At 39.8% G+C, this 57671-nt stretch carries 52 protein-coding genes (1 of these 52 running past the window's edge); 26 read left to right on the top strand and 26 right to left on the bottom strand.

All coding sequences use genetic code 11. From position 1 onward, the window contains the following. Positions 1–82: 82 nt before the first annotated feature. From B5G52_RS11520 to B5G52_RS11530, 3 genes are all read right to left on the bottom strand, one after another. Entirely contained in the window at positions 83–2215 is a 2133-nt protein-coding gene (locus tag B5G52_RS11520) for a YjbH domain-containing protein (RefSeq protein WP_087532798.1), read from the bottom strand. A 152-nt stretch (positions 2216–2367) separates the two neighbouring features. After that, positions 2368–4263, bottom strand: coding sequence for a hypothetical protein (locus B5G52_RS11525; protein ID WP_087532799.1), 1896 nt, complete (start codon positions 4261–4263; stop codon positions 2368–2370). Between the two features lie 391 nt (positions 4264–4654). Next, positions 4655–5311 carry a Crp/Fnr family transcriptional regulator gene (locus B5G52_RS11530; RefSeq protein ID WP_087532800.1) on the bottom strand — a complete coding sequence of 219 codons (657 nt, stop codon included), beginning with the start codon at positions 5309–5311 and terminating at the stop codon, positions 4655–4657. Between the two features lie 238 nt (positions 5312–5549). Between B5G52_RS11530 and B5G52_RS11535 the strand changes: the two genes are divergently transcribed. Next, complete coding sequence (locus B5G52_RS11535; protein WP_254911195.1) at positions 5550–5819, top strand: YgjV family protein; 270 nt, start codon at positions 5550–5552, stop codon at positions 5817–5819. A gap of 3 nt (positions 5820–5822) precedes the next feature. Here the strand turns inward: B5G52_RS11535 and B5G52_RS11540 are convergent, their stop codons facing one another. Beyond that, positions 5823–7472 (bottom strand): amidohydrolase, encoded by a 1650-nt coding sequence (locus B5G52_RS11540; protein ID WP_087532802.1) that lies wholly within the window; start codon positions 7470–7472, stop codon positions 5823–5825. A 147-nt stretch (positions 7473–7619) separates the two neighbouring features. On the opposite strand from B5G52_RS11540, the gene B5G52_RS11545 reads away from it, so the two are divergent. Further along, the gene (locus B5G52_RS11545; RefSeq protein ID WP_087532803.1) at positions 7620–9251 is read left to right on the top strand and encodes a methyl-accepting chemotaxis protein; all 1632 of its coding nucleotides are present in this window, start codon (positions 7620–7622) and stop codon (positions 9249–9251) included. 60 nt (positions 9252–9311) lie between these two features. Here B5G52_RS11545 and B5G52_RS11550 read toward each other — a convergent pair whose 3' ends face one another. From B5G52_RS11550 to B5G52_RS11565, 4 genes are all read right to left on the bottom strand, one after another. Further along, positions 9312–9548, bottom strand: a complete 237-nt coding sequence (locus B5G52_RS11550; RefSeq protein WP_087532804.1) for an EF-hand domain-containing protein — start codon at positions 9546–9548, stop codon at positions 9312–9314. A 4-nt stretch (positions 9549–9552) separates the two neighbouring features. Continuing rightward, positions 9553–9789 (bottom strand): calcium dependent protein, encoded by a 237-nt coding sequence (locus tag B5G52_RS11555; RefSeq protein WP_087532938.1) that lies wholly within the window; start codon positions 9787–9789, stop codon positions 9553–9555. A 121-nt stretch (positions 9790–9910) separates the two neighbouring features. After that, positions 9911–10138, bottom strand: a complete 228-nt coding sequence (locus B5G52_RS11560; RefSeq protein WP_087532805.1) for a hypothetical protein — start codon at positions 10136–10138, stop codon at positions 9911–9913. 10 nt (positions 10139–10148) lie between these two features. Next, positions 10149–10376 carry an EF-hand domain-containing protein gene (locus B5G52_RS11565; RefSeq protein ID WP_254911192.1) on the bottom strand — a complete coding sequence of 76 codons (228 nt, stop codon included), beginning with the start codon at positions 10374–10376 and terminating at the stop codon, positions 10149–10151. Between the two features lie 361 nt (positions 10377–10737). Here B5G52_RS11565 and B5G52_RS11570 point away from each other — a divergent pair, with 361 nt between their 5' ends. From B5G52_RS11570 to B5G52_RS11585, 4 genes are read left to right on the top strand one after another with little or no spacing between them, the layout of a single operon-like run. After that, positions 10738–12198 (top strand): sensor histidine kinase KdpD, encoded by a 1461-nt coding sequence (locus B5G52_RS11570; protein ID WP_087532806.1) that lies wholly within the window; start codon positions 10738–10740, stop codon positions 12196–12198. A gap of 1 nt (position 12199) precedes the next feature. Then, positions 12200–12748, top strand: a complete 549-nt coding sequence (locus B5G52_RS11575) for a hypothetical protein (protein ID WP_087532807.1) — start codon at positions 12200–12202, stop codon at positions 12746–12748. 4 nt (positions 12749–12752) lie between these two features. Beyond that, complete coding sequence (locus B5G52_RS11580) at positions 12753–14102, top strand: sigma 54-interacting transcriptional regulator (protein ID WP_087532808.1); 1350 nt, start codon at positions 12753–12755, stop codon at positions 14100–14102. Between the two features lie 8 nt (positions 14103–14110). Further along, the gene (locus B5G52_RS11585) at positions 14111–14611 is read left to right on the top strand and encodes a DUF1543 domain-containing protein (protein WP_087532809.1); all 501 of its coding nucleotides are present in this window, start codon (positions 14111–14113) and stop codon (positions 14609–14611) included. Positions 14612–14631: 20 nt separating this feature from the next. Here B5G52_RS11585 and B5G52_RS11590 read toward each other — a convergent pair whose 3' ends face one another. The 4 genes from B5G52_RS11590 to pdsR form a co-directional block, all read right to left on the bottom strand. Continuing rightward, positions 14632–14865 carry a hypothetical protein gene (locus B5G52_RS11590; protein ID WP_087532810.1) on the bottom strand — a complete coding sequence of 78 codons (234 nt, stop codon included), beginning with the start codon at positions 14863–14865 and terminating at the stop codon, positions 14632–14634. 50 nt (positions 14866–14915) lie between these two features. Then, positions 14916–15074: a hypothetical protein gene (locus B5G52_RS22070; RefSeq protein ID WP_176372541.1), complete on the bottom strand. Its 159-nt coding sequence runs from the start codon at positions 15072–15074 to the stop codon at positions 14916–14918. A 106-nt stretch (positions 15075–15180) separates the two neighbouring features. Continuing rightward, positions 15181–17328, bottom strand: coding sequence for a proteobacterial dedicated sortase system histidine kinase (pdsS, locus tag B5G52_RS11595; protein WP_087532811.1), 2148 nt, complete (start codon positions 17326–17328; stop codon positions 15181–15183). Next, the gene (gene pdsR, locus B5G52_RS11600; RefSeq protein WP_087532812.1) at positions 17328–18017 is read right to left on the bottom strand and encodes a proteobacterial dedicated sortase system response regulator; all 690 of its coding nucleotides are present in this window, start codon (positions 18015–18017) and stop codon (positions 17328–17330) included. The genes pdsS and pdsR overlap by 1 nt, the downstream gene beginning before the upstream one ends. Positions 18018–18271: 254 nt before the next feature. Here pdsR and pdsO point away from each other — a divergent pair, with 254 nt between their 5' ends. The 3 genes from pdsO to B5G52_RS11615 are packed head-to-tail and all read left to right on the top strand — an operon-like array spanning position 18272 to position 21615. Then, positions 18272–18997 carry a sortase-associated OmpA-like protein PdsO gene (gene pdsO / locus B5G52_RS11605; RefSeq protein ID WP_087532813.1) on the top strand — a complete coding sequence of 242 codons (726 nt, stop codon included), beginning with the start codon at positions 18272–18274 and terminating at the stop codon, positions 18995–18997. A gap of 39 nt (positions 18998–19036) precedes the next feature. Continuing rightward, a complete protein-coding gene (locus tag B5G52_RS11610) occupies positions 19037–21040 on the top strand; it encodes a marine proteobacterial sortase target protein (protein ID WP_087532814.1) in 2004 nt (667 codons plus the stop codon). Next, positions 21037–21615: a class GN sortase gene (locus tag B5G52_RS11615; protein WP_087532815.1), complete on the top strand. Its 579-nt coding sequence runs from the start codon at positions 21037–21039 to the stop codon at positions 21613–21615. The genes B5G52_RS11610 and B5G52_RS11615 overlap by 4 nt, the downstream gene beginning before the upstream one ends. Here the strand turns inward: B5G52_RS11615 and B5G52_RS11620 are convergent. Further along, the gene (locus B5G52_RS11620) at positions 21522–22469 is read right to left on the bottom strand and encodes a DMT family transporter (RefSeq protein WP_087532816.1); all 948 of its coding nucleotides are present in this window, start codon (positions 22467–22469) and stop codon (positions 21522–21524) included. The two genes, B5G52_RS11615 and B5G52_RS11620, sit on opposite strands and share 94 nt — an antisense overlap. 126 nt (positions 22470–22595) lie before the next feature. Here B5G52_RS11620 and proB point away from each other — a divergent pair, with 126 nt between their 5' ends. From proB to gltX, 4 genes are all read left to right on the top strand, one after another. Next, positions 22596–23699: a glutamate 5-kinase gene (proB, locus tag B5G52_RS11625; protein WP_087532817.1), complete on the top strand. Its 1104-nt coding sequence runs from the start codon at positions 22596–22598 to the stop codon at positions 23697–23699. A 79-nt stretch (positions 23700–23778) separates the two neighbouring features. Next, positions 23779–24753, top strand: coding sequence for a GGDEF domain-containing protein (locus B5G52_RS11630; RefSeq protein ID WP_087532818.1), 975 nt, complete (start codon positions 23779–23781; stop codon positions 24751–24753). Between the two features lie 66 nt (positions 24754–24819). Continuing rightward, on the top strand, positions 24820–25179 hold the full coding sequence (locus B5G52_RS11635) for a glutaredoxin (protein ID WP_087532819.1): 360 nt from the start codon (positions 24820–24822) through the stop codon (positions 25177–25179). An 81-nt stretch (positions 25180–25260) separates the two neighbouring features. Beyond that, positions 25261–26745: a glutamate--tRNA ligase gene (gltX, locus tag B5G52_RS11640; RefSeq protein WP_087532820.1), complete on the top strand. Its 1485-nt coding sequence runs from the start codon at positions 25261–25263 to the stop codon at positions 26743–26745. 56 nt (positions 26746–26801) lie between these two features. On the opposite strand, the gene B5G52_RS11645 is transcribed toward gltX, so the two are convergent. After that, positions 26802–27206 (bottom strand): hypothetical protein, encoded by a 405-nt coding sequence (locus tag B5G52_RS11645; protein ID WP_140394318.1) that lies wholly within the window; start codon positions 27204–27206, stop codon positions 26802–26804. Positions 27207–27730: 524 nt separating this feature from the next. Here B5G52_RS11645 and prfC point away from each other — a divergent pair. The 4 genes from prfC to B5G52_RS11665 all read left to right on the top strand — a co-directional run bounded on the left by prfC (position 27731) and on the right by B5G52_RS11665 (position 32920). After that, positions 27731–29314 (top strand): peptide chain release factor 3, encoded by a 1584-nt coding sequence (prfC, locus tag B5G52_RS11650; RefSeq protein ID WP_087532822.1) that lies wholly within the window; start codon positions 27731–27733, stop codon positions 29312–29314. Between the two features lie 53 nt (positions 29315–29367). Next, positions 29368–31110, top strand: coding sequence for an arginine--tRNA ligase (argS, locus tag B5G52_RS11655; protein WP_087532823.1), 1743 nt, complete (start codon positions 29368–29370; stop codon positions 31108–31110). A 391-nt stretch (positions 31111–31501) separates the two neighbouring features. After that, positions 31502–32140, top strand: coding sequence for a pyridoxamine 5'-phosphate oxidase (gene pdxH / locus B5G52_RS11660; protein ID WP_087532824.1), 639 nt, complete (start codon positions 31502–31504; stop codon positions 32138–32140). A 6-nt stretch (positions 32141–32146) separates the two neighbouring features. Next, positions 32147–32920: a TatD family hydrolase gene (locus tag B5G52_RS11665; protein WP_087532825.1), complete on the top strand. Its 774-nt coding sequence runs from the start codon at positions 32147–32149 to the stop codon at positions 32918–32920. Here B5G52_RS11665 and B5G52_RS11670 read toward each other — a convergent pair. Beyond that, positions 32887–33507: an AhpA/YtjB family protein gene (locus tag B5G52_RS11670; RefSeq protein WP_087532826.1), complete on the bottom strand. Its 621-nt coding sequence runs from the start codon at positions 33505–33507 to the stop codon at positions 32887–32889. The genes B5G52_RS11665 and B5G52_RS11670 overlap by 34 nt on opposite strands. Positions 33508–33639: 132 nt before the next feature. On the opposite strand from B5G52_RS11670, the gene serB reads away from it, so the two are divergent. Continuing rightward, positions 33640–34647 (top strand): phosphoserine phosphatase SerB, encoded by a 1008-nt coding sequence (gene serB / locus B5G52_RS11675; protein ID WP_087532827.1) that lies wholly within the window; start codon positions 33640–33642, stop codon positions 34645–34647. A gap of 39 nt (positions 34648–34686) precedes the next feature. Here the strand turns inward: serB and B5G52_RS11680 are convergent, their stop codons facing one another. Beyond that, positions 34687–37173 (bottom strand): PilZ domain-containing protein, encoded by a 2487-nt coding sequence (locus B5G52_RS11680; RefSeq protein WP_087532828.1) that lies wholly within the window; start codon positions 37171–37173, stop codon positions 34687–34689. A gap of 354 nt (positions 37174–37527) precedes the next feature. Here B5G52_RS11680 and radA point away from each other — a divergent pair, with 354 nt between their 5' ends. Both radA and B5G52_RS11690 read left to right on the top strand, forming a co-directional pair. Continuing rightward, positions 37528–38913, top strand: a complete 1386-nt coding sequence (gene radA, locus B5G52_RS11685; protein ID WP_087532829.1) for a DNA repair protein RadA — start codon at positions 37528–37530, stop codon at positions 38911–38913. A 94-nt stretch (positions 38914–39007) separates the two neighbouring features. After that, positions 39008–39940, top strand: coding sequence for a hypothetical protein (locus B5G52_RS11690; RefSeq protein ID WP_087532830.1), 933 nt, complete (start codon positions 39008–39010; stop codon positions 39938–39940). 647 nt (positions 39941–40587) lie between these two features. On the opposite strand, the gene serA is transcribed toward B5G52_RS11690, so the two are convergent. The 5 genes from serA to B5G52_RS11715 form a co-directional block, all read right to left on the bottom strand. Next, complete coding sequence (serA, locus tag B5G52_RS11695; protein ID WP_087532831.1) at positions 40588–41817, bottom strand: phosphoglycerate dehydrogenase; 1230 nt, start codon at positions 41815–41817, stop codon at positions 40588–40590. An 11-nt stretch (positions 41818–41828) separates the two neighbouring features. Further along, the gene (gene rpiA / locus B5G52_RS11700; RefSeq protein ID WP_087532832.1) at positions 41829–42482 is read right to left on the bottom strand and encodes a ribose-5-phosphate isomerase RpiA; all 654 of its coding nucleotides are present in this window, start codon (positions 42480–42482) and stop codon (positions 41829–41831) included. Between the two features lie 52 nt (positions 42483–42534). Continuing rightward, entirely contained in the window at positions 42535–43131 is a 597-nt protein-coding gene (locus B5G52_RS11705) for a 5-formyltetrahydrofolate cyclo-ligase (RefSeq protein WP_087532833.1), read from the bottom strand. A gap of 21 nt (positions 43132–43152) precedes the next feature. After that, entirely contained in the window at positions 43153–43710 is a 558-nt protein-coding gene (locus tag B5G52_RS11710; RefSeq protein ID WP_087532834.1) for a hypothetical protein, read from the bottom strand. 95 nt (positions 43711–43805) lie between these two features. Then, entirely contained in the window at positions 43806–45326 is a 1521-nt protein-coding gene (locus B5G52_RS11715) for a S10 family peptidase (RefSeq protein ID WP_087532835.1), read from the bottom strand. A gap of 266 nt (positions 45327–45592) precedes the next feature. Between B5G52_RS11715 and B5G52_RS11720 the strand changes: the two genes are divergently transcribed. From B5G52_RS11720 to B5G52_RS11745, 6 genes are all read left to right on the top strand, one after another. Continuing rightward, complete coding sequence (locus B5G52_RS11720; protein WP_087532836.1) at positions 45593–46825, top strand: response regulator; 1233 nt, start codon at positions 45593–45595, stop codon at positions 46823–46825. Between the two features lie 175 nt (positions 46826–47000). After that, on the top strand, positions 47001–47339 hold the full coding sequence (locus B5G52_RS11725) for a P-II family nitrogen regulator (RefSeq protein ID WP_087532837.1): 339 nt from the start codon (positions 47001–47003) through the stop codon (positions 47337–47339). An 11-nt stretch (positions 47340–47350) separates the two neighbouring features. Continuing rightward, positions 47351–48580: an ammonium transporter gene (locus B5G52_RS11730; RefSeq protein WP_087532838.1), complete on the top strand. Its 1230-nt coding sequence runs from the start codon at positions 47351–47353 to the stop codon at positions 48578–48580. A 799-nt stretch (positions 48581–49379) separates the two neighbouring features. Then, on the top strand, positions 49380–50069 hold the full coding sequence (gene phoB / locus B5G52_RS11735) for a phosphate regulon transcriptional regulator PhoB (protein ID WP_087532839.1): 690 nt from the start codon (positions 49380–49382) through the stop codon (positions 50067–50069). A 67-nt stretch (positions 50070–50136) separates the two neighbouring features. Then, positions 50137–51432 (top strand): phosphate regulon sensor histidine kinase PhoR, encoded by a 1296-nt coding sequence (gene phoR / locus B5G52_RS11740; protein WP_087532840.1) that lies wholly within the window; start codon positions 50137–50139, stop codon positions 51430–51432. A gap of 123 nt (positions 51433–51555) precedes the next feature. Beyond that, positions 51556–52524: a PstS family phosphate ABC transporter substrate-binding protein gene (locus B5G52_RS11745; protein WP_087532841.1), complete on the top strand. Its 969-nt coding sequence runs from the start codon at positions 51556–51558 to the stop codon at positions 52522–52524. Positions 52525–52601: 77 nt separating this feature from the next. Here the strand turns inward: B5G52_RS11745 and mdoH are convergent, their stop codons facing one another. The 5 genes from mdoH to panB form a co-directional block, all read right to left on the bottom strand. After that, positions 52602–54578 carry a glucans biosynthesis glucosyltransferase MdoH gene (gene mdoH, locus B5G52_RS11750; protein WP_087532842.1) on the bottom strand — a complete coding sequence of 659 codons (1977 nt, stop codon included), beginning with the start codon at positions 54576–54578 and terminating at the stop codon, positions 52602–52604. Then, positions 54550–56268 carry a glucan biosynthesis protein gene (locus tag B5G52_RS11755; RefSeq protein ID WP_087532843.1) on the bottom strand — a complete coding sequence of 573 codons (1719 nt, stop codon included), beginning with the start codon at positions 56266–56268 and terminating at the stop codon, positions 54550–54552. The genes mdoH and B5G52_RS11755 overlap by 29 nt, the downstream gene beginning before the upstream one ends. Positions 56269–56561: 293 nt before the next feature. Beyond that, positions 56562–56801, bottom strand: a complete 240-nt coding sequence (locus tag B5G52_RS11760) for a hypothetical protein (protein ID WP_087532844.1) — start codon at positions 56799–56801, stop codon at positions 56562–56564. Then, entirely contained in the window at positions 56798–57670 is an 873-nt protein-coding gene (panC, locus tag B5G52_RS11765; RefSeq protein ID WP_087532845.1) for a pantoate--beta-alanine ligase, read from the bottom strand. The genes B5G52_RS11760 and panC overlap by 4 nt, the downstream gene beginning before the upstream one ends. Next, positions 57670–57671, bottom strand: partial view of a 3-methyl-2-oxobutanoate hydroxymethyltransferase gene (gene panB / locus B5G52_RS11770; RefSeq protein ID WP_087532846.1) — a 2-nt sliver only. 793 nt of this gene lie beyond the right edge of the window; only 2 of the gene's 795 nt are visible here; its start codon lies beyond the right edge, outside the window; only part of the stop codon is in view: it crosses the right edge, with 2 bases visible at positions 57670–57671. Before panB ends, panC begins: the two co-directional genes overlap by 1 nt.

Genomic DNA, 57671 nt, shown 5'->3' on the forward strand with positions numbered 1-57671 from the left:
AAACGCCAGTCAGCTTAACTGACTGGCATTAGGCCTGTTAAGGCCTTTTTTATTACTTATGAGTTAGCAAACTTACTCGCTATTACTTATAAGTTTCAAACGCTTCTTTTAAGCGTGCAAGATGAGCATAAACATAGCTACTAGACATACGATCTTGGTTTAAGAAAGTCTTATCAAGATCAATAGAAGAAGCTGGTGTTGTTGCACTTGCAGTGTTAATCAGGTTTACATCTTGGCTAATAATTGTATTTACACTGTGACTCCAACTTTGAGCCCCTTTGACCTGCCAATTACCAGCAGTCATGTCTTTACGAGGTGATAACGGAATACTAAAGCCAATTCCCACCTTTTGTACGTCAGTATCACTATAAATGAGTGCTAAGTTAGCGTCACCAAACCAAAATTTAGTTTCAAGTTTATAACCGCTGTCTTCGTTCCAAAATTGTCCACCAGTTACGTGAAATGAAACGTCTTTTTCAGCCCATAGGTAGCGATAGGATAGTAAAGAGTAATCACGTTTGTCGGTGTTATAATCTTTATATTCAAAATAACCGATTTCAGCTTTTAATTTATGTGCACCAGCGGGGCTTTGCCATGCAGTTTCATTGGTAATCCCCATAAAATCAAAATAGTCTTGGAATAGACCAACTTGAGTTTGGTTATAAATATTAAAAGGTAGCGAGAATGTCTGATAAGCAACAGCTCGCTTTATCCCGGTTTCTTGGCGTGAATTTGAGAATGCAGAGCCTTTTTCAAAGTGATCTGTATTTGCTACATTCACTTGACCAGTAATATTAACACCTGCACCTTGCCATAATGGAATATTTAAATCGGCTTGTAATGCTAATGAGTAGTCATACACACCAAGTTCGGTAGCGTACCTAGAAGATAACGAAGGTGAAAATGCAACTCTAGGAACAAAGTAAGGGCTAGTGGTTGGCGAGTTTCCTGCCCACTTTACTGATGTTATATTTTGACCGCTAAATTGAGTTTTTACTAATAAGTCAGGTGTAATATTTTCATTAATAAAACGTCGGTAATTATCTAATTGACCATTAACTTGTAGTAGCGGGATATCAAGTTTTGATAAACGAACTATAAAGTCATTACTTCCTTCAGGAAAGTATTCGGTAATTCGCCCAAGTACAAGACCTAAAGCATCAATCTCATTACGGTTAAAAACAGAGTTTTCAAACTCAACAATGATTATATCTGTATTTGAGATGCCAACCTTTAGGTTTTCAAAACCATCGTTGGTTAAAGCAGCTTTCAAACCGTGTATTTGTTGATTGTTATTTAAGTTTGTTTTTCTTTTGCTTGCTTGGCGTTGTGGTTTTTTCAAAGTGTTTTGTTTTGCCAAGTGACTAGTTTGTAGTTTTTCGGTTGAGTTTGGGGTATTAAGAGATTTGGTTGGCAAAGCATTAGGCTGAGGCGCAGGTTTTGGTTGTATATAATTAACTTGGGCTTCATCACTTAGCGGCATGCTAATATTCACACCCCAATATACATCATCGTCTGCAAGCTCAGTATTTGAATAAAAGCGATTATTTATAGAAACAGTAGCTAAATCATAAAGCCACTCTTTAGGTATAGTCACTTTAGCACCCAGATTGAATGCCTCAGCATCATGTTCAGCTAAGATACTTAACCACGACAAAGGTTGGTATTCAATACCTGCAAATACTCCGTCTAATTGACGTTTCCCTGTGGTTGAGCGCGCTTCTGATGTGCCTATACCTGCACTGAAACGAAAATCCCACCATTCTTTCGATGCAACGGCATAATACGCTTCATAATTATTTGCAGCGCCGCCTACATCTTTGGCGCCAACAGCGATACTAAGCCAGTCTTTGGGAATAAATGGTATTTGGTATTTGGCATTAAATGATAAATCGCGAATCTGACCTCGGTTTTCATAACTAAACAGTATGTCATGCATTGATGATGAGGCTATTCGACCACTCACTTCTAAACCATCAAAAATCCCTGCAGAAAAAGTAAAGTTATGTCCATCTACATACTGACCTCTAAGATTTAGCTCATTACTGTAGCCTATATCGATATCACCTTTATTCATAACTGCAGCTGTTGGGATATGAAAAATACCGGTAAAGCCATTATAGGCTATACCATGATTAATTTTTTGTTCAGCTAAAACTGATGTACTTGTACTAAGCACACAAAGAGTCGCAAGGGTAATTTTATTATAAGTCACGTGATTAACCAATTTAGATTAGAGTAAGGTTTTAAATCCTTAAAACCCAGAATTATTTTTGCTATAAACATTATAGCAAAAACAACTCAATAACTAGATAAACAAAAGCCGCACAGATGCGCGGCTTTAATAAAGTTCAGTTTGATTTGAAATTAAGAACCAGAACCAGAACCTGAACCAGATACTGGAACAGTCTCTACTTCACACTCAACAGGGATATCAAATGTAACAGCGGTATTATCTGCAGTCACAGAAGTTGATAACCAAGTACCAGTGTTGTAATCATAATAATTTGCTGTGTATGTTCCACCTTGCTCTAAATCAAGATTGAAAGTACCAGATGAATACACAGAACGTTTAAATGAACCGTCTTTAAATACTCTTACAAGTGAAGGTGTTGCAACAGGTGCTGTGTCAACTTCAAACTCATCAGTATTACTACATACTAACTGAGTCGTAACTTGTTTAGTAACAATTACTGGTGGAGCTATTGTAAGTTTTAACGCTTCTCCATCTAAATCACATAAGTTGTCAACAGATAGAGCTGATGCATTTCCGTCAAAGTCTGTAGATAAACCATCTAAAACGTTTACACCATTGCGTAAAACTTTAACCGTAACAGGGAAGCCCGGTGGGTTATAGATTGTAGCCGAAGAGTAATCACCATTGTAGCTGGTTAGAGTACGTCTAAATCCATTAGTTTCAAGTAGGATAGTCGTCTCAGCAGTATTTGCAGTATCAGTATTATCTAAAATATCAAACTGGAAGCTTCCACACTGTCTGTTATTGAAGTAATCAAGGTTCCAATAAGATAAGTGATTTACGTCTACAGAAACGTCAAATGTACTTGCATTACCACTATCAGTTACTTCACCGTAGCTTTCAAAAGACCATTTACCAGCATCTTCGTCGTAGCTCCATACTGGGAAGATATCACCAGCAGCAAGTTTACGAGGCACTGGGTTTGCTACAGTACACACACCGCTTTTAAAGCCATTCGCTTCAGCGAAGGTTGTAATGTCAGTATCCGCAGGTAAAGTTACTGGGCATGGGTTAGATGTCTTCTTATCTACCTGCATTGCAACAGTGATTGTATTACCTTCACCAAAAGTACTAACTTTATTGCCTTCGTCATCAACTAATTCAATCGCAACAAAACCACCTGAAGTAAATGAACCTTCAACTTGCTCTGAAGACTCATCGTTTGGATCTGCGGCAACTGAAAGGGCTAGGCCACCAGGAAATGCATCTAAAGAAGATGTTGTAGCAGCAGCGTCTTCAGCTTCTTCATCATTACGAGTCGCTTCATTGGCAAAGTATGCAACAGTCATTGTAGGAGCTGAAGTTAACGGATTTTCGTCTTTATCTAAGAATTGCGTACCATTTTTAATCTTTACTGTAGTGCCGCCAACTGCAATGCCTGCTTTTTCTACAGATTGAGGTAAAGCAATTTCAGCGTCTGGATCAGTTCCATCACCAACAGTTAAACCTGTACTAGCATCATATGCAATTTCAGTATCGCCAGCGATGTCAGCTAAAGTTTTAGTATCAGCTGCAATAGCAATATCTGAATCCGCTAAAGTACGAGGAGTTAAACGAATTTCTTGAGTTGCAACACTGTCAGTAGTTGTTAAAGCTAATGTGCCAGAGTTATTAAGGTAACCTTCGGCTGAAACAACATAATCGTAGCTAACGCCATCAGCTGGAATAGACTCTACTGTATAACCAAATGCGCTATCAGTAGTTGTTTTGTCTTCGTCATCAAGGGCTTCGCCAGAAGCTGTAAGAAGGCCATCTTCAGAAGATGTGAAGGTGATAGTTGCAGATGCTTCAATTGCTGCACCTGTTACATCAATGATGTTTACTGTCACTGCACCAGCTTGAACTGGAGCTGCAACAGGAGGAACAGCAACGTCAACAGTTTCTTCTGGTGGCGTTGGCGGTTCAACATAATCATTGTTATCGTTGTCACTGAAACAAGCTGTTAAGCTCGCTGTTAGGCCAAGAGCTAGCGCTAGCTTGGTTAGCTTGAATTTATTATTTCCCATAATCGTTACCTTTCTTTCCTTTCTCTTTAAAGTAAACAGACTTAATTGCAGTTCTAAATGTATCACTCAAAGTTCCGGAAAATGGTACTCTTGCTATGATACATAATTAGTTAATGAAGGATAAGCGCACATTATATATACGTCAAGTGAACATTATATATACTTTCATTAAATAAATAAAAAAATTGTAACCGGCGCTACTTTAAATTTGAGCTCTACAATAGAAATGCTATTGATTGCTTAGCGCCGTATAAGTATATGCTAATGTAAATCGCATACCATGTAAAACTTAACATCGTCATTTTGATATATAAATGTTGCAAAACTATGTAGAGCTAATAAAGAAAAGCTAAAAAGCGTTCCTTTTTTGATAAAAGAAGAGTTAGCTTTCTCAAATTTGTGAAAAACTCTCTACGTAATCACTTAGTTTGTCTAGGTCTACTACCTTTAAACCGCCGTTTGCTCTTTCAACTAATCCTTTTTCAACCAGCTCTGAAACAACTCGTCGATATGCTCGCTCAGTTGTGGCAAATCGCTCTGCCTCTGCATTTACTGTTGGGTATGCTCTAAGTAGAGTTGGGTTATTGTTTTCTGCGCGTAATAAACAGTCTTTTGCAATGTTGTAGCCTAGCGGAAGCAGTAGTTTATCAAGGTTTATTTTTTGATTTTCTTGAAATTTTGCGGCAATAGTTTGTGCTGTATATAAGCTTAACTCTGGTTTGTCGAGCAACAATGCACGCCAGTGTTTAAGCTCAATTAAGTTGTAACTAACATCACTAAAGCACGTAACCGTATAGATACATGGATTATTATTAAGTGCTTCAATTTCACCAATCAAAGTATTGTTACAATCTAGTTGGCCTAATAATAGGCGCCGACCATTACCCACATCATAGCTAAACGATATAGTCCCGCTTCTGACCAAAACTAATTTGCTCAGAGGTTGATCTTGATGGATCAGTACTTCTTTTTTTGATTGCTGATAGCGACTACCTGCAAATGTTAAAAGTTGATCAACCAAATAACTAGAAAAATGATATTGAAACATCAAGTATGCTCTTCGGACAATTGTCCTATTTATTACACCTTAATGACGGTAGCATTAAGACTCTAAGAATTTACGCTAACTTACTAACCTGTTTTGAGTCATTATGACCAAAATAGGTTTGATACCTTTATATCCCGTGTAATGATTATTAAAGTAAGCCTTTTGAGGTTACTTTGGGTTTTGAGTAAGTTAGCTTTTTTATACCGCGATTACACTGTTTCATAGAGTGTAAAATAGCATTACCTATAATGCTAACCTAAAGTATTGGAGAGAACAAATGAGTTGGGAATATTTAGGTTATATTGCCTCGGCTTTGCTTGTTGCCTCTCTTACTATGAGTGATGTTGTAAAGCTACGCTGGTTTAATTTAGCAGGCTGTGTTGCATTTACTTTTTACGGTATTGTGATTTCAGCTTGGCCGGTGGCAATTACAAATGGTGTACTTACTTTTGTTAATATTTACCATTTAGTTAAGTTGAGTCAGCAAAAGCCAAAACCAGCAGAGTAGCTTTTATTCTGCTGAATCGGTTTTTTTGTATTTCAGCTCGCCGGCAATCCATGTTTGCTCTACTTCAATTTTAAATATATCTTCAATCGGTACTTTAAAGTAATCTTTATTGATTAAAATAAAGTCAGCCCACTTTCCTTGCTCTAAACTTCCTAATTTAAATTCTTGATGCGCAGCGTATGCAGCACCTAATGTAAAAGCATTAAGTGCTTCTTCATGTGTTAGTGCTTCGTCTGCACGCCAGCCATTTTTAGGTAATTGATTATGATCCATTCTAGTTATGGCGGAATATAGCCCATCAAACGGGTTGGCTAATTCAACAGGGTAGTCAGAGCCAGCGGCGACTACAGAGCCTTGCTCTAAGAAGGTTCGCCACGCATAGGCGCCAGCCAGTTGTGAGTCAGTTAGTCGTTGCTCTGCCATATGCATATCTGAGGTGGCATGCACAGGTTGCATTGAAGGGATAATCTTTAGCGTTTTAAAGCGTGGGATATCAGTTGGGTCCACTATTTGCGCGTGCTCAATTCGGTTTCGTAACAGAATTCCGCCGGTTTTTTTAAATACATTTTCGTAGGCATTTAACACAATTTGATTCGCCTTGTCGCCAATCGCATGGGTATTTGCGCTGAAGCCATTTTCAAAGCTAAGGGTAAAAAGCTGCTCTAACTTTTGCTGATCTTCTAGCATCAAACCTTGATGGTTTTTTCTATCGGCATAATCAGCAAGTAGGGCTGCCCCTCGGCTACCAAGGGCACCATCAGCGTATATTTTTACACTGCGAATTAACATGTAATCATGCAAGTCTTTGTAGCGTCCAGCTTTAAGCATGGTTTCAAGCTCTGGGGACGCTGCACTTAACATAGCCACAATACGCAGTGGTAACGTACCTTGCTCAGCTCGTTGCTTATAGATCTGCCATGTTTGCTTATCGATACCTGCATCATGAGTAGAGGTAATACCTAAACTTAAAAGGTGCTCCCCAGCCATGTCCAGGGCTTGGTTGGTCGATTGCACGGAGCTTTTGGGAATGACCGCATTGATTAAGCTCTCTGCTTTATCGATAAAAATACCATTTGGCGAGCCTGTGGCTGTTTTGATAATTTCGCCGCCTTCAGGTGTCAGTGTCTTAGCTGTTATGCCTGCAAGCTCCATGGCTTTGCTATTAACCCATATTGCGTGCCCATCAACGCGAGACAGTATAACGGGTTTGTCTTTAACGATTAGATCTAAATCAGCAGCCGTCGGGAATTGCTTGTTAGGCCATAATTCTTGATTCCAACCGCGGCCGATAATCCAGCCCTGCTTATTTTTGGCAAAGCTTGCTAATTTAGTCTGAATACTTTTAATAGAGTCACTACCGCGCAAATCGAGTTGTGATAAATTTTTCCCAAGACCAATAACATGACCATGTGCATCTATCAGACCTGGCAGTAATGTTTTTTGCTTTGCATCAAACGCGGGGGCGCGAGGAAAGCTATTTTTTAGTTCATCGTTACCTGTTTTTACAACTTTGCCATCTTTTATTACAAGCGTACTAAATTGTTTTAATTTACCTTTGTAGGTCGGAGTATAGCCATTTGCGTTATAAATTACCGTCGTATCAGCGAAAGCAAACAAAGGAGTGAAAAGTACTATTGCAAGTAAGTGCTTCATTGTTAATTATCTTTTTAACGAGTGATTTATAAACACTATCAGAGAATGAACAACCAGCAAAATATTTAATAAATAATTATATAATATTCATGCTTATCGGCTATGCTTATGAATTAACGCTAAAATAATGAATAAGTCGGAACAAGCATGAAACTCAACGAACTGGCAATGCGCAGCAAATTTATTTTGTTATCTGCCATAATTTGCATTATTTTTATAGTTGCAATGATATTTATTAAGGTTGCAAATAACCAAATTGCGAGTGGGTTTGATAGATTTTACCAACATAATTTTATGGTCAGTAAACTTAGTGCTGAGCTTAAAGAAGCTCAAGACGGCATTATAGCAGATATTCGTGGTTTACAAGTCGTATATTTATTAGGGCTAAATGAGCAAGCACCTGAACTACTGGGTAATATAGGCAATAATATCGTGAAGACAGGCCCTTTAATTGAGCAAATCAATCAGGTGTATACCGGTGATGCAAGCTTATTGATAAAGCTAAAAAACCACTCAACGCGTTATGAAGCTGCCGCTCTGAACTTTAAACAGGCAATGGAGTCATCATCAGATAATAAAGCTGAATACTCAATTTATCGTGAATTTGTTGATTCGCACTTAGCTTTAACAGAATTTTTCGAACGCTTTGAACAAGCCAACACCGCACAAGTTCATCAGTCAAAGCAGGCGGCGCAAGATTCTATTCGTTTTGCCAATAATATATTTTACCTATCAATTGTAATTGCTATCGGCTTAGCTACTTTGTTTAGTCATATTTTGTCGCAAAAAGTTGTGCAAGGTTTAACCGTCGTAAGTCAAAGCGCACACGCTTTGCAACGCGGTGAGTTAGATCAGTACTCAGCGGTTGCCGGTGAAGATGAGGTGGCTGATTTGAGTCGCACACTTGATGCAACAATTGCTCATTTAAATACTACTTTGATTAGCATTTATTATAGCGTTGGAGAAGTTAATAATCACAGCAGTGAGTTACTTACTGCAAATACGCAAATTCAAGGCGCTACATCTGAAGTTTCTGATCATACAACTCAAGCGGTTACAGCGATAGAGGAGTTATCAGTGACAAGTAAAAGTATCGCGGTTAATACGGCTGAGTCTGCAACGGCTTCTGATGGCATGATGAAACTTGCTAGCAGTGGCTTAGAGGCATCAGAACAAACGAAAGAAGCGGTAAGCCATTTACTTGGCACCTTAAATGACACGTCAGAAGTGGTTGATAAACTACAAAGTGAATCCAGTAAAATTGAAACTATTTTGGATGTAATACGTAATATTTCAGAGCAAACTAATTTGCTTGCTTTAAATGCAGCCATCGAAGCGGCTAGAGCTGGTGAACAAGGGCGCGGATTTGCAGTCGTGGCCGATGAAGTACGAACTTTAGCACAGCGCTCTCACAGCTCAGTTAATGAAATCGAAACTATGCTCGGACAGTTACGTTCAGCCAGTCAAAATGCAGTTACTATGATGGCTGATAGTACACGTGTTGCGGCACAAGCCGAAGATAAAATGGATGAAAGTAATAGTTTGCTTAAAGAAATCATGGAGATGATTAACCAAGTAAATGATCAAACACAACAAATTGCTACTGCTGCAGAGGAGCAATCTGCGGTGGCTGCTGATATTAGTCAAAATATGCATACTATTCATACTTTGACAGAGCAAACCGCAGAGATATCTCAGCAAACAGCAGAAACAAGTACTAAAACTGCACAGCAAAGTCAGTCTGTATTAGAGCAGGTGGAATACTTTAAATTAAGTTAAAGACAGATTAACCCACAGAGCTTTTTACTTTGTGGGTTATCTTGGTTTTGAATGAAAGGGTCATTGATTAAGATAAACAGTAAACTCAGCTAGTGAAAGTCGGTTGTCTTTATCTGAGTCGTAGTTTTTAAAGCGTGACCACAGGGCTGGGTCTTTGGCTGACTCTGAACGAGTTAATAAGCCATCTTCATTTCTGTCCAATGCTTTAAATTGTTCCGCTATGCGGTTACTTGTTGCAAAACTGCCACAACTAGTCGCGAGTAATGCCATTAAAAGAGTGTATTTAAAATTATTCATGCGGTTAATATAAGTTGTTAGTTAAGAATTGTTTAAACTCAAGTAAGGAAATTCGGTTATCGCGATCTTTATCCCAATTAGAGTAGCTGTTAAGTAGTTGCGGCTGAGGTTCTAGCTCTGCATGTGTTAAAAAGCCATCCTTATTTTTATCCAAGTGATCAAACCTTTGCTTCACGTCAAGTGCCAAAGCGTTGAAGCTGAACCCTACTAGCAAGCTACAAAAAAGCATCATGTTTTTCATAATTAATTCCTTTAATTGAGCTGTAAAGCAATAAGAGTAAAGCATTTGCCATAATTTAAGTCCCAACAATAAATCCATTTACACACTCCCTCCGGGATTATGGCAAATACTTTAATGCGGTTTAAATTTTGAACTGAGTAAACTCTTTTTCAGAAAGTACTTCATCTTGGTTTTCATCAAGATCACTAAATTGTTTAAATAAATCATCATTTTGTTTAGCTTCAAGTAATGAAATTACACCATCGGAGTCAGTATCTAGTTGGGCAAATCTCACGTTTAATTGAGACGCTAAAACCGAAGCACTAATAGCCAAAAGGAGCAACGAAAAAGCCGCAATTAATTGTTTCATAACACTATCCTTATTGAAGAAATTGTTTAAATTCGGCAAATGAAATCTGACCATTTTGGTCTTTATCTATTTGCTCAAAGCTTTCGTGTAACACAGCATCTTCAGAGGCTTCTCCCTCGCTTAATGTGCCATTGCCATCCTTATCTAGCTCTGCAAATGTGGCCTGTGCGTCTAATGCAAACACATTGCAGCTAAGTAAGGCACTTAAACATATTCCTAGTGATGTCATTACTTTCATTTGATTTCCTTATTAATAATGTCTCTGATTAAGATATAACAAGATCAGTGCCAAAATTAATAACTTTTTAAAATCATAAGGTTAATTGATTTAAGTGTGAGTAGGTAAGAAAAATCTACTTAGTTGTGTGTCTTTTTTGCAACAGGAGTAAAGGTAAGTAGAACTTTTATTTAAAAAACAATATATTAGCTTGTCTCAATCTAGCGGCATTGCTTATACTGCAGTGCTGTATCGGTTTTATTCAATATGTCTATAGCCAAGTCAAATACAACTGACAGGTTGTCATGGCTTGGGTATATTGATTCAGCTAGTGTATAAGTAGGCTAGTTAATAATGATGAGATTAGAATTTAGGAGTAAATATGCCAGCCTCGTTTGCACAAAAATATAAAGCAATTTTAGCGTGGCGGCCAAACTTGATAGGGCAATTTTTATTTAGTACGTTACTTTCGCTCCTTCCTTTATCGTTAGTTGTTATCGTATTTTTGAATGCACTTAATAAGCAACTTGCTGTAACCCAGCAAATAGTGAGTGATAACTACCAAATATCTAAATCCTTTAATAATCTGAAACAAGATCTTAATAGCCTAGAACGTGCTACCCGCCAAAACTGGGTGCTTAAAAGTGCTTCATTAGATGAGTTAATAATTGATAAGTGGCAATCGTCGTTACAAAGTGTCGATGAATTAATATTTTTAAGTGCAAGGGAAAACTATAAGCAGCAATGGCAAAAATTGTATGATGAACTCACCACAGCTCACCAAAAGTTGGTAACTGAAAACTTACAAGATGCTCAATTATTCATACCAGTGAGCGAACTTGTCGCACAGCAAACATTATGGCTACGCGACCAAAACGAAAAAAAAATAACCGATAATCAACGGCAACTAAAGGTACTACAAAACTCATTTATTAACTGGTTAGTGGCACTTATACCGTTAACCTTGTTAGTGAGTGGCGGCTTTTTATGGCGTATAAGTGGTCGCTTAAAAGGTCTGACATCTGTTATTGATAAACTAGGGCAAGGGCATTGGCAGCAAAAAATTGCGGTGCAAGGCTCAGCAGAGCTTGTTGAGTTAGGAAATAAATTACAATGGGTACAAGCGCAACTGCATATGCTTGAACAGCAAAAAGACACTTTTTTACGTCATGTAACCCATGAACTTAAAACACCACTTGCCTCTATGGTCGAAGGCACTGATTTACTAAGCGACGAGATTGTTGGGCCTATCAACAAGGAACAGCAAGCCGTACTTGAATTAATAACACAAAGTATGCTGCGTTTACGCACTATGATCGATAGCTTATTAAGCTATAACGCAATTCGTACCAGCAAAGACAGTATTAATGAAATTGAGTTTTCTCATCTAATTAATAAAATTAATAGCCATTTTGAGCACCGCTTATTAGCACGCGAACAAACATTGAGCTGGCAATCAAGTTTACCTGCTCAACCCATTGCGGTGGCTGCTGAGCTAGTAGAAATGATATTGATCCAATTAATTTCCAATGGTTTAAAGTTCTCCGATAGTGGTGGCTGTGTCAATATTGGATTATCTCAATCAGAAGGTAAATTAGTGATGGTGGTGAGCGACCAAGGTTGTGGTATTCAAGAGCAAGACAAAGTACAAATTTTTAGTGCTTTTTACCAAGGTAAAAATGCCAAAGATACCACAGTCCAAGGAAGTGGCTTAGGCCTAACCATTGTTAAAGAATCAGTAGAGCAATTAATGGGCACTTTAAAAGTAGAGCATAACGAGCCAAGTGGGTGTCGTTTCATTATTCAAATACCTATAATAAGTAAAATCAAAGGAGTTAGCTAACATGGGCGTGCACTTTAAGACCATCTTATTGGTTTGCATCACCAGTCTTGGCCTGACAGGCTGTAAGTTAACAGATGAAACTGTACAGCAAGAAGTAACTGAAACTAAACCTAAACCTGAGGCTATGGCCCATACGCAATCAAGCGATGCATTACCAAACCCAAAGCCGAGACCAAAAACGGACCCTTTCTATCCGCCCGCTGATGTTCTAATAGGTTGGCATGCAAAAGCGTGTGGAGGTTTTAATGTTGCAACAGATAACAAGGAGTTTGTAGGTGCAAAAGATATTCAGCAATTTTTTAATTTTAGCTGTAAAAATAATACCCTGGCCCCTGAAGAAGTGTTAACTAAGCTATTAAAGCTTGATCAAGCTTATTATTGGCCCGATGATATTAAACAATATTGGTGGTTGCAGAAGCAGCAAATTAAACAGCAAATTAATGCGAAAAAACAACAACAGGCGTTGAGCGATAAAATGCAAGAAACCTTATCGTCATTAGCTGCAATTGAACAGCAACTGCTGTTACGCGAAGAAACCAAGGAGCAGTAACATTATGTCGACTCAATCACCTCAAAATGCCCGCGTTCTATTAGTTGATGATGATGCCAGCTTACTTAAATTACTGTCTATTCGTATTGAATCTAAAGGTTATCAAGTCACAACCTGTGAAAGTGGTATGGCGGCGCTGCAATTACTTAAAAGCCATGTGTTTGATGCCGTTATTACCGACTTACGCATGGACGAAATGGATGGTATGGCACTTCATCGTCAGCTGCAAAGCCGCTATCCTGCTTTACCTGTTATTATGATGACAGCCCATGGCTCAATCCCCGATGCGGTAGAGGCCACGAAGCAAGGTATTTTTGCATTTATTACCAAGCCCGTTGATAAAGACGAGTTATTTGACAGTCTTGCAAAAGCTATTGAAATTCATGGGTTAAATGGTGAAGACCAAGCTTCAAGCAGCGCCATTGTAACTCGTAGCGGCGCGATGCTGCATTTACTTGAGCAAGTAAAGTTACTAGGTCCAACGCAGGTTAATGTACTTATTTCCGGTGCTAGCGGGACAGGTAAAGAGCTACTTGCTAATGCTATTCATCAACATAGCCATGTTAGTGAAGGGCCATTTGTAGCCATTAACTGCGGCGCAGTGCCAGGGGAGTTACTTGAATCAGAGCTGTTTGGTCATAAAAAAGGTGCGTTCACAGGGGCTGTAAAAGATCATCAAGGGCTTTTTCAACAAGCGCAAGGAGGCACGTTATTTTTAGATGAAATAGGTGATATGCCATTAAACTTACAAGTTAAGTTATTACGTGTATTACAAGAAAAAACTATCCGCCCAGTGGGCTTTCAAGAAGAAATACCGATTGATGTGCGAATTGTTTCTGCAACACATAAAAATTTACCTGATGCGATTACAAACCAGCAGTTTAGGGAAGATTTATACTACCGTTTAAATGTTGTGAACCTTAAACTACCAGCGCTAAAAGAGCGCCGTGAAGATATTAGCTTACTAGCGCAACACTTTAGTGCCATGATTGCAAAACGTATGGGGCAAACACAAAAGCGGTTTGCTACTGACGCCATGCATGCATTAGTCCGCTACGATTGGCCGGGTAATATTCGCCAATTGCAAAATGTGGTTGAGCAAGTAGTGGCTCTTTCACCTAGTGAAGTGATTTCAGTACATCTGGTTGAAAGTGCGCTGAACAGTAATGAAACCAATGTCGAGCCGCTTTCTCTAAACGACGCTAAAAAAGAGTTTGAACGTGATTACGTTATAAATACGTTAAAAATGGCGGGCGGTAATGTGGCAGAAGGAGCCAAGCTTGCAAAACGAAATCGCTCTGATTTTTATAAGCTAATAAAGAAACACAACATTGATGTTGATAATATTTTGTAGGGGTAAGAATGCAGTTATTTATGGTGTATTTGGGTGGCAGAATTCAGGGTTGCCATATAGAAATGCACGATGTGCGATTTGTGGTAGGTGAATCAATAGAGCAGTGCTATACAAAACTTAAAAGCCAATGGGTTGGTGATAAAAACAGTGTGCATATGGACAGCTTTATGGCAATAAAGCACATTGATGGCTATCAAGTTGAGGTTGTAGAACAGCCTGTTGCGCAGCAAGAAAAACTGTTTTTTGTGAATTTAGGTGCGTATCGCGCTGATAGCCTAGCTGAACAACATGATTTTGCTTTGTATGTAGCAGATAACGCTGAGCAAGCTAAACAACGGGCTAAAGAGCATTTGTTAGCGGGTTTAAGTCATTTGCATAAAGATGACTTGCATGATGTGGATGACTGCTTTGCTATTGATTTACTTGATAGCCAATTACATATTAAGCTGACGCCAAGTGGACAATCTCAAAAAATCAAACCTGATTGGTTTGGTTATCATATTTTATAAGCCGGGGTTTAAGTAAGCGGCTAATCGTTGTCGCTTTGCTCTTGGCGTTCTTTATCTTCACTCTTACTAGCAATCTTAAAAGCAATAATAACAAAGCCAAACATGGCGAAAGGCAGTGCTGCGAGCAAGTACTCAGTGAGGTTGCTGTCAGCGAAACTCGCTTGTAATAAAAAGTGCCCTGCAACGCAAAGTACAATCACAATAAGCAGAATAGGGAGTAAAATAAGTTCTTTTTTGGCTGAGTGGCTTTTCATTGTCTGGCATAGCTTTTTCAAGGTGCGCCATTGTAATGAGCAAACCGCGTTTAGGTCAAATAAGTTGGTTGGAAAATGTCACTACCTTGTGCTGAATCAAGCTTTTTAGTATCGGTTTCATTATCAGTGTAACTACCATCTTCTTGCTGCTCATGGCGGTAGAGTTCGAATATAAAATCAATTTCTTCGCGTTTTAATACAGTTTGCATTCTAACCTCCTAATTCAGCCCTCATGTTTAATGTTAGCCAGCTTATGCTGCTGAGGCTGAATTATAAGTGAATACTTATTGAGCAAATTGTGTAGAAGTGTAACTATCAGCTCTTTTGAGTTATGTCTTTAGATAATGGCAATCGAACAATAAATTCAACCCCATCATTTTGTTGATTATTGAGTGCCGTTACACTGCCTTTATGATATTCACATACTAAACGGGCAATGTATAAACCCAAACCTAAATGCGGTTGCTGCTGAAGCTGCTGGCTACGTACTGATACCATTGAGTCAAAAATATGCTCAGCGAGCCCTTCTGGCAGTAACGGGCCCTTATTTTTAACGGCCAGCACAGCATTATTATCATCTTTTTGTAAAGTGATGCTGATAGCATGATCATCAAGGTTAAACTCCAGCGCATTATTGATAAGTTTATCGAGTAGTTGTGCGATAAACTCAGGCGCGCCAAGCATAGGCATTGGGTTATTATAAATATCGAGTTTAAAAGCATGGTGCGGATAAGTAAGTTGATAGCCTTGCATGCAACCGGTAATTACTTTTTGCAAATCAAATAGCTCAGGTTCATTACTTTGAATACTTTGCTCAAGACGTGTGGCTTCGCTCATGGTGGTAATTATTTTACCCAAGCGCTCGACCCCTTCACTGGCCCGATCTAGGTACTTTTGACTGAGCTCAGATTGCGGCTGCATTTGTAGGTTTTCCAAAGAGCTACGCACTACAGCAACTGGGGTTCTTAATTCATGAGATAGTCGGGACGACATAGTTTCTAAGTAGTTGGTGTAGCCTCCAAGGCGACTGACAATATTGGCAAAACTGCGCGACAGGTCGCCAATTTCATCATTTGAATCTGAATAGTTAATTGTGCCAGTAACTCGCCCTTGTGCATCAATTGCTTGCTCGGCGGTATCACGTAGGCGCCTGATACGGCTTGAAATACGTGAAGCAAAAAAGAATAAAGTTACAGTGCCGATTAGCATCACCGCTAAAATGACATTAAACAGCTTCTCTAGAGACTTATTGCGCAGAGTACGCACGCCATTTGTGGTCTCTTCAGCAATTACGGCGCCAATTACTTTATCTTTTATCCAAATAGGGTAGGCAGCAGATAATATAACGGCTTTGTTATCAGGAGTGAGTCGCCATGATGATGCGGGTGAACCACTGAGTGCTTTAGCTATATGGGTGCCTTGCATAGCAGCAACATCGTGCAGAGTATCTAAAAATTCGTTTTCAGGACGGGTTAGCACTTTATAGTATAGAGGGTGTAAGTAATTTTTTTCAAATCGTTGCCACCAAGTTGCTGCCGGTTTATCGGTAATACCGTCAGCCCAAACACCATCCGCATGGTGGATAGAGCCTGATTGCGCCAGTACGCGGTGATGATTATCAACCACCCAAATACGGCTACCGCTGTGGCCCATGCCTTTTAAAATACGGTTTATTTCAGGTGAAGGGACGAGCACTGAGCCTATGTCGCTTGGGTTTAGAATGTTTGAGGTTGACATTAATTGTGGTTCAACCTTATTAGTATCCCAATCCTCAATTGCAAACCCCAGCTTATTACCTAACATGCTTAACGGGAAGCGTAGTTCGATATTGTAGCCTGTGGCAGTACTGGTAAAATAACCCTGAATTTTAGTAAATGGTTTATTGGTTTGGGCATCAAATGCATTGACCCAACCATCCTGGCGAGCTGCGACAATATAGTGTTTAAACTCATCCTCAGGGGTTTTTAACATGATTTGTAAGTGGTCATTTCGGGTTAAACTTAAGCTGTTTTTAGCACGATAAACAAGTGACTCATCTGTTACTTTAAAAACAGCATATAAAAACTCGCCATACTTACCCACCATATGATCAAAAGACAGATCAGCGCTTTGATGATCGGTTTTATCACCTTGTAAATAACGCTCATCATAATGCCAGATTAAATTTTGATAAGGCTGCCAATCAGATAGCTTGCCATCAAGTTGGATCGGGTTACTGAGGTTATAGGCATACAGGTCTCGGCCTTTAACTACTTGATCTAAAAAGTTACTTTGTGAATCAAATAAAGCTGGGCGTTCATGTAATGCAGTTGCAAGCGCGCGCGTGGTGCCTACGAGTGTTTTTTCTTGGCCTTGGCGTAAAAACTTTTCCATCTCCCATACATATTCATAACCGAGCCAGGGCAGTAAAAATAAAAAGCACGATAGCAATATAAACTTACTGCGTAGGCCAAAACGCAGCATTACACTTGCTCCCAGCGGTAGCCCATACCATATACGGTATCTATGCAGTCAAACCCAGCATCAAGGGCAATAAACTTTTTGCGGATACGTTTTACATGGGAGGTAATGGTTGAGTCATCTACATAAATTTTGGCGTCACTCATCAATTCGTTACGACTTTTCACATGCCCGGGTCGCTGTGCTAGAGAATGCAGCATCCAAAATTCTGTCACTGTTAAATCAACTAATTGCTGCTGCCAAAATACTTGCATACGTTTGGTGTCTAATGTCAGTGGACCCCGGTTTATTAAAGCGGTTTCATCAGCGGGTTGTTCTAGCGCTTCCATACGTCTGAATAATGCGCCAATGCGGGCAGCTAAATGTGCCATGCTGATATCTTTGGTTAAGTAGTCATCAGCTCCCATACGCAGGCCACATACGGTGTCTATTTCACTATCACGAGCGGTTAAAAAAATAATCGGTAAGGTTTTAGAAAGTGAACGCAGGGTTTGGCAAAGCAAAAAACCACCATCAATTTCATGGCCTAGGCCAATATCAACAATGGCTAAATCAGGTAGTGCGTCTTGAAAAGCATGCTCTGCTGTTGCTCTATCGCAAAAGCCACTGACTTGATATCCCTGTGCACTGAGCATCTCCATGTAGTTTTCGCGAATGGCTGTTTCATCTTCAATAATGGCTATTTTTTTCATTCTTTCCGCCTTCGAAGCCCATTTAAATAAACCGGGCCTGTAATTCTCTATACGCACTATACCTAATTTTTTTGTTTTCGCATTGGCAAAAAGGCAATTGCCATTTTTTTGCCACAATTGCTCAGCAGTTTGCCTTTTTTGCTCCCCTTTGTTGCCACTTGCAGTTGTTTTAATAACACCATCCCAATTACAGCAGACGCCAACCAACGTTTGCTGAACAAATGAATAAACAATTAAGTACAAAGGAATAAATCATGAAAAAACTTATTATCGCATGCACCATCGCAACTTTATTCACAGCGCCTAACTTTGCTCATGCAAACAATGAAGAGAAAAAAGAAACTCACCAAGAAACACTTATAGGCCTTAGTACAGGGGCTATTTTAGGAGGCATCGTCGGTGGCCCAGTCGGTGCATTTGTAGGTGCATTTGCTGGTGGCTTAATTGGCGACAAAGAAGTTTCTGAAGATAAAATTGCAGAGCAACAACGTGCGCTTATCGTTATGCAAGATAAAACAGATGATTACCAGCATGTACTTTCTCAGAATGCACAGTTAAGCGAACAACTTGATCATCTTGAGCAAAATAATGAACGTTTGGCGCTGGCACAAATGAATAATCTAATGGCGATGACCATTCAATTTAAAACCGGATCAAGTGAAATAGCCCCCCATTTTGCCAGCCAGCTTGATCAACTCGTTAGCTTGTTACAAAGCCAACCTGAATTGCAATTAGACTTAAATGGCTTTGCAGATCAACGAGGTGATGAACTAGCTAACTTAGCTCTTTCAAAACAGCGAGTATCTGCTGTGCAAAGCTATTTAATTAAACAAGGTATTAGTCATACCCGCTTAACGGCGAACGCCTTTGGCGAACAACAAACAGTTGCAGATAGCGATAGCTATGAAGATAACGTGTTTGATCGCCGCGTAACTTTAACTACTCGCCCAAGTAACCACTCTCAAACTGCGAGTAATTAATTTAGCGCTATTAACCTCACCCATCAAGGGAGTGATTTTATGTTGAGTAAACCAAGCAAAGTGCTTACCCGTGTTCATTTTAAGGCGTGGGTAAGCCTTTTTATTCTTATTATGTTCGGTGCTTGTAGTGTCACTGTGGCAGCAGCTTCACCTGAACTTAAAATGTATGACAGTCAGGGAGCGCCAGTAACGCCGGGTATTATATTGCAAAGTGATGCAAAAATGACGGTAACGGGTCTGATAAACCACGTTATTGTGACTCAGTATTACCGCAACGAAAACCCGTTTGCAGTGAATGCGCGTTATGTATTTCCACTGCCTGATGAAAGTGCGGTACATGCAATGACTATGCGTATTGGCGAGCGTATCATTAAAGGCCAAATAGACAAAAAAGAGCAAGCAGAGCAGCGTTTTCAACAAGCTAAAAAAGCAGGTAAGCAAGCGGCTATCGTCAGGCAGCAACGGGCAAATATGTTCACTACAAATGTAGCCAATATAAACCCAGGCGAAACAGTGATTATCGAGCTTGAGTATCAAGAAGTGATTGATTATCGCAGTGGTACTTTTGCGCTTAGGTTTCCGACGACGATTACACCGCGTTATCATCCACTTAATGGCGAATTATCAGCTACAAACGCTGAAAATAATAAAGCGGGTAACACACAGTTAGCCCCTAATGGTTGGATCAGCCCGATTTATCAAAAATCAATTGAGTCGGATTCTCAACGTGGAAAATTTAGTTTAACTATTAATATCGATGTTGGATTGGAATTGGTTGATATTGAATCTAAATACCACCAAATTGCAGTAACTAATCCTCAGTTTGGGCATTATCAAATTGCACTTGATGAAGGCAACGCCGTTAACCGCGACTTTTTACTGGAATTTAAACCACTTCAAAAAGAGCAAGCGCAAGCTGCGTATTTTACTGAGCAGTTGGAAAATGGTGAACGTTACGGTTTATTAATGCTGATGCCGCCGGATGATCATTTTACCCAAACGCAAAGACTGCCGCGTGAAATGGTTTTTGTAATTGATACCTCGGGCTCAATGCATGGTCAATCTATGGAGCAGGCAAAAAGTGCGTTGTACTATGCATTATCCTTACTCGATGCAAACGATAGCTTTAATATCATAGGGTTTGACGACCAAGTAGCACCGATGAGTAAGCATTCGGTTGCAGCCAATGATTTTAATCTGCGCCGAGCCAAGCGCTTTGTTTACAACCTACAAGCTGATGGCGGTACTAATATTGCTGGTGCGTTAGATGCGGTGCTTGATAACAGTGAGCAAGATGGTTTTGTGCGCCAAGTGGTATTTTTAACTGATGGCAGTGTCAGTAACGAAGCTGAACTATTTACACATATTCGTATGCAGCTGGGTGATACGCGTTTATTTACAGTAGGGATAGGCAGTGCACCAAATAGTTACTTTATGCGACGTGCTGCTGATGTGGGTCGAGGAACATTTACTTTTATTGGTAGTACACATGACGTACAACCGAAAATGCAGCAGCTATTTAATAAACTGGCTCACCCTGCAATCACTCAGTTAACTTTGCAAAGTAATGATAAGCAACTTGAGTATTGGCCATCACCGTTACCTGATTTATATTTTTCAGAGCCAGTTATGGTGGCCATTAAGTTAACAAGCAATGAGGCTGTGAGTCTACTTGGTCAAACAGCGCAAGGACCACTTAATTTAAAGCTTAATGCACAGCAAGGTCAAAATGCAGTGGGCATAAGTCGATTATGGGCACGGCAAAAAATTAAATCGTTATTACTTTATAACGATAAGCAAATAGTAAAAGAGCAAGTTCAAAACCTAGCTTTAGAGCATCAATTACTAAGCCCGTTTACTGCATTTGTCGCGATTGAGCAAACAGCAATAAACACACCTGCTGAACACGATGTACAAGTGGCAAATCAACCAGTGCAAGGACTCACCATGCGATTGCCGCAAACTGATGGGCAAAGTAGATTACACATGTTATTGGGTTGCATTTTACTCACTGGGTTTGTTTTTTTAAGAGTCAAAAAATGAAATTCTGGTTTAGTGTTTTCATCCTGGTGTTAGGTGTTGGTTTGTTCTCGCATGGCAGTTATATACAAGCAAAGGCATGGCTTGCTCAGCACTTGATTGAGCAAGCATGGCAACAAGCGTTAGTTACACCGAATGAACAAGTAAAACCTTGGTTTTACGCTGATAGCTATGTCACAGCACAACTTAATTGGCCAAGCCGAGGCAAAACGTTATCGATTTTGGCAGGAGCAAGCGGCCGTAATTTAGCCTTTGCGCCAAGCCATTATTTACCAAGCGGTGAGCTTGGTTCAGAACACGGCGCCTTAATTGCAGGGCATAACGATACCCACTTTACCTTTTTACAAAAAGTTAAGGTGGGCGAACAGTTTAGCTTACAAACTCAAAGCGGGAATATTGTGCAGTACCAAGTGCGTGGGGTTGAAGTAATTCATCAATCCCAACATGCATTTTTACAGCGCAGCGGCTTGTATTTATTAACCTGTTACCCTTTTGATTCATTAGCCTCTGGCACTGATTTAAGGTTATTGGTTTCAGCCGATAAAGTCTCGTCATCAACATCGACTACCAGCTCTTGATGGCGTTGGCTTACCATGACCCCAATAAAAACTACAGCAATACTTAGCCACTGTCCCAATGTAAGTATTTCACCTAAAATGATGGCGGATAAAATTAACGTGAAAATAGGAATTAAATTAGAATAGGCCGCTGCCGTTAGCACTGATACTTTACTTATGGCGTAGTTATACATGCCATAGCCACCTAAAGTCACACACGAACCAAGATATAAAATACTTAATAGAGCGGTTAAGTCGTGTTGGTTTTCACTTGGTAAATCAATGAATAATAAAAAAGGCGCAAAAAACAAACTGCCGCTAAAACCTTGTAAAGCAATGAGCGTTAAAGGTGAGTAACGCGCCGTTAAGTGCTTTACCGCCACGGTATAAAACGCTGCACAGACCATCGCCATAAGCTCTAAAAAGTTGCCTAACAGTGGATTAGGAGCTTGCTCAGAAGTTGGAGAAAGTAAGGTCAATAAAATACTGCCACCAATGCAAAATGTAAAACCAATAACAATGGCTTTACTTATGTATTCTTTAAGCATAAAAAACGCTAAAAAAGCCACTATGATCGGTAAGCATGACACAATAACACCGGCTTGTGAGGCCGAGGTATATTCCATTGCGTGGCCTTCAAATAAAAAGTACAAACAAGGCTCGGCCAGCGACATCCCAAGCAGGTACTTCCAATCACCGGAGCGGTATTCAAAACGAATAACATAACGCCATAAACACAGTGCCAGCATTAGCGTTGTTAGCATGCGTAAAAAAATCACCAGCGCGGGGTCATAAATAGCAATTGCATACTTGAGTGCAATAAACGAGCTACCCCATAAAAAGGTGGCAATAATTAAACATAAACTGGCAGGCATGATGAACTCTTACTTTAAATTCAGATGAATAAATTAAAATGCGATCCTAGCATGAAATTTTTTAACTTGTTCAAAAAGCGATAACTGGTATAAATAAATCCTTCATCTTTTGTGTAGTAAGTAGCAATGCATAGGGCACAGGTAATAGTAGTTAAGCTGGGAACAAGTGTGCTTACCGGCGGCACCGATAAACTCGACAAAGCACACATGGTTGAACTTGTTCGCCAATGTAGTGAGTTAAAAAAGCAAGGCCATCAAGTTGTGATGGTTTCAAGTGGGGCTGTCGCGGCAGGTCGTGAACAACTCATTAAACCGTGTGGCCGCTCTGTTATTGATAAGCAAATGTTAGCGGCTATCGGTCAAGGGCAGCTGATCCATATTTGGCAAAGCTTATTTGCATTATATGGTATTAATGTCGGGCAAATGTTATTAACTCGTGCTGATTTAGAGGACCGCGATCGTTACCTAAACGCGAGAGACACATTAACGGCTTTACTCAGTCATGATGTTGTGCCAATTATTAACGAAAATGATGCCGTTGCAACCAGTGAAATAAAAGTGGGTGATAATGACAACTTATCGGCACTTGTCGCTATTTTAGCCAATGCAGACAAATTACTGTTATTAACTGATCAAGAAGGGCTCTTCACCAGCGATCCTCGCACAGATGCAAGCGCACAATTAATTGAACAAGTAAGTCATATTGATGATGAGCTACGTCAGCTTGCTGGTGGCAGTGGCACAAATTTAGGCACAGGCGGTATGGCAACTAAGCTGCAAGCAGCTGATATAGCAAGCCGTGCAGGAGTCGAAGTGGTTATTGCCAAAGGCGCTGGCAAAAATGTTATTTTAAACTGCATGAGTGAGCAATTACCTGGCACTCGATTTTTAAAATTAACAGCCCCTCGCGATGGTCGTAAAAAGTGGTTATTAGCCGGGCCAAAAAGTAATGGTCAAATTGTTATTGATGATGGTGCAACGGCTGCAATTAAGCACCAAGGGGCTAGCTTATTAGCAAAAGGTATCCGCATCGCAAAAGGTCAGTTTAGTCGAGGAGATTTAGTTGACTTAGTTGATTTAAACTATCAACTGGTAGCGCGTGGGGTGGCACGTTTTAATAGTCAAGAAGTCGATAAAATCAAAGGCTGCCACTCTACTGAAATCGTTAAGTTATTGGATTTTGATTGCGGTGCAGAAGTGATCCATCGTGATGATTTGGTACTTTTTTAGCATATAAGACCCTAGTTATTTAGTAAAATTTAAATACTGACCTAAACTTAATTAAATGTATTGTTTAGGTTTATTTTAGATGACTAACTCGTGCGGGCATGAGTGGGTAGTCTCAATTACACAGCAAGAGGAAGAGTCTGATTTAGATAGGACTCTTTTGTCTGCAATTATAGAACTTCCTGCAATTAAAAAATTTGCATTGTATATTAATAAATACTCTGGCAGTGATGGCTCACTGGTATTAGTCAATCAAGATTCACTGTTGGAGCGATTAGATAGTCAAGAACTTACGACCATTTTAAATAAAGTGGCAAAAAATAAAGTATGCATCAGCAGTGCCTCCAGTCATTACACTAGTTATATTCCAGCGTATTACTTAGGTGAAGTCATTGGCGTTTTACTTGTTGAATCGGAACATAAACTTCCCGAAAGAAGCTGTATGCTTGCCGTACATGTGCTTAACGTTTATGCCAACCAATTGGCATTAATTCATCGCTCTCGGTTAGACCCTCTTACAGAGCTTTTAAATCGCCAAACATTTGATAAAAAAGTCATAGAGATTATCTCGGGTGACACATTTATCACTTCTTCTGGGGCGTCTGCGAAGCTGTCTTATTGGTTTCTAGCTCTGTTGGATATTGATCACTTTAAGCATGTAAATGACAACTTTGGCCATGTTATTGGTGACGAAGTTATTTTACTCGTTGCTCGGTTGTTAAAAGATAGTTTTAGAATTGATGATATTATATTTAGGTATGGCGGTGAAGAGTTTGCGGTGTTGTTTCAAGCGAGTGATGAGCATGAGGCACTAAATATACTTGATCGGGTACGCTGTAATGTTGCTGAATACCCATTTCCACAAATAAATAACTTAACTATTAGCGCTGGATTTTTAGCGCTGAGTGAAGTAGATATGGTGTCAGCATTAGTTCATAAAGCTGATCTTGCGTTGTATCACTCGAAAAATAATGGCCGTAACCAAGTAACCGCTTATAATGAACTGGAGATAGAGCAAGAGTCCGACGTTGTTGACGACGGTATTGAGCTTTTTTGATGCTATTTTATTAGCTGTTATGCTAAAATCCATGCCCTCAAATTTGTTGTTAGATAGGGTAATAAAATGAAATTAGTTCGTTGGCTTTTAGGTAGTTTAATCTTATTCTTTGATTTTATTTTTACCCCGCGTAGTAAAAAACGCCCAGAAGGCGAGCAAGCTATGCTCGATCAAACAACCAGCCACTTTAAGCTTTATCAATTTAAAGCCTGCCCTTTTTGTGTCAAAGTACGCCGAGCAATAAAGCGACAAGGTTTAAAAGTCGATACGCGTGATGCGAAGAATAATCACGGTTATCGCCAAGAATTATTAGAGCAAGGTGGTAAAATTAAAGTGCCTTGCTTGCGTATTGAAGAAAATGGCCAAGTTAATTGGTTATATGAATCAAACGATATTATCGCCTATTTAGATAAAGTCGCGGCATAACGCGCGCTACCACTTCGAAAATTGCCCTTGCTATGCTAGCATTTGGGCAACTTTTATAGTCCTTTTTAAAGAGAATATACCATGACAATCCGTACTCGTGTTGCTCCGTCACCTACTGGTGACCCGCATCTTGGCACTGCTTATATCGCCTTGTTTAATTACTGCTTTGCTAAACAACAAGGTGGTGAATTTGTACTTCGCATTGAAGATACTGACCAAGTTCGTAGCACGCCAGAATCAGAACAAGCGATTATGGATAGCTTGCGTTGGTTAGGTCTTGAGTGGGATCACGGTCCTGACGTAGGTGGTGAATTTGGCCCTTATCGTCAATCAGAGCGCAGCGATTTATACAAAAAGTTTGCACATCAGTTAGTTGACGAGGGTAAAGCATTTTACTGCTTTGCAACCAGTGAAGAGCTTGACCAAATGCGTGAAGAGCAAATGGCTGAAGGTTTGCGCCCTAAATATGATGGTCGTGGTTTAAAGCTAACGGAAGAACAAATTAAAGCGAATCTTGAAGCGGGTAAGCCGTATGTTATTCGTATGAATATTCCGTCTGAGGGTACCTTTAAGTTTAACGATTACTTACGCGGCGAGATTGAGATCCCATGGGAAAATGTAGACATGCAAGTGCTGTTAAAAGCAGATGGCTTCCCAACGTACTTCTTAGCGAACGTGGTTGATGATCATCACATGGAAATTAGTCATATTTTCCGTGGTGAAGAATGGATAAACTCAGCGCCTAAGTTATTAAAACTATACGAAGACTTTGGTTGGCAAGCGCCTGTACTTGGTCACCTACCATTGTTGCGTAACCCAGATAAATCAAAGCTATCAAAGCGTAAAAATCCAACCTCAATTAATTACTATAAAGAAATGGGTTACTTACCAGAAGCGGTACTAAACTACTTAGGTCGCATGGGGTGGTCAATGCCTGATGAGCGTGAAAAATTTACCCTTGCAGAAATGATTGAACACTTTGATATGAAGCGTGTATCACTGGGCGGCCCAGTATTCGATGTAGATAAGCTAAGCTGGTTAAACGGTATGTGGATCCGTGAAAACCTAACAGATGCAGAGCTTATTCAACGCTTTGTGGATTGGAAGTTTAACGGCGATATGCTTGCTAAAGTCTTACCTGAAGCGAAAACACGTATCAACACACTATCAGATATGGTTGATCTTGCAGGTCACTTTGTGGGTGGTATTCCACAGTACGACCCTACGTTATTAACGGCTGGTAAAGCGGATGAAAACGTTATTCGCCAAGCGTTACAGTTCTTTATTTGGCAACTTGAAGGGCTACGTAGCTGGGAAAAACCTGAAATATTTGCTATTGCTAAAGCCGTAGCAACTTTCCATGAGTTAAAGATCAAAGACTTTTTGGAGCCAATCTTTGTCGCTATCACTGGTAAAACGTCATCAACGTCAGTACTTGATGCAATGGAGATTTTAGGCTCTGATTTATCACGTGCTCGTTTACGTGTTGCATTAGCTCATCTAGGTATTTCTAAAAAGCAGGCTAAAAATATTGAGCGCGCTTATCGCGAATACCCAAGCGCTTAAATTATTAATGTGTTAAATATAGCCGAGCTAATATGCTCGGCTTTTTTATCAGGTTATTAATAATCATATGCTTGGCCTACACACCTTTGCCCTTTATCGCATTCATTGCTGTTATTGCTGTAATCATGACATTGTTCGACTAAGTATGCGTTAGCACCAAGACGTAATATATCTTGTTTTAGGTTATCAATCGCTAATCCCTTCAGTTGAGATATTTCATATTGTTCGTAGCCTAGAGGGTTGTATGGTAGACAGCTAAACCCTGTAGCTGTTCCAATTAACTTCGCACCACTTTCATTAGCCTCTTGCCCTGAATAAAACTTATAAAGCCCATGGTGCGCAACCTCGTTTGCTATATAATTTTCATCTAGGTTAGTATGAAAAGTAAAACTTGAGCAACCCGAAAGGCACAATAAAATGGACTGAAAGCTCAGTAATGTGAATTGCCGAGCTTTTTCCACAAACTTTTTTTGTAGCACTGAATATAAATTTAAAAGAGTGCTCAGGCTCAAGCACCTGTACGTTAAACAGTATTTGAATTGAGGTAGCATCTTGTTCATGAGTAAAAACCTATAATCTGTTTTGAAGTGTTTGTTATTAGGTTTACAGACTTTTGATAGTTATTGTCAATAGCAAGCGAAGAGTTTTTAGACGTTAACCAAATTAAGTGCTAAATATTAAAGCGTGATGCCGTATTTTATTTAATACATGGTCGTATCTTTAAGGGGGCTGGCTAGTTTTTTAAAGGTGCACACTTAACAGGTTCTTGTTTGGCTGGTATATATTGTTTGCTGTAAAGAATTAGCTGCAGAGAGTTTGAATTGTATGAAACTTAGCAAGAGGTTAATTACTTACAATCGCTGCTTTTTTGGCTAGAACAAACAAGGTATAATGCTGTTAATTCTATTTTATATTTACAATGCCTCAAAATAGCCTTTACTTGGGTTGTTTTAGCTGTGCCTTGTTATGACTTAAAGCGGCTTACATGTCTAATTTATCTAGTGAAATTAATAAACGACGCACCTTTGCGATCATTTCTCACCCGGATGCGGGTAAAACCACCATTACTGAAAAAGTACTTTTATTTGGACAGGCAATTCAAAAAGCCGGTACTGTAAAAGGTCGTGGCTCTAACCAGCATGCTAAATCTGACTGGATGGACATGGAAAAAGAGCGTGGTATCTCAGTCACCACCTCTGTAATGCAATTTCCATATAATGAGCGCTTAGTTAACTTACTTGATACTCCAGGGCACGAAGACTTCTCAGAAGATACTTATCGTACACTTACTGCCGTGGATTCATGTCTGATGGTTATCGACGCTGCAAAAGGTGTAGAGGACCGTACTCGTAAGTTGATGGAAGTAACGCGTTTACGTACTACGCCAATCGTTACTTTTATGAATAAGTGTGACCGTGATATACGCGACCCGATGGAATTATTAGATGAAGTAGAAACAGAGCTTAATATTGCCTGTGCACCTATCACGTGGCCTATTGGTTGTGGTAAAGAATTTAAAGGTATTTACCATATTCACCGCGAAGAAACGATTTTATATAAAACAGGCCAAGGCCATACAATTCAAGAAGTACGCAGCATCAAAGGGCTAGATAACCCCGAGTTAGATGAAGCCATTGGTGGCGAGCTTGCAGAGCAATTGCGTGAAGAGCTTGAGCTGGTAATTGGTGCATCACATGAATTTGACCTAGATCTGTTCTTAGCGGGCGAGTTATCACCTGTGTATTTTGGTACAGCACTTGGTAACTTTGGTGTCGATCATGTATTAGACGGCCTCACTGAATGGGCTCCAACGCCATTACCGCGTGAAACAGAAGACCGCCAAGTGGTTGCTGACGAAGACAACTTCTCAGGCTTTGTATTTAAAATTCAAGCTAATATGGATCCTAAGCACCGAGACCGTATTGCCTTTATGCGAATTGTATCGGGCAAATATAGTCAAGGTATGAAGATGAACCACGTACGTATTGGTAAACAAGTCAGTATCTCTGATGCGGTGACCTTTATGGCGGGTGACCGTGAGCGTGCAGCAGATGCTTTTGCTGGTGATATTATCGGTTTGCATAACCATGGCACTATTCAAATTGGTGATACGTTCACGCAAGGCGAAAAGCTTAAATTTAGTGGTATTCCAAACTTTGCACCTGAGCTATTCCGCCGTATTCGTTTACGCGATCCACTCAAACAAAAACAGTTATTAAAAGGCTTGGTACAGCTATCTGAAGAAGGTGCAGTGCAAGTGTTTAGGCCACTTATTAATAACGACCTTATAGTAGGTGCTGTGGGTGTGTTGCAGTTTGATGTAGTTGTAGCACGCTTAAAAGCTGAATATAACGTAGATGCGATTTATGAAAGCGTGAATGTAAATACCGCTCGCTGGGTAAGTTCGACTGATGTTAAAAAGTTTGAAGATTTTAAACGTAAGTGTGAAAGCAATTTAGCCTTAGATGGCGGTGATAACTTAACCTACATTGCACCTAGCCGTGTGAATCTTAATTTATCAATTGAGCGTTACCCAGAAGTGACGTTTAACCACACACGTGAAAACTAGACAAAAATTTAATTAAAGCCTGCAATAGCGGGCTGATAAAGGTAACAAATTACATGAATATTCGTACGTTTCTAATTGATAAAGCAATTGCAGCGATGACAGCAGCAGGCTTACCGGCTGATACTAACCCTGCAGTAACACAAAGCACACGTCCACAGTTTGGTGATTACCAAATTAATGGTGCGATGGGCGCTGCGAAAAAAATGAAAAGCAACCCTCGTGAGCTTGCACAAAAAATTATTGATAATTTAGATGTCAGTGACATTGCCGATAAAACAGAAATTGCAGGTCCTGGCTTTATTAATATCCATTTAAAACCTGAATTTTTAGCACACAGTGTTGAAGCGGCCAATCAAGATGCAAAATTGGCTATTGCAGAGCATGCAAAGCCGCAAACTGTTGTGGTTGATTACTCATCACCAAACTTGGCTAAAGAAATGCACGTGGGCCATTTACGTTCAACGATTATTGGTGACTCTGTAGTACGTGCGCTTGAATTTCGTGGTGACAAGGTCATTCGTCAAAATCACATGGGTGATTGGGGCACGCAATTTGGTATGTTGATTGCGCACCTTGAAGACCAAATCAACCAAGGTGTTGACTTAGATAGCGTAGCACTTGCTGATTTAGAGACCTTTTACCGTGACGCGAAAAAGCGTTTTGACGATGAAGAAGGATTTGCCGATAAAGCCCGTGATTATGTTGTTAAATTACAAGGTGGCGATGCACATTGTGAAAAACTGTGGAAGCTGTTTATTGCAACGTCAGTTAAGCACTCGGAAGAAGTATACAAACGCTTAAATGTAACGCTTACAGCCGATGACATCATGGCAGAAAGTGCCTATAACGCAGAGCTAAACGATATTATTGCGTTGTTGAAAAATAAAGAAATTGCTGTTGAGTCGCAAGGCGCACAAGTTGTATTTTTAGATGAGCTGGCAAATAAAGATGGCGAACCATCGGCGTTTATCGTGCAAAAATCAGGTGGCGGTTTCCTATACGCAACAACCGATTTAGCAGCGTGTGACTATCGTTCAAACAAGTTAGGCGCCGAGCGTATCTTAATTTTTGTTGATGCGCGCCAAAGTCTACATTTCAATCAAGTAGAGTTAACAGCTCGTAAAGCTGGTTTATTACGTGATGAAACTAGCTATGAGTTTTGCCCGTTCGGCACCATGATGGGTGAAGATGGTAAGCCATTTAAAACACGCACTGGTGGCACTGTTAAACTTGCAGATTTACTTGAAGAGTCAATTGCCCGTGCCAGTGCAAAATTAGCAGAACGTACCTCAGATTTAAGCGAGCAAGAGCGTAGCGAAATAGCTCGTAAAGTAGGTATTGGCGCAGTTAAATACGCTGACTTATCTAAAAACCGCACCAGCGATTATATTTTCAACTGGGATACCATGCTCAGCTTTGAAGGCGCAACTGCACCATACTTACAATATGCGTATACCCGCGTACGCAGTATATTCCGTAAGTCAGGCGTTGATGCTACATGCTTAAATGCCAGTGTTGCAATCGTTGAGCCACAAGAAAAAGCACTAGCGCTTAAATTGCTTCAGTTGGAAGAAGTACTTGATCAAATGATCAATGAAGCCACACCACACGTATTATGTAGCTACTTGTACGAACTAGCTAGTTTATACATGACATTCTATGAGGCTTGCCCAGTGCTTAAAGAAGGCGTAGAGTCAAACGTGCGTGACAGCCGTTTAGTGTTGTGTAATTTAGTGGCAGATTCATTGCGTACAGGCTTAGATCTGTTAGGCATCGAAGTCATGGAGCAAATGTAATCTGCTGCGTGTAGTTCGCTTTAGCTGCGTTGATAAAACTATTTAGCCTAAGTCACATACAAACCGTATGCTCCTTGGCATAAATAGTTTTACCGCCTTGCTAGCACTTCTACACTTGCAGATGCGTAGTTTGGCATTGAATGACCCTAATCACATACAAGCGCGTATGCTCATAGAGATAGGTCGAGTGTCCGCCTTGTTGTAGGTTGAGTGCAACGAAACCCAACAAAGTTAATATAATCACACGACTTAGACTTGCTTGACTGCCTCGTTGGTTGTCTACTTTGATTAACCTAGAACCTAGAACCTAGAACCTAGAACCTAGAACCTAGAACCTAGAACCTAGAACCTAGAACCTAGAACCTAGAACCTAGAACCTAGAGGGAATTTTATGAAACTTGAAGATATCCGACGTGAATATTTACAAGACGCGTTGAGTGAAGATAATTTATTAGATTGCCCATTTAAACAATTTGAAAGCTGGCTTGAGCATGCTGTTGCAACACAAATGCCCGATCCTACAGCTATGGTGGTGGCGACGGTTGATAAAGAAGGGCAGCCTTCACAGCGTATTGTGTTACTTAAACACCTTGATGATAATGGCTTTGTGTTTTTCACCAATACAGGCTCGCGCAAAGCGCAAGAGCTTAAAGGGAACAACAAAATATCGCTGCACTTTCCATGGCACCATATGGAACGCCAAGTAATTGTATATGGTGAAGCCAAGCCACTACCAACATCAGCTGTAGCAAAATACTTTTTATCACGCCCGAAAGAAAGCCAATTAGCAGCATGGGCTTCAGCTCAAAGCCGCCCGGTTTCGTCACGTAAAGTGTTAATGGAAACCTTTGCTAATATGAAGAATAAATTTTCTAACGGTGAAATTCCACTTCCAGATTTTTGGGGCGGGTATTGTGTCGTTCCCACTAAAGTTGAGTTTTGGCAAGGTGGTGCGCATCGTCTACATGACCGCTTTATGTACCAACGCCAAGCAGATAATAGCTGGCAAGTTACTCGACTGAACCCATAAGCGACTATGGCGTTTATTGATTCCCACTGCCACTTAGATTTTGCTGAATTTGATGCTTCGCGTGAGCAACTAATCAAACAATGTCAACAGCAAGGGGTTAATCAATTTATTGTGCCGGGGATCACCTTGGCACAATCTCGGGCACTACCTTTGTTCAAGCAACAGAATCCCTCAGTTCACATTGCAGTGGGTTTACACCCTTACTTTATGAGTGAGTTTGCTGATGAGCATTTAGTTCAATTAACTGAACTTGCCCAGCAGCAGCGTTCGCTACTTGTTGCAATTGGCGAGTGCGGTATAGATCGCAGTATTGCGAACTTGCCATTACAAATCAAAATATTTGAATATCATGTAGAGCTAGCTAATCAACTTGAGCTACCTTTGATTGTACATCACCGGCAAAGTCATGACTTAATCGCACAGTCATTTAAGCGCTGTAAGCCTCAATTTGGTGGTGTAATTCATGCTTTCTCAGGCTCACTACAACAAGCAAACTATTATATAAAGCAGGGATTTAAGCTAGGTATTGGCGGAGTCATCACGTATCAGCGAGCACAAAAAACTCGCCACGTTGTTGCCCAGCTAGATGCACAGCACTTATTGCTTGAAACAGATTCTCCTTCGATGCCGCTTAGTGGCTATCAAGGCGAGCTTAACACTCCATTGCAATTGCCACTAGTGTTCGAAGAGCTGTGTGATTTAAAGCTGCTTAATCAGCGAGAAAAACTTGTGCTTAAGCAACAGCTTTATGATTCGTGCTCGGCACTTTTTTGCATATAACGGCTCACCTGCCAGCGTTTTAACCCGCGACCTAGTTGCCAAGTGAAAATACATGTGATCACCAGCATGAGTAAGACTTGACGGCCTAAGTCATGAAAATGATTATGGCTTTGTGAAATTGCCGAGCGAGTTAAATAAGTTATCGAGACGAAGCCAATAGGGCGATCATCAGCACTAATTACAGGTTCTACAAAAGGTGTTTTTAATTTACTGATACCCGGTGTTGAGTGAGGGAGTTTGCCCAGTAAGTGATGTGGCTGCCAGTTGTCACTACTTGCAATTAGTACCCCTTGTTGATCATATATCGTAGCAGCTAGAACAAACTCATCTTTACTTATATTGTTACACAGCGCATTTAATGCAGGCTTATTTTTTTCAAGTAAAGGTCGCTGGGCATTAAGCGCCATAAAGCGGGTTAAACTTTTTGCTGTGCTATCGGCATTATCGTAAAGTAGCTGGTGGCTTTGAAAACTACTGTTTACAGCAATCCAAGTTAATAATAAAAAACAGGCCGCAGCAAGGCTTAGGCGCACAAGTCTTTGCCTTAAGGACGCTGAAATTGGATTTTTAATATGGTTATTTTTCATAGTCATTGCTTACACTGCTGACAGCTTTTGTTTTTGATGTTACAACTAAGGTAACTATAACCTTAAATCCCTGCCAATGGCGAATTTACTGTAAAATTAGCAGGGAGACATTAGTCTCATTTTGGAGTCATCATGACATTGGAACGCCTTGCGGCATGTTCAGCAACGCACATATCGTCGCAGTTAGTATTAGGCACATGGGTTAAATTCAGCGAGGCTGAATTTGTACAAACACAGTTACCTACAAACCCTCAAGGTACTTTTAGCGTTGCTTTTGATACTGATTTTGATGGCGAAAAAATCGCGGCAATTATTGAGTTTTTACGTGGGAACAATATTGCTGTTGATGCAATATGCCGTTATCAACCTTCTTCAGATTTAACACCTGCAATTTGCTTTTACAGTAATGAGACACATCAAGCATTAAATCCATTGAGCTTAAATGAGTTTGCCCATACTAAAGGTTTCCAGTTAGTACAATTGCAAACACCACCTGATTTAGAAAAACCAGGCTTATTAGTTATGGATATGGACTCAACAGCCATTACTATAGAATGTATTGACGAAATTGCACGTTTAGCAAATGTGTATGACGAAGTTGCTGCGGTTACAGCCCAAGCGATGGCGGGTAAACTGGATTTTAGCGAGAGCTTACATCAGCGAGTAGCAAAATTAGAAGGCATAGAGCAGAGCTTAATTGACGAATTAAAAAATGCGTTACCGTTAATGCCGGGCATTGCAGCATTATGCCAAGTGCTGAAACAACATAACTGGTATTTAGCCATTGCTTCAGGTGGTTTTGTACCGTTTGCTGAGCAAGTTCAAAAGCTACTCAACTTAGATGAAGTGCACGCAAATATACTCGAATTTAAAGATAATAAACTCACAGGAAGAGTACTTGGAACAATTGTAGATACCAATCAAAAAGCACTGGTATTAGGTAATTTAACTGAGCAGTTAAACTTAACACAACAGCAAACAGTTGCGATAGGTGACGGCGCAAACGATTTAACCATGATGGCGAAGGCGGGTTTAGGTGTGGCTGTTCACGGTAAACCTAAAGTCGTTGAGCAAGCACAAGCGGCTATATGCCACGGTTCATTATTGCAATTACTGTATTTAATGACGATCCCTAAGTAACAAACTTTGGATTAGCATAAGCTAACCGTATTGATATTGTTAGCTTATGCGATTTAACCATGTTTGCTTACGTGAGGTCATTTCATTAATAAGATCAGCTTTAAAGTCTAAGTGGCTAAGAGTTTCTTCTGTTACATCAACCATATCGCCAACCCCAGCAACCGACCATAACGCTTCTTCTAAATCTTTTGCTTTATGCATCGCATATTGGCTAACGTATTTTAGTTCATTCGATAAATAATCAGTATCGGGGCGACCTGTGCGTGATATATATAAACGCATTACAAACACTAATTCGCTTTTAAGACCTTTTTTTAAAAATAAGTGATGAGCAGTGAAATCATCAATTGCAGTACATTGGCTTTTTACAGCTTCATCGACTGTTGATTTCTTTGGATCAAAACGAATAAATAAAGTAAATGGTAGAGGTGGATCTTGTCGGCTGCGGTCTTTAATCAACGGAGTGATAGTTTCAGTAATTTGATCTGTAGATAAAAACGGGGTTAAATTGGTTTTATCGTTTAATAGGCCAAAACTTTGTAATATACGATGTATTGCACTTGGGTATAAGCCTTGACCTATTGCGCCGGTTTCAAAGTGGGCAGCCTCTTTATGCAGATAAAAAGGGAGTTGGCATACGGTTTTTGTAACCATGTTGCGCAGCGCCGTGGAAAGCCCTGGTACTTTTGGTGCTTCTTCAGAAATCTTTAATTTATCTTTATTATTCTCAATTAGCTGAGTGAAAAATGTCACACCCATATGTGGAGTATCAGCAATACGTATTGCTTTTAAATTAATTGTAGTGAGTGATTTGCTCACTGCCATTACTTCATATTTTAACTGGGATAGCTGATGTTTTTTGGTGATTTTTTGTAGCTCAGGCAAGCTTAACTCTACTATATCACCTTTATTTAGGTCAGTAGCTTTCTCGCACTCTATTTGCATGCCCATAACAGAGAAGTCGCGACTATGAGCTTTGATTATGTGCTCTGCGCTCGCACTAACTACGATCTCTGTTTTATATAGGTAACGTTTATGAGCACGTAAATTAACGTACTCTAAATCAACCATTTCAAGTTTTGGCGGCGCTTTATGTTTGCCGTGACCAAATTGCTTTAGTTGATTCACCACGCTTTTATCGTATTTAAAAGTTTGGTAATGGCTTTGTTCAGTTTGAGTGCCTACTGACGTTAACACCACTAAATACTTAACGTTTTTAATCATACCTTGTACACGAGGCGAGGGCGGTTTATTGAGTTTTTCAATATCTTTCCCAGCAGTATTCGGCAGGCTTAATAGAATATATGAATCTTCTGGGTGACTAGGCATTAACTGTACTTTGAAGCAGTGCCAGCTTTCTTTTTGACTGCCAAAGCCAAAAAATAAATTCCTTAATTCAGGTTCTCTTGCAAGTTCGCTTCGGGTTGCCGAATAATAATATACTTTCCCAGCAACAACATGAGTAAAAGTATAAAGGTAGTCTTCTTTAACTTGTGCAGGGTCGTTTAATAGTGCAGTTATGCGTTGCTGATTTAAAATAGTATACAAACAAGATAGCTTTCGTTCATCACAAAAGTAACGGTGAATAAAAATGTTATTCTCGGTAGTAAGTACAAGGCTTGGATAGAGCTTGTCATCTTGTAAACTAAAAAATGTATAGAGTGAGGTTACGCGCGGAATGTAATACTGTTCATAGCCTTTTGATACAACAGCATCGAGAGTATTATCTAAATTAACCTTGTAACGGCGCTTATTGCCATGAATAAAGCTTTCTAAAAACTCATCAAACTTAATGTTGTTCTCTACGAATGTGCGCTTTAAACGAACATGGTTAAACTCAGTTGACACTCGTTCAACGGCAACAACCTCATACTGAATACCACTTTTAAGGCCCAGTTCAAAGTCTTGCTCAAGGCCTACGAGCCTTAAACTGAGCAGCTGACCTCGAGATACATTATAGCGTGGAGCAAGCTTTATCTTTGCACCACTGAGTGAAATATCAGAGGTTGTGGCGGCAACTTTATTACCTTCTTTTAGCTCTACTGTAATCTTAATCGAGTAGTTCATTCGCTCTTCGCGACGACTTTCATAAGAGGCAAACTTTATTACTTGGCAATTAAGTGATTGCTGTTCTGCTGATTCTGGTTGAGTCGCAAGTTGGGCGGCTTTTTTTTGCATCACCTTATGGTTGTTATCGGTACTCATAACCGCTTCATAAACAGCAAGGGTATAACCACCGTGACGTTGAATCGCCTTTTCAAATACTGAAATGGCTGTTTCATCCATAAAGTGCTGCTTACCGTCATACTCATAAGGTTTTACTTGGCCGGCCACCTGGCCTCGTAAATCAATAAAGCGAGCAATAGGTTGTGACAGACGCGACATTTCCATCTTTAGTAAAAACTGCTCAGGCTTGGTTAAGCCTGCTGTTTTTGCCCTAAAGATTCCGTCAAATTTGGTGTTACCTAAATACGATTTAAGTTCTTCAACTAAATCTTCGTATTTAAGAAGTATGTCTTCACTCATCTATAAAACCATCACCGTCTATTTTAAAAGTAGGTATACTGACACCAATTAAAGGTAACAGGCTATTTTATAATTAGCGCATATGTGCATAAATAATTATATAAAATGTTACTTGGTAGCTACTTTTTAGTTTTTATTATTATAATTTGCCAAATAAATGGCTCATTACTTTAAACCATATCTAAAGTAAAAATAAAGCAAAAAGTGTGCCTTGTAGGAAATAGGATCGTGATATTTAGATTGTGGTGCCGCTTTAACAGATTGGCAAGTTATGTTGCTATGTAAAAGCGCTGAATGCAAAATAATAGTTTAAATAACAGCAAAACTCATTTAGAGAAAATAGGTAAGATTTAAATGGCGAAAGCGGCAAAAGTAGAATTTATGTGTAGCGAATGTGGCATGAACTATCAGCGTTGGCAAGGACAATGCCGCTGCGGTGCATGGAATACATTGGTTGAGTTTAAGCCATCAGCAGGGCAAAATAAAAAAGCATCTTCACGTGCCAGTGTCGGTGGTTATGCCGGTGGTATCGGTGGTGGCTCTAAAAAAATAAACGACGTTGCTACCACTGAAGCTGAAAAACAACTTACAGAGATTGGTGAGCTTGATCGTGTTTTAAGCGGCGGTGTAACAACTGGTTCAGTAAATATTATTTCTGGCGATCCTGGAGCTGGTAAAACAACATTACTTTCTGATTTAGTCGCGCGAATGTCACAACGTATGCCATCGCTATACTGTACGGCAGAAGAATCATTATCGCAGTTTAAAAATCGAGTAAACCGTTTAAAGCTAGACTATAACGCTGACGAGTTGTATTTACTTTCTGAAACCAGTGTTGAAACCATTATTGAAGAGCTTGAAAGCAATAAAATAAAGTTTGCTGTTATTGATTCAATTCAAGCCGTTGTAACTGATACAGCCAATGGTAGCCCTGGTTCCCCATCACAAGTTAAAAGTGCCGCGCAAGCGCTTACTCAATACTGTAAGCAAAATGACGTCACTATGTTCATTATTGCCCATGTAAACAAAAATAATGAAATAGCAGGGCCACAAACCTTAGTACACATTGTTGATGCGCTACTGCACATAGATACCAATGACGGGCAAATACGCACCTTGCGTGCTAATAAAAATCGCTTTGGTGATATTGACACTGTGGGCATTTTTAGAATGTGTGAACGTGGCATGCTCAGTGTTGATAACCCCAGTGAAATATTTTTATCAGGCTCTAGCACTGACTCACCGGGGTCAGCCATTACATGTATTCGCAAAGGTAACCGTAACTTATTGCTCGAAATTCAATGTCTAACTACCGAAACAGAAGCTGAATTTCCACAACGTGTCTGCGTTGGCTTAAATATGAATCGTATTAAAATGCTGACGGGGATTTTACGAAAGCACACTAAAACTAAAATTTTCCACGATACATTTTTTAATATTGTCGGAGGCCTAAGGATCGATGAAACCGAAACCTGTATTGATTTAGCATTAGTAACTGCTTTGTTGAGTAGTCTTAATGAATTTGTCGTGCCTCGCACTACCTGTATTATGGGGGAATTGAGCTTAAACGGCGATGTACGACCTATTGACAGTGGAGTGCCACGAGTGAAAGAAGCCGCACAGCATGGTTTTACTGAGATATTTATTCCGTTTCGTAATTACCATAAATCAATGGAAGGGCTAGGCGCTAAAATTACTCCGGTTAAAACAGTGCATGAGCTACTTAGTCTGATTAATTAAATAATGATCAGTAAAAGCGCTTAACTGGCTATGTTTATCAATGTTACCCTTGAGCCAAGATAATTAAATGCAAAGATTTGAATAAGGAAATAAAATGAAAAAACTGGCCATTATTGCAGGTGTTGTAATTATTGCTATCGGCGGTGTTAGTTACGCTAATCACGCGCTTACACAAGAAGTCAAAGTGGAAGTTGATCGCCAACTTGCCATGTTGAGCCAACAAACAGGCTCAGCAGTTACTTATGAAGATTTATCGGCTAGCGTGTTTTCAAAAAGTGTAGAGCTTTCAAATGTTAGCATCACGGGTTTTGATGAGAAAGCAATTGCCAACATTAACAGTATTTTGGTAGCCGGTTATGATGCAGAAAAAATAGCCCCGCGCACAGAGGTGGCTGTTAATGGTTTTAAATTCAGTGATGACTTTACTGCCCAATTACCTACTGACGCTAATAATCAGTTAGCTAGTGCGAGTTATGACTTACACACCTTAATGAATTACGATGCTGATTCGGGCGACAGTGATATTACTTTAAACATTAATGCCAATGACATTGTTGCCTTTAACTTAGACTTAGGCCTAGCCAAATCAACAGCGCTAATGGAGGCGTCATTAGCGGTAAGTAAATTACAGCAAGCAAGTGGCTCTCAACAATTAACATTAGAACAACAATTACAGCAGCAAACTTTGATGATGCAAGCACTTGCTGAACTTGAACCTCGAACAATTAAAATAAACTTAAACAACCAAGGTGAATTTAAAGCGCTTGTTGAACAAATGCTTGAAAAGCAAGGTATGACCCTTGAACAAATGCAGCAAATGGTTGATGTACAATTACAGCAAGCCCCAGTGAGCGACGAGCTTGCCGCAGCTATTAAAAACTTCACTCAAGGTTTAGGTTCATTAACTGTCTCGGCGAGCCTACCAGAGGGGCAAACCATGGACGAAATTAACCAGCAGATATTTACTTTAATGGGGCAACCAAACGATCTAGCTGAGTTTATAAACCTAGAAGCGAAGGGCGAATAATAGCTGTCAGCTATCAGCCGTAAGCTGTCAGTTTAAGACCGCGGTAGTTTTGAGTTATCTGAAAGCGTGAGTTTACCTCGCGCTTTTTTGTTTGCTTGAGGAGCTAGGTACTAGGAAAACACAGAGACGCGAATACTTTTGGGTCTAAAACCTGTATTACTCTAAAGCGTAGCGCCTCTTTATGAATAATTCACTAAATTTTTTGCTCAAAGAGAAGGGAATGAGAAGTAAATGAGGATTAACTTGAGGGCTAATTAGCTACTTAAAACATGATACATTAAGAATTAGGCTGCTCCCCCTAAAATAAGCCAATCAAACACCCGCTAAAACATCAACTAAAACAACTCTTATTCAATAAGCAAATTCGTTTACTTCGTCTGTCGATGCCGCTGTTAAGCCAGTAGCTTTCGACAAACACAAATAGAGTGCGTTACGCAGTATACTCTATACTGCGCCCTCATCGCAGCCTAGTTTTTCAAACTTTACAGGGCTCTCAGCTCAATTAAAGACTTTAATTGAGCTGAGAGCCGCACTGTTCTTTGCAAAGTAACATTTATCTCACTCAAAATAAAAGCCGTGCTTGACTCAACAAGCACGGCTTTTATTTTATGCTAGCACCTAGCACCTAGCACCTAGCACCTAGCAATCTAGTGCAATATACGCGCTCTGATAGTACCTTCAACTGCACTGAGTTCTTTCAATGCAACTTCTGACTGATCAGTGTCTACGTCAATTACTACATAACCAATGGCTTCGTCGGTTTGTAAGTACTGTGCGGCGATATTGATACCGTGCTGTGCAAACGCTTGGTTAATTTGCGTTAGTACACCAGGGCGGTTGTGGTGAACATGTAATAAACGGCTGCGATTAGCAAGTTCTGGCAATGATACTTCAGGGAAGTTAACGGCGGTAATTGTTGAGCCATTATCTGAGTATTTAGCCAATTTCCCCGCGACTTCAATACCAATGTTTTCTTGTGCTTCTTGTGTTGAGCCACCAATGTGCGGTGTTAAAATTACGTTGTCGAATTCACGCAGTGGTGATACAAATTCGTCATCGTTTGATTTTGGCTCGACAGGGAATACATCAATGGCAGCGCCACTTAACTTTTTATCACGAAGTGCTTCTGCAAGCGCATCTATATCAACCACAGTGCCGCGAGATGCATTGATCAAGATTGCACCTTGTTTCATTACTGAGATTTCAGCACTACCGATTAAGTTTTTAGTTTGCGGTGTTTCTGGTACGTGTAAACTAATCACATCGGCGCGTTGCAACAACTGAGTTAAATTATGGACTTGTGTTGCATTACCCAGGGTTAGCTTGTCTTCAATATCGTAAAACTCAACGTTCATGCCGATGTTTTCTGCCATGATGCTAAGTTGTGTACCAATGTGGCCGTAACCAATAATACCGAGTGTTTTACCACGAGCTTCAAATGAACCATTGGCTGTTTTTAACCAGCCGCCGCGATGAGCGATAGCATTACGCTCTGGAATACCGCGGAACAAGAGTAAAATCTCGCCAAGTACAAGCTCTGCAACTGAACGAGTATTAGAAAACGGCGCGTTAAATACTGCAATACCGCGTTGGCGTGCTGCATTTAAATGAACTTGGTTGGTACCGATACAAAAGCAACCAATTGCCACTAGCTTTTCAGCAGCTTCAAGTACAGCTTCAGTAATATGAGTACGAGAACGAAGACCTACAAAGTGCACGTCTTTAATGCGCTCGAGCAGTTCGTCCTCAGGTAACGATGTTTTTACGTAATCAATGTTGCTGTATCCATTACGCTTTAGTGTTTCAACTGCACTTTGGTGTACACCTTCAAGCAAGAGAATTTTAATTTTGTCTTTTGCTAACGATACCTTACTCATAATCCTCATTCCTATTTTATTTGCGGCCCATTTTTGGTGCCTATGATTACTTTATCAGCGCCACGTTCGGCAAATAAGCCGTTGGTGACTACACCGACAATTTGATTAATTGTCTGCTCTAATTGTTTGGCGTTATTAATAGCTAAATTATGAACGTCTAAAATGACGTTGCCATTATCAGTAATAACCCCTTGACGGTACACAGGGTCGCCGCCAAGCTTTAATAATTCACGCGCTACATAGCTACGTGCCATTGGGATAACTTCAACGGGAAGTGGAAATTGGCCCAATGTATCAACCAGTTTTGTGTCATCTACAATACACACAAACTGCTTGGCAACGGCGGCAACAATTTTCTCACGAGTCAGTGCTGCGCCACCGCCTTTAATCATTTCGTTTTTGGCGTTAATTTCATCTGCGCCATCTACGTAAACATCTAAACTTGCTACATCATTTAACTCAAATACTTCAATACCCAGTGCTTTGAGTTTTTCGGTTGATGCATCAGAGCTTGAAACCGCACCTGTTATGGTGTCTTTTATTGAACCTAAAGCATCAATAAAGTGGTTAACGGTAGAGCCCGTGCCAACGCCTACAATGGTATTTTCTTCTACAAATTCTAGGGCTGCCCACGCTGCCGCTTTTTTTAGTTCATCTTGTGTCATGGTATTTGCTCAATAGGTGGAGTTACTTACCTTTAGTATACAAATTTATTGCTTACCAATGGTAGGTTTTCTGTGGGGTAATGATTAAATTTAATGGAACATCCCACGATTCAACAGGTAAACTTTCAACGTGTTGGCATTGATGTGCCAAACCAATGAGTTGAGGTTTTTGCCAGTTTTCGTTGTGGTAACGCGCCAAGGTTTTATCATAAAAACCACCACCCATACCTAATCGATTACCGTTACTATCAAATGCAACTAAAGGCATTAATAAGTAATCTAAGTCCTGTAAAGGGCATATCTGACTACAATTTAACTTAGGCTCCAAGATACCATAGCGATTTGGCCTCATGGGTGAATTTTCTTCATAGCGTTGAAAGTATAATGTAGTGCCATTAAATGGGTGAATTACAGGTAGGTATAATGTGTGGTCTTTAGACCAAAGTTCTTTAATTAACAATGATGTGTCGAGTTCTGCGTCATTGCTAAAATAAATGCCAATATGTGAGTTTTTAGCGCTTTTTGTTGTTCTTAGGTATTGAATAAAATTCACTTTTAGCTGTTTGGCAGCAGTTTTTTGTTCGATTTTTGATAAAGAATTACGTTTTTTTCGAATTTCTTGGCGTATTTGCGCTCGTTTATTGTTCATGTTTATTATTTTGTTTAGTTGTTATGTGTCTAAAAAAGTGAATAAATCAGGAAAAGCGAATGATAACCCCAGCACGACAAGTAATATTAAGACCATTGCAATGAGAGAATAAAGTAACGTATTGCTGCGTTTTTTAATCGGCGTGTTGAGATCTTCATCAAGGAGTAGATCATCCGTTTGCCATTCATCACTTTCAGGCTCTACTGGTTGCTCTGTGGTTGCGGATATTCGTTGTTCTAAATCATCCAGTTTTTCTTCAATGCGTATTAAACTACTAGTAATGTAGTCGAGAGCATTAAAAATACGCTCATCACGTTGCTGAGATGCTTCATCACTTTGAGTGTTTGATTGTGGCTGTGTAAGAGGTTGTAATTTACTTTTGATGCCAACAGTTGCAAGTAATTTAGCTTGTTTTAAAGCTTTTTCTTTTGCGCAGGGGGCAAACAGCGGTTTGTTTTCAAAAAATGCAGCTATTTTGCTGTGAGGCGCTTTTAACTTTGCTGCAAGCTTTGCTTGTGCATCATCAGGTTGAATGCCTTGTGCGAGTCCTGCAAATATTACGCGATAGTTTTCTGACATCTTTGTTTTCCAAAAATGTTAAATCAATGGTTTGAGTATAAACAAAGAACAGCCCGTGTAAACGGGCTGAGTAAATATAGTCTAAATATCAGCAATTAATACTTAGCTGATTCACCTTCTTTAGGCAGTGCATTTAACATGAACTCGCGTAAGTCATTGTTCGAACTTTCCAAGTCAGCATGACGAAGATACATCATATGACCACTACGGTAGCCTTTAAAGCTTAAACGGTCGCGCATTTTACTGCTTGGGTCTAGTTGCCACATGGTATATTTAGCATCAAAGTAATTAGTTGCGCCGTCATAATAACCTGCTTGTACGAGTACGTTTAGGTACGGGTTTTGTGCCATAGCTAAACGTAAATTTTCGCCGGTATTGTTTTTACTACGATCCCAAGGGTGCACGTTGCCAAATAAGTTGTATTTAACATCGGTTTTATAATTGAGTTCATTACGTAAGTAATGATTAATAGCTGGCGTAAATGAATGTAACCATGAGGTTAGCTCTGCCCAGTAATCAGGAGATTCACCTGCATCGCGTTTATCCATGCCTAAATAGCGAGAATCTAAGCGCCCTAAAGTTTGGCCGCGCTCACGTAATAACTCTTTCCAGAAAAAGTTAGTTGGAATGTCTAAGTTATTTTGTGCAACAAACTTTTCAGACACACCAGCGTAAAGTGCCATTTGCTTTATGATAGCGCGTTTTTCTTCATCGCCAATAAAACCGCCTTTTGCAATGGCGGGGATCAACTTATTTATTGTGAAATCTTCGACTTCTGGAAGTAATTCATCTAAATCTTTAGCTTGTAGGGCAGGGCTTAGCGCTTTGTGATACCAAGCTGTCGCTGCAAAATAAGGCAGGCGGTTTGCTGCTTTTACAGGACCGTCACGTTTAATGCCGATATCGGTAGGCGATACAAGCACAACACCGTTAATGTACATCCACTGGCGATTTTGTAATTCGTGGGCAAGGCCTGAAACCCGAGTAGTACCGTAGCTTTCACCAATTAAAAACTTTGGTGAACGCCAACGTTCAGTTCGATTTACAAACGTATTTAACCATTCAGCTAAATACTTAATGTCGGCATTAACACCAAAAAACATTTTTTGTTGTGCGTCTTTACTTGGTAACTCACCTTTTTCGTTTTCTAAAACGCGTGAATAACCGGTATTCACTGGGTTTACATACACGATATCAGCGACATCAAGCACGGAGTATGGGTTGTCTTTTACGCCATATGGCTGAATCGGGTAGCCTTCGTCATCAATTTTTAACACCCGTGGTCCAGTATAGGCTAAATGCATCCATACAGATGCTGAACCTGGCCCACCATTGAATGAAATGAGTAATGGACGTTTCGTTCTGTCGTCAACTTTGTCACGTTCATAATACGTATATTGCAGCGTTGCGACAGCATCACCTTTATCATCCCACACCGGCTGAGTACCCGTGGTTGCGGTATAAGAAAAGCGTTCACCGTTAATCCGAGCTTTGTGCTCAGTAACTACGGTGCTATCTACGTCAATACGACGTTGGTTTTCATTGGCAAAGCTAACTTGTGAAGCAGTTAAAGTAAGTGAAGCTAATGAGAGGCTAATGATACTAATAAGTTTCATGCGGGATCCTTTTTTAATATTTTATCCATTAAAGATAATTTCACTCAAAATAACAAAGTTAATGAGACTAGGTGCAGGTATTACTCGGTAAGAGGTAGAAGTTAATCCTAGTTATAAATAAATAAGCTATGTTTTTTTGGTGGAATTACTATTATTTGATTTTGATTATGTGCGCAATAAAGTATATTTGGATGATTAAGCTAATTATCAGCCTTTGGCTGTTATGTAGTAAAGTTTAGTTGTGTTATTTGAGTTTGAGAAGATTTATGCAAAGAGTTTTAGTCGTTGAAGATAGTAAAGTAGTACAACAAGTTTTGCGCCATTTATCTGCTCATTATTTAAATGTCGCAGTTGATTTTGCATGGTCATTAGCTGAGGCTAAAGAATTTGTAGCCAAGTATGAGTATACGCTTGCACTCGTTGATTTAACGCTACCAGATGCGCCTAATGGTGAGGTCGTAAAATACACTTTAGAGCAAAATGTACCAACTGTAGTACTTACCTCGAAAATTGATGAATATCAGCGCCAACAAATGCTTGAGTTAGGTGTGGTTGATTATGTTATTAAAGATAATCGTGATTCATACCATTATGCCGTTAAATTGGTCGCACAATTACTTCGCAATCAGGGATGTAAAGCTCTTATTGCCGATGATTCAATGCTTAGTCGTTCATTAATGAAACAAATGCTCGAAAAGCAATTATTTGATGTACAAGACGCCTGTGATGGTGAGCAAGCGTTAGAAGTACTGAAAGCTGATCCCGATATTAAGCTACTTATGACTGATTACGCTATGCCAACGATGGATGGCTTTGAGTTAGTAAAAGCTGTCCGTAATTTTAGGGGCAGGGATGACTTGGTTATCATTGGCTTATCTGGTGCTGGCAAACATGGGTTGTCTGCACGGTTTATAAAATACGGTGCTAATGACTTTTTAACGAAACCTTTTATGAATGAAGAGTTTCATTGTCGTATTCTACAAACAATGGAGCAGCTATCGCTTATTGCTGATATTAAAGAGAGTGCGTATAGAGATGATTTAACGGGTTTATATAATCGTCGCTATTTTTATCAATTTGCTGAAAAGTTATTAAAAGAAACTTCACGGCCAAGCTGTTTAGCGCTTTTAGATATCGACTTTTTCAAAATGATTAATGACAAATTTGGTCATGAAGCAGGTGATCAAACCCTTAAGCAAGTTGCTTCTTTACTGCGCAGTTCATTTAAAGACTATACGGTGTCTCGTGTTGGTGGTGAGGAGTTTGCAATTGTTTTAACGGATCTAAGTTTAGATCAAGCTTATTCATTAATGGATGCATTTAGAGCCCGTATCTCAGCTTATGATTTTGTAATTAATGGCCAGTCTTTCACTATAACAGTGAGTGTCGGACTCACCACTTTCCAAAACGTGACGCTTACTAATGCCATGCGTATTGCAGATAAGGCATTATACAAAGCAAAAGCACAAGAACGAGACTGTGTGGTAAAACAGAGCTAAAATTTGCACCAGCTCAGTTAGTTTGTAGAAAAAACGCACCTAAATGGTGCGTTTTTTGTTTCTTTATTTTAACTTTAGGTTTTAACTTATTGTTTTTAAATTATTTTAAATAGTGGCACAAAGGTTGGATTATCTAAGGAAACAGGATAACAATAAGCGTCCGAAGGGGGCCACTATGAAAATGATTAGTGCAATAATAAAGCCATTCAAACTAGATGATGTGCGTGAAGCACTGGCTGATTTAGGCATTGAGGGAATGACAGTTGTTGACGTCAAAGGGTTTGGTCGTCAGCGTGGACATACTGAGCTGTATCGTGGTGCAGAATACCAAGTCGATTTTATTCCTAAAATAAAACTCGAAATTGCTACTCGTACTGAGAACTGTGAACGGGTTGTCGAAACCATTACTAAAATTGCATCAACAGGCAAAATTGGTGACGGTAAGATTTTCGTTTACGACTTAGATCAAATTGTTCGTATTCGTACGGGCGAATTAGATGATGAAGCAATTTAAGGGGGCACATTATGGAAAACACAATTGTAGAACTGAAGTTTTCATTAGATACATTTTATTTTTTAATCTCAGGTATTTTAGTTATGTGGATGGCAGCAGGTTTTGCCATGCTCGAAGCGGGCTTAGTTCGTTCAAAAAATACCACTGAAATTCTAACTAAAAACGTCGCACTATATGCAATAGCGTGTACGATGTTTTTACTGGTTGGCTACAACATTATGTATGTAGACAACACTGAGGGCGGCTTAGTGCCATCGTTAGGTGCTTTAATAGGTAGCCAAGCGGCGGATGCTGACCACTCATTAGAGTCAGATTTTTTCTTCCAAGTTGTTTTTGTTGCAACAGCTATGTCGATTGTTTCAGGTGCTGTTGCTGAACGTATGAAGTTATGGGCATTCCTTGCTTTTGCTATCGTATTAACAGGTTTTATCTACCCAATTGAAGGCTATTGGACTTGGGGTGGTGGTTTCTTATCTGAAATGGGCTTTGTTGATTTTGCAGGCTCTGCCATCGTTCATGGTACTGGTGCTGCTGCTGCACTTGCTGGTGTATTAATGTTAGGTGCTCGTAAAGGTAAATACGGTAAAAATGGTGAAATTTACCCAATTCCTGGTTCTAACCTACCTCTTGCTACACTCGGTACATTTATTCTATGGATGGGTTGGTTTGGTTTTAACGGTGGTTCTCAACTGTTAATTTCTGATGCTGAAAATGCTACAGCTGTAGGTCAAATTTTATTAAATACAAACGCTGCTGCCGCAACGGGCGCAATTGCAGCATTATTCGTATGTAAAGTATTGTGGGGTAAAGCAGATTTAACCATGGTACTAAACGGTGCGCTTGCTGGCTTGGTTGTTATCACTGCTGATCCGCTATCTCCATCACCTCTTATGGCATGTTTATTAGGTATTCTTGGCGGTTCACTGGTTGTGTTTAGCATCGTAGCACTCGATAAAGTTAAAATAGATGACCCTGTAGGTGCTATTTCTGTACACGGCGTATGTGGTGCATTAGGTATTATCTTAGTACCAGTATCAAATGCTGATGCGAGCTTTGTGAATCAGGTTATCGGCTTAGTATGTATCTTAGCCTTTGTATTTATCGCTTCATTGATTGTATGGGTAATTCTACAAAAAACGATGGGTATCCGTGTAACAGAAGAAGAAGAACTAAACGGTATGGATCAACACGATTGTGGCATCGATGCTTACCCTGAGTTTGTTTCTGTACGCAGTAACTAATAACTAAAAATTGTAAATTTCATTGTGTGTTCAAAGTAAAGCCCTAACCTAGGTTAGGGCTTTTTTGTGGTTAATTTTTAACGTTGTTAGTATTTATAGAGCACTCATTTAATGAAGTCATAATCACCCATAGGTAGTTAAATAATTGTTTTATAGCCAAGTACTGCAGTTAATTTGTTGCTTCGGGTTTCTTGTCTGTGCTTTAGCTGTACACTTATAGTGTTTTTTACTTAGTGCAATTAGATTTACTCTGCATTGCTCTCAGTAAGTGTGATTAAAACAGCTCAGTGCTCGCGGGATCATTATTTTATTAACAACAAAACTTAGGATCAGATTTTTACTAGCTATAGATCGTAACAGATCAGATTTTTACTAAGGATCTTAGCTGTAGAGCTTACTTTAGTATGAAAAATAGTCAGTCAAATTGGTTTTTGATTAAATAATCAACATGTTGTAACTGGGACTTAGTACAACGATGATCTCGGATCTGGTTTGGTTAGTATGATCGTGATCTCTCAGCCAAGAGCTTAGTATGATTTTGATCCAAACATATTAGCTAAACTTTTATGAGCAATTGGCTATAACTGAGCTTTTAGAATGAGGTTGGTAAATAACTAACGAGTCTTTAATATTGCATTTTTATTAAAAATTCTCGGGGAAATGCACTTTTACGACCCTGTATTAGGTAAATTTGTGTTTTTTTCACCCTCTTTTTACTTTACACGTTACACTTTCATAAAACTGTCATACTTAGTCATAATAATGAAAACTAGTTCGATAACGAAAGAGATAAATTGGAATGTCACGTAAAGTACTTGTCGTCGATGACGAAGCACCCATTAGAGAGATGTTGGTTTTTGTATTAGAACAAAATGGTTTTCAAGCAATTGAAGCAGAAGACTATGATTCTGCTATTGCGGCAATGGTTGAGCCGTATCCTGATATGGTGTTATTGGATTGGATGTTACCGGGCGGTAGCGGTATTCAAATCGCTAAAAAGTTCAAGCAGAGCGAGCACACACGCCAGATCCCGATTATTATGCTGACAGCCCGTGGCGAAGAAGAAGATAAAGTGCGTGGCTTAGAAGTAGGTGCGGATGATTATGTAACGAAACCATTTTCACCAAAAGAATTAATGGCCCGAATTAAAGCCGTTATCCGTCGTGTTTCCCCGACTTCATTAGAAGAAGCTATTGAAGTACATGGTTTACGTCTAGACCCCATTTCTCATCGTGTAACCTCTGAGGGGAGCGAATTAGATATGGGGCCTACTGAGTTTAGATTGCTGCATTTCTTTATGACTCATCCTGAACGAGTTTATAGCCGTGAACAGTTGCTTGATAACGTGTGGGGAACGAATGTCTATGTTGAAGATAGAACCGTAGATGTACATATTCGTCGATTACGCAAAGCTATTGCGCCTCTAGGTCATGACCGTTTAGTACAAACAGTGCGTGGTGCAGGGTATCGTTTTTCCAGTAAATTATAGTTTTATAAAACGACAGGCTAATTATTACATTGGCTTAAATTTACTTTCTCTAAGGTAAAGTGAGTGTATGTACCGAGTTGTTAATAAGCAGGCGTTAGCGAAGCGCTTGCTTATCTATTTTCTTCCTTTGTTATTGATTGGCGTGCTTGTTGGCGCGCCATTTTTGCTTTTATTTTTAGGCTCCTTTTCACTGCTTGTTTGGCATTACCATCAACTTTATAGACTCAGTGATTGGCTGCTTAACCAGCGTAGCTTTAACCCGCCTGAGGGCGAGGGGGCCTGGGAGCAAGTGTTTGAAGGGATCTATCATTTACAACACCGAAATCGTAAAAAGCGTAATGAATTAGCTGATTTGATCCGTCGCTTTCGCGATGGTGCCGAAGCTGTTCCTGATGCTGTGATAGTCTTGCAACGGGATCTAAGTATTATTTGGTGTAATCAATTAGCATTAAAAGTACTTGGTTTGCAGTGGCCAACAGATCATGGACAGCGCTTAGATAATTTAATTCGGGATCCGAAATTTGCTAAATATATGCATGCTGAAAAATTTGATGAAGCACTTGAGCTTGATAACGGGCATGCAGTGGGGCAAGTGTTAGAGTTTAGAGTTATGCCTTATGCGACTTCGCAATTGATGGTCGTTGTTCGTGATGTGACTCGATTAAAGCAACTTGAACAAATGCGTAAAGACTTTGTCGCGAATGTATCTCATGAGCTTCGCACGCCTTTAACCGTCGTAACAGGTTATTTAGAAATGTTTGATGGCGATATGATGCCGCCACCTGCAATGTGGAATAAAGCACAAACAACCATGCTTGAGCAATGTAAACGTATGGATAGCTTAGTTAATCAATTATTGTCACTTTCTCGTATTGAAGGCTCAAGACGCCAAGAGGGGGATAAAGCGGTAAATGTACCTCAGCTACTCACTTATATTGGTACAGAAGCACAATCTTTAAACCAAGATAAAGAACATGAATTAATATTTGATATTGACTCCAGTTTAGATATCAAAGGCGCGGAAGAAGAACTGCGAAGCGCTTTTTCTAACTTGGTGTTTAATGCTATTCATTACACTAAACCTGGCGGTAAGATCATTGTTAGTTGGCAAGTTAAAGATAAGCAAGCACATTTTTCAGTCGTCGATAATGGTGATGGCATAGCCCCTGAGCATATTAACCGTCTAACAGAGCGTTTTTATCGAGTTGATAAAGCTCGTAGCAGAACAACGGGTGGCTCAGGGCTGGGGTTAGCAATAACCAAACATGTGCTGACTCGACATGACAGCCAATTAAAAATAAAAAGTAAGTTAGGTGAAGGCTCGTGTTTTTCATTTTCTTTTGGTAAAGACAAAATAGTATGAACACAAAGTTCAGATTTAGTGCAAAGTCATAAAAGTGTAATGTTTGAGTAATCTAATTGTCATTTAGTGTCTTTACAGTGGTGCACAGTTAGGAAATGGGACGAACAAATCGGAGTAACCCCTATGAAATTTAAAAGTTTAGTTGCCGCAATGGGTGTGGCTGTTACAACATTGGTATCTGCACAGGCTTTAGCTGTAGATTCAGCACTTCCAGAATATCAAAAGACCAGCGGGATTTCAGGTAACTTCTCATCAGTGGGCTCTGATACTCTGGCCAATATGATGACGTTTTGGGCTGAAGAGTACAAACGTATTTACCCAAATGTAAATATTCAAATTCAAGCCGCTGGCTCTTCAACTGCGCCACCTGCGCTAACTGAAGGCACTGCAAATTTCGGCCCTATGAGCCGTAAAATGAAATCAAAAGAAATCGAAGCGTTTGAAAAACGTTATGGTTATAAACCAACTGAAGTACGTGTTGCAATCGATGCATTAGCTGTATTTGTACACAAAGATAACCCTATTAAAGGCCTACGTATTGACGAAGTAGATGCAATTTTTTCTTCTACTCGTAAATGTGGCGCGTCTGCTGAAGTAACTCGCTGGAGTGATGTTGGCTTAACAGGTGATTGGGCTGCTAAAGATATTCAGCTTTATGGACGTAACTCGGTATCAGGTACGTATGGTTACTTCAAGAAAATGGCTCTGTGTAAAGGCGATTTTCGTAACAACGTAAATGAGCAGCCTGGTTCAGCTTCTGTTGTTCAATCAATTTCATCATCTGTAAATGCAATTGGTTACTCAGGTATTGGTTATATCACTTCTGGTGTTCGCACTGTGCCGCTGGCAAAGAAAGGTGATAACTTTGTTGATGCCACAATTGATAACGTAGCAAAAGGTAAATATCCGCTATCTCGCTTTTTATATGTTTATATCAATAAACACCCGAACAAACCGCTTTCGCCAATTGATGCAGAGTTCTTAAAAATGGTGTTGTCTCTTGATGGGCAAACTATTGTTGAGAAAGATGGTTATGTCCCACTTTCAGCTCAATTAGCAGCGAAAGAACTTAAAAAGCTAGGTCTTCTTTAATAGCTAAACGAATTAAAAAATAGTTTATATATAAAAAACCGCTCAATTTAGAGCGGTTTTTTTATAGGTGAAAATAATTAACTTTTAGCCAGTATTTTCTTCTTAATACGGCGTTGCACACGTTTAACTCTGCCTGTTTTAGCTTGTTTATTAAAGCTTTGAATTGGCATTGAACATGGGTATTCCTGTGGTAAAAATGGCTTAGTAAATTTAGCATCTTTATCCGCCGGTAAGCTGATAGTCTGCTCGTGTTCACGTAAAGCTTTTAGAGTATCATCTTCAATAGCTTCACTAGGGCAGATAAAAATTCCCATGCGGCGTAGTTTTACGCCTAAACCAATGCTACTAGAATAGCGTACGATAGGTGCCGCGAGTATTAAACCAATTAGTATTGGCGATAGCCACCAGAAAAAAGTAGGTGTGTAGTAATAAGCAATACTACCCCATGCAATAGCAACTAAGGTGGCGAATAACGTATAACTAATGGCTTCTTTCCAAGGAACCATACGGCCAGATCGTGGTTGCGCATCCCAAGATACTTTCTTACCCAGAAAAACACAGATCACAAAGTAACTATGAAATACCATCATTAAAGGCGCAACGATGATCGCGAACACAGTTTCGATCAGCGAGCCTAATATTAGTTTTATAGAACCACCAAACTCTTTATTGCGATGGATTAACGTGACGACTAATCCCATTAACTTTGGTAGTAGTAATAATACAATGGTGATAAACAATAATGAATCTATCAACTCTGTTTTAGCTATTTGCCAGGTCGGAAACAATTGATATGGCTGATTAAAGTAAACATTACTATTAACTGCACGGGTTACAGCATCAATGGTGCTGAGTGCTAGCATAGATAACCAAATTAATGATGAAATATAAGCCGTTGCACCGAGTAAAAAGTGCAGTTTATTCAACAACTTAATACCTGATGAAGGAAGCAGGCCTAAATGTTGAATATTACCTTGCACCCAGCGTCTATCGCGAATCGCATAATCTAAAATATTACTTGGCACTTCTTCATAGCTGCCCTGAACATCACTTAATAAAATGACATCCCAACCAGCACGGTTCAACAGTGATGCTTCAACAAAATCGTGACTAAGAATTTCACCACCGAAAGGGGCTTTTCCTTCAAGAACAGGTAAGCCACAGCAGTTAATAAACGCATCAACTCGAATGATTGCATTGTGGCCCCAGTAGTTGGCTTGATTTGTTTGCCAAAATGCTGAGCCTGTCGCAAGCATTGGGCTATATAAAACTGACGCAAACTGTAAAAAGCGACCGAAGAATGTTTCCTGCCTAACGGGGATCGGAATAGTCTGGATCAACCCTGAATTTGGGTTGTTGATCATGCTTGTCGTCAGTTCTAACATACATTGACCTGTCATGATGCTGTCGGCATCAAGCACAATCATATGCTCATACTGGCTACCCCAGCGCTCACAAAAATCGGCAAGATTACCGACTTTACGGTGTTTGTTATCAGTGCGGTTACGATAAAATAGTTGCTTAGCCGTATCACCTAAGCGAGCGGTTAAGTCGTGCCATGCTTTTAATTCGTTGCGAGCAATTTCTTTATTTTGAGTGTCACTTAACAGGTAAAAGTCAAAGTGTTCAAATTGACCCGTTTTTAAAAGCGAGCGTAAGCTCACTTCAAAACCGGCAATAACACGTTCAGTGTCTTCATTATAAATAGGCATGACCACCGCTGTTTTGGTTTTACTTATCGCGTCGGTATCTATTTGTATTGGCTTTTGACGTTTTAGTGTTAAAGGATCAATTCTGAAAAGCTGTAAAATAAAGCCCATACAACCACTGCAGAATGCGGTAACAATCCAAGCGAAGGTAATCGAAAATAAGCCAAGTAATGCATACTCAAGTGGGGTCATGCCGTTTGAATTTAAAATATCAAACATGATCCACATACCGTATGCAGATATAAACAGCGATAAAAAGCTAAATAATGCTATTCGTGTTTTTTTCAATGGCATTGCAGCACTGGCTGCTCTTGCCTTATTGGATGTCATTTGGATACCAGACATAGCTCCATACCTCGCTAATTTCTTTGTCGCGTAGTTTTAATGATAAGCGCATGTCAACTGGCTTATCTCCTTCTGGCGCGATTTTAAAAGCAACACGCCATCCTTGATTATTGGGTAATTGTTGAACCGTCTTATCGCTGACGGTACCGCTAGATAGTTCTAAGTTAGCCTGTAAGATTAGATCAGCTGATAACTGATTAATATTTTCGCCTGTGAAATCAACGGTAAATTGCCTATGGCTTTTAGGTGGAGGGTTTTGCTCGCCAGGTAACGCAGCACTGCCAATGCGAGTTCGTAATACGCTGGCTTTGCTCTGCTCTGCGACAGTAGAGTTAAAGGTTTCAAGTGAGTAATTAAAACTCATTGACTCACCCGCTTTAAGCGGTTTTTCTGGCACCCAATAACTAACAATATTATCGTTAGTTTCAGTATCAGTTGGAATTTCAACTAATTCAACGTGCCCTTTACCCCAATCTCCGATCGGTTTTACCCAAAAACTTGGACGTGCATGATAATGTGCTTCTGTGTCTAGATAGTTGTTAAACTCGCGGTCTCTTTGAGCTAAGCCAAATCCTTTAGGGTTGGTATAGCTGAACGCAGTAACACTGAGCTGTTGAGGATTATTAAGTGCGCGCCAGACCCATTGGTTGTCAGTTGATTGAATTAACAAACCATCTGAGTCATGAACCTCAGGGCGGTAATCATCAAAAAATTTAGTGCTGTTTTCACCGTGATAAAACATGCTTGTTAGGGGCGCTATTCCTAGTTTTTTAATGTCTTTGCGCGCAAAGATTTTCATTTGGGTATTAATTTCAGTTTGAGTTGATGGGCTGATCTCAAAGCGATAAGCACCCGCCACAGAAGGACTGTCTAGTAACGCGTAAATTACAATATTAGTATCTTCAGCTTTTGGCTTTACTAACCAAAACTCTTTAAAAACAGGAAATTCTTCACCAGAACTAAGCGCTGTATCAATGGCTAAGCCACGTGCCGAAATACCATAAACTTGGTCAGGACCCACTAAGCGAAAATAAGACGCGCCCTGAAATACTGCAACTTCATCTTTATATTGTGTGTTATTTAAAGGAAAGTGAACACGAAAACCTGCATGACCAAGTTGAGTATTACCTAGTGCGGCTGTAATTTCTTGCTCTAGAGGTGCAGCTGTGGCGTCATAACGGTAGAAATCAGTTTTAAATGGCACGCTTTTTACATGAGCATCACTATTAACCGTATTAATAGTCACGGGGTTTTTATATAAAAAACCTGGGTGGAACAGTTGTACCTCGTATAAGCACTCATCTTTCCAAATTGCTTGCTCTTGACGAAAACGAATAGCGCGGTAATCTTGGTAGTTGATGCTTTGCAGGGCTTCTATGGCTATGTCTTGCGGTGGAATATACTCATTAGCGGCAAGTTGCTTTGCCCGCGCAGAAATTACATCAAATAGTTTTTCAGACGACACTGTAAATAGTGTCGGTTGAGTATCGCTTTGTATCTCAGTAACATCAGTTTGTTTTTTTTCTGTCTTTAGATCTGCTACTTGTTTAGTTGCTACATCCGCTGCCACTTCAGGCTCTGTTGATTCTTGTGCAGCAATAACGTTGCATGCACATACACTAAGTAATATGCCTACCAAGGTCTTTCTATTCATAGGTAAATGTAAAGCGCGCTGCGTTAGCGTTTTCATTAGGTATTTCCTTTAGCCATTAACTAAATCAGTAGTGCAAAAAACAAACCTGAATTAAAACCTTTTAATTCAATAGGTTTGATAATTGCATAATTTAAAAAGTGTATTTTATGTACAGAAGTGGGAAGAAATTACATCAGATACTATGATGTTTACTTACTGTCATAGGCTAATATTACTAAAGTGAACCTTGCGCTAATATGAATAATGGTTAATTTATGGCATTAAAAGGGTGGATTATAGAGTTGATAATGAGCTTACGGTGTCTACTACCAGTAAGCTCAATGGAGGTATTACTTTACTGCGCCTAGGGCTTCAGCATTCGCTTTACATTGGTTATACGTTTCGATGCATTTAGTGCTGCATACTTTATGAACCATGCCTTCGCCAGTACTTTGCTGTTCACAGTTGGCTTCACATTGATAGTTTTGCTGAGCACATTGCTGCATCTCTGGGTTTTCAATATGATTTTGACAGCCTGATAACACGCTAAAAATGACAGCTGCACTTGCTAACTTAAATAATAAATTCATACTTGTTCCTGACTATTGTTATTAATATCAACTTGTAAATTATCGATTAGCCTTACTTCGCCTAAAAATACGGCAGCTAAAATCACTAGTTTGTCATCATCAAGTGTAGCGTTTTTTAGGGTGTCTCGCTGAGCTATTTCAAAATAGTCTGGTTTTAATCCTGCTGTAGTAAGCGATTCTTTCGCTTTCTGACAAATAGCGCTAAAATCACGTTGACCAGCTAATAGTTGCTCAGCGCAATTATTCAACGTTTTAAACAGTGTTGTGGCTGTATTTTTTTGTGATTCAGATAAGTAACCATTGCGTGAGCTCATTGCAAGGCCTGACACTTCGCGGGTGGTGGGGACGCCAATAACTTCAACAGGAATTGATAGGTCACGTACCATAGTTTTTATTACTTGCAGTTGTTGGAAGTCTTTTTCGCCAAAGCAAGCAAAGTCAGGCTGTACTAAATTAAATAATTTAGTCACCACAGTTGCCACACCTTTGAAGTGACCAGGTCGTGAGCCACCGCAATACCCCATTGAGATATCGGGTACATCAACAAAACTTTGTGCACCTAACCCGTTAGGGTAGATGGCACTAACGCTCGGTGTAAAGACAATATCAGTACCTAGCTCGGCTAAGCCTTGTTTATCTGCATTGAGCGTACGTGGGTAATTATCTAAATCTTCGTTAACTCCAAACTGCATCGGATTAACAAAAATACTAACAACCACTTTATCAGCCATGGTCTTTGCTTTTTCAACTAATGAAAAATGACCTTGGTGTAAATTGCCCATTGTTGGTACTAGGGCAATACTTAACCCTGCTTGTCGCCATGCTTTAATTTGGCTGCGTAATGACTTGATCTCAGTAATTGACTGCATT

This window comes from Pseudoalteromonas sp. A601 (assembly GCF_002165575.1).
Lineage (GTDB): Bacteria > Pseudomonadota > Gammaproteobacteria > Enterobacterales > Alteromonadaceae > Pseudoalteromonas.

Excerpts from the sequence above, each read along its gene's own strand:
- B5G52_RS11525 (WP_087532799.1), bottom strand. The coding sequence starts at position 4,263 with ATGGGAAATAATAAATTCAAGCTAACCAAGCTAGCGCTAGCTCTTGGC.
- B5G52_RS11530 (WP_087532800.1), bottom strand. The coding sequence starts at position 5,311 with ATGTTTCAATATCATTTTTCTAGTTATTTGGTTGATCAACTTTTAACA.
- B5G52_RS11540 (WP_087532802.1), bottom strand. The coding sequence starts at position 7,472 with ATGAAGCACTTACTTGCAATAGTACTTTTCACTCCTTTGTTTGCTTTC.
- B5G52_RS11545 (WP_087532803.1), top strand. The coding sequence starts at position 7,620 with ATGAAACTCAACGAACTGGCAATGCGCAGCAAATTTATTTTGTTATCT.
- B5G52_RS11550 (WP_087532804.1), bottom strand. The coding sequence starts at position 9,548 with ATGAATAATTTTAAATACACTCTTTTAATGGCATTACTCGCGACTAGT.
- B5G52_RS11555 (WP_087532938.1), bottom strand. The coding sequence starts at position 9,789 with ATGAAAAACATGATGCTTTTTTGTAGCTTGCTAGTAGGGTTCAGCTTC.
- B5G52_RS11560 (WP_087532805.1), bottom strand. The coding sequence starts at position 10,138 with ATGAAACAATTAATTGCGGCTTTTTCGTTGCTCCTTTTGGCTATTAGT.
- B5G52_RS11565 (WP_254911192.1), bottom strand. The coding sequence starts at position 10,376 with ATGAAAGTAATGACATCACTAGGAATATGTTTAAGTGCCTTACTTAGC.
- B5G52_RS11570 (WP_087532806.1), top strand. The coding sequence starts at position 10,738 with ATGCCAGCCTCGTTTGCACAAAAATATAAAGCAATTTTAGCGTGGCGG.
- B5G52_RS11575 (WP_087532807.1), top strand. The coding sequence starts at position 12,200 with ATGGGCGTGCACTTTAAGACCATCTTATTGGTTTGCATCACCAGTCTT.
- B5G52_RS11580 (WP_087532808.1), top strand. The coding sequence starts at position 12,753 with ATGTCGACTCAATCACCTCAAAATGCCCGCGTTCTATTAGTTGATGAT.
- B5G52_RS11585 (WP_087532809.1), top strand. The coding sequence starts at position 14,111 with ATGCAGTTATTTATGGTGTATTTGGGTGGCAGAATTCAGGGTTGCCAT.
- B5G52_RS11590 (WP_087532810.1), bottom strand. The coding sequence starts at position 14,865 with ATGAAAAGCCACTCAGCCAAAAAAGAACTTATTTTACTCCCTATTCTG.
- B5G52_RS22070 (WP_176372541.1), bottom strand. The coding sequence starts at position 15,074 with ATGCAAACTGTATTAAAACGCGAAGAAATTGATTTTATATTCGAACTC.
- pdsS (WP_087532811.1), bottom strand. The coding sequence starts at position 17,328 with ATGCTGCGTTTTGGCCTACGCAGTAAGTTTATATTGCTATCGTGCTTT.
- pdsR (WP_087532812.1), bottom strand. The coding sequence starts at position 18,017 with ATGAAAAAAATAGCCATTATTGAAGATGAAACAGCCATTCGCGAAAAC.
- pdsO (WP_087532813.1), top strand. The coding sequence starts at position 18,272 with ATGAAAAAACTTATTATCGCATGCACCATCGCAACTTTATTCACAGCG.
- B5G52_RS11610 (WP_087532814.1), top strand. The coding sequence starts at position 19,037 with ATGTTGAGTAAACCAAGCAAAGTGCTTACCCGTGTTCATTTTAAGGCG.
- B5G52_RS11615 (WP_087532815.1), top strand. The coding sequence starts at position 21,037 with ATGAAATTCTGGTTTAGTGTTTTCATCCTGGTGTTAGGTGTTGGTTTG.
- B5G52_RS11620 (WP_087532816.1), bottom strand. The coding sequence starts at position 22,469 with ATGCCTGCCAGTTTATGTTTAATTATTGCCACCTTTTTATGGGGTAGC.
- proB (WP_087532817.1), top strand. The coding sequence starts at position 22,596 with ATGCATAGGGCACAGGTAATAGTAGTTAAGCTGGGAACAAGTGTGCTT.
- B5G52_RS11630 (WP_087532818.1), top strand. The coding sequence starts at position 23,779 with ATGACTAACTCGTGCGGGCATGAGTGGGTAGTCTCAATTACACAGCAA.
- B5G52_RS11635 (WP_087532819.1), top strand. The coding sequence starts at position 24,820 with ATGAAATTAGTTCGTTGGCTTTTAGGTAGTTTAATCTTATTCTTTGAT.
- gltX (WP_087532820.1), top strand. The coding sequence starts at position 25,261 with ATGACAATCCGTACTCGTGTTGCTCCGTCACCTACTGGTGACCCGCAT.
- prfC (WP_087532822.1), top strand. The coding sequence starts at position 27,731 with ATGTCTAATTTATCTAGTGAAATTAATAAACGACGCACCTTTGCGATC.
- argS (WP_087532823.1), top strand. The coding sequence starts at position 29,368 with ATGAATATTCGTACGTTTCTAATTGATAAAGCAATTGCAGCGATGACA.
- pdxH (WP_087532824.1), top strand. The coding sequence starts at position 31,502 with ATGAAACTTGAAGATATCCGACGTGAATATTTACAAGACGCGTTGAGT.
- B5G52_RS11665 (WP_087532825.1), top strand. The coding sequence starts at position 32,147 with ATGGCGTTTATTGATTCCCACTGCCACTTAGATTTTGCTGAATTTGAT.
- B5G52_RS11670 (WP_087532826.1), bottom strand. The coding sequence starts at position 33,507 with ATGAAAAATAACCATATTAAAAATCCAATTTCAGCGTCCTTAAGGCAA.
- serB (WP_087532827.1), top strand. The coding sequence starts at position 33,640 with ATGACATTGGAACGCCTTGCGGCATGTTCAGCAACGCACATATCGTCG.
- B5G52_RS11680 (WP_087532828.1), bottom strand. The coding sequence starts at position 37,173 with ATGAGTGAAGACATACTTCTTAAATACGAAGATTTAGTTGAAGAACTT.
- radA (WP_087532829.1), top strand. The coding sequence starts at position 37,528 with ATGGCGAAAGCGGCAAAAGTAGAATTTATGTGTAGCGAATGTGGCATG.
- B5G52_RS11690 (WP_087532830.1), top strand. The coding sequence starts at position 39,008 with ATGAAAAAACTGGCCATTATTGCAGGTGTTGTAATTATTGCTATCGGC.
- serA (WP_087532831.1), bottom strand. The coding sequence starts at position 41,817 with ATGAGTAAGGTATCGTTAGCAAAAGACAAAATTAAAATTCTCTTGCTT.
- rpiA (WP_087532832.1), bottom strand. The coding sequence starts at position 42,482 with ATGACACAAGATGAACTAAAAAAAGCGGCAGCGTGGGCAGCCCTAGAA.
- B5G52_RS11705 (WP_087532833.1), bottom strand. The coding sequence starts at position 43,131 with ATGAACAATAAACGAGCGCAAATACGCCAAGAAATTCGAAAAAAACGT.
- B5G52_RS11710 (WP_087532834.1), bottom strand. The coding sequence starts at position 43,710 with ATGTCAGAAAACTATCGCGTAATATTTGCAGGACTCGCACAAGGCATT.
- B5G52_RS11715 (WP_087532835.1), bottom strand. The coding sequence starts at position 45,326 with ATGAAACTTATTAGTATCATTAGCCTCTCATTAGCTTCACTTACTTTA.
- B5G52_RS11720 (WP_087532836.1), top strand. The coding sequence starts at position 45,593 with ATGCAAAGAGTTTTAGTCGTTGAAGATAGTAAAGTAGTACAACAAGTT.
- B5G52_RS11725 (WP_087532837.1), top strand. The coding sequence starts at position 47,001 with ATGAAAATGATTAGTGCAATAATAAAGCCATTCAAACTAGATGATGTG.
- B5G52_RS11730 (WP_087532838.1), top strand. The coding sequence starts at position 47,351 with ATGGAAAACACAATTGTAGAACTGAAGTTTTCATTAGATACATTTTAT.
- phoB (WP_087532839.1), top strand. The coding sequence starts at position 49,380 with ATGTCACGTAAAGTACTTGTCGTCGATGACGAAGCACCCATTAGAGAG.
- phoR (WP_087532840.1), top strand. The coding sequence starts at position 50,137 with ATGTACCGAGTTGTTAATAAGCAGGCGTTAGCGAAGCGCTTGCTTATC.
- B5G52_RS11745 (WP_087532841.1), top strand. The coding sequence starts at position 51,556 with ATGAAATTTAAAAGTTTAGTTGCCGCAATGGGTGTGGCTGTTACAACA.
- mdoH (WP_087532842.1), bottom strand. The coding sequence starts at position 54,578 with ATGTCTGGTATCCAAATGACATCCAATAAGGCAAGAGCAGCCAGTGCT.
- B5G52_RS11755 (WP_087532843.1), bottom strand. The coding sequence starts at position 56,268 with ATGAAAACGCTAACGCAGCGCGCTTTACATTTACCTATGAATAGAAAG.
- B5G52_RS11760 (WP_087532844.1), bottom strand. The coding sequence starts at position 56,801 with ATGAATTTATTATTTAAGTTAGCAAGTGCAGCTGTCATTTTTAGCGTG.
- panC (WP_087532845.1), bottom strand. The coding sequence starts at position 57,670 with ATGCAGTCAATTACTGAGATCAAGTCATTACGCAGCCAAATTAAAGCA.